General features: G+C 73.3%; 52 protein-coding genes, 1 tRNA gene and 2 pseudogenes (2 of these 55 only partly in view). 21 read left to right on the plus strand and 34 right to left on the minus strand.

Going from position 1 to position 55,772, the window contains the following annotated elements; translation table 11 throughout:
- On the minus strand, positions 1-827 hold the 5' portion of the coding sequence (locus tag ACZ6O5_RS20400) for a serine hydrolase domain-containing protein (protein ID WP_465979180.1). 148 nt of this gene lie to the left of the window's left edge; only the first 827 of its 975 coding nucleotides appear in the window; it begins with the start codon at positions 825-827; its stop codon lies beyond the left edge, outside the window.
- A gap of 113 nt (positions 828-940) precedes the next feature.
- Here ACZ6O5_RS20400 and ACZ6O5_RS20405 point away from each other — a divergent pair, with 113 nt between their 5' ends.
- Positions 941-1,702 carry a sulfite exporter TauE/SafE family protein gene (locus ACZ6O5_RS20405; RefSeq protein ID WP_465979182.1) on the plus strand — a complete coding sequence of 254 codons (762 nt, stop codon included), beginning with the start codon at positions 941-943 and terminating at the stop codon, positions 1,700-1,702.
- A gap of 7 nt (positions 1,703-1,709) precedes the next feature.
- On the opposite strand, the gene ACZ6O5_RS20410 is transcribed toward ACZ6O5_RS20405, so the two are convergent.
- Positions 1,710-2,933, minus strand: a complete 1,224-nt coding sequence (locus ACZ6O5_RS20410) for an MFS transporter (RefSeq protein WP_465979184.1) — start codon at positions 2,931-2,933, stop codon at positions 1,710-1,712.
- Positions 2,934-2,989: 56 nt separating this feature from the next.
- On the opposite strand from ACZ6O5_RS20410, the gene ACZ6O5_RS20415 reads away from it, so the two are divergent.
- A complete protein-coding gene (locus ACZ6O5_RS20415) occupies positions 2,990-3,457 on the plus strand; it encodes a MarR family winged helix-turn-helix transcriptional regulator (RefSeq protein WP_281936906.1) in 468 nt (155 codons plus the stop codon).
- 62 nt (positions 3,458-3,519) lie between these two features.
- Here ACZ6O5_RS20415 and mctP read toward each other — a convergent pair whose 3' ends face one another.
- The 7 genes from mctP to ACZ6O5_RS20450 form a co-directional block, all read right to left on the minus strand.
- Complete coding sequence (gene mctP, locus ACZ6O5_RS20420; protein WP_465979186.1) at positions 3,520-5,169, minus strand: monocarboxylate uptake permease MctP; 1,650 nt, start codon at positions 5,167-5,169, stop codon at positions 3,520-3,522.
- Positions 5,169-5,414: a DUF3311 domain-containing protein gene (locus ACZ6O5_RS20425; RefSeq protein WP_281936910.1), complete on the minus strand. Its 246-nt coding sequence runs from the start codon at positions 5,412-5,414 to the stop codon at positions 5,169-5,171. The genes mctP and ACZ6O5_RS20425 overlap by 1 nt, the downstream gene beginning before the upstream one ends.
- A 133-nt stretch (positions 5,415-5,547) precedes the next feature.
- Positions 5,548-6,759: a bifunctional RNase H/acid phosphatase gene (locus tag ACZ6O5_RS20430; protein WP_465979189.1), complete on the minus strand. Its 1,212-nt coding sequence runs from the start codon at positions 6,757-6,759 to the stop codon at positions 5,548-5,550.
- A gap of 5 nt (positions 6,760-6,764) precedes the next feature.
- A complete protein-coding gene (locus ACZ6O5_RS20435; protein WP_405090668.1) occupies positions 6,765-7,502 on the minus strand; it encodes a zinc ribbon domain-containing protein in 738 nt (245 codons plus the stop codon).
- Positions 7,499-8,329 (minus strand): Nif3-like dinuclear metal center hexameric protein, encoded by an 831-nt coding sequence (locus tag ACZ6O5_RS20440; protein WP_405094291.1) that lies wholly within the window; start codon positions 8,327-8,329, stop codon positions 7,499-7,501. The genes ACZ6O5_RS20435 and ACZ6O5_RS20440 overlap by 4 nt, the downstream gene beginning before the upstream one ends.
- A gap of 138 nt (positions 8,330-8,467) precedes the next feature.
- On the minus strand, positions 8,468-9,043 hold the full coding sequence (locus tag ACZ6O5_RS20445) for a flavoprotein (protein WP_465979191.1): 576 nt from the start codon (positions 9,041-9,043) through the stop codon (positions 8,468-8,470).
- Positions 9,044-9,059: 16 nt separating this feature from the next.
- Positions 9,060-10,289 carry a helix-turn-helix domain-containing protein gene (locus ACZ6O5_RS20450; protein WP_465979193.1) on the minus strand — a complete coding sequence of 410 codons (1,230 nt, stop codon included), beginning with the start codon at positions 10,287-10,289 and terminating at the stop codon, positions 9,060-9,062.
- Between the two features lie 215 nt (positions 10,290-10,504).
- On the opposite strand from ACZ6O5_RS20450, the gene ACZ6O5_RS20455 reads away from it, so the two are divergent.
- Positions 10,505-11,176 (plus strand): bifunctional DNA primase/polymerase, encoded by a 672-nt coding sequence (locus tag ACZ6O5_RS20455; protein WP_107155866.1) that lies wholly within the window; start codon positions 10,505-10,507, stop codon positions 11,174-11,176.
- A gap of 377 nt (positions 11,177-11,553) precedes the next feature.
- Here ACZ6O5_RS20455 and ACZ6O5_RS20460 read toward each other — a convergent pair whose 3' ends face one another.
- The 5 genes from ACZ6O5_RS20460 to ACZ6O5_RS20480 are packed head-to-tail and all read right to left on the minus strand — an operon-like array spanning position 11,554 to position 17,818.
- Positions 11,554-12,279 carry an FAD:protein FMN transferase gene (locus tag ACZ6O5_RS20460; protein WP_465979570.1) on the minus strand — a complete coding sequence of 242 codons (726 nt, stop codon included), beginning with the start codon at positions 12,277-12,279 and terminating at the stop codon, positions 11,554-11,556.
- Between the two features lie 50 nt (positions 12,280-12,329).
- Positions 12,330-12,926: an FMN-binding protein gene (locus ACZ6O5_RS20465; RefSeq protein WP_465979195.1), complete on the minus strand. Its 597-nt coding sequence runs from the start codon at positions 12,924-12,926 to the stop codon at positions 12,330-12,332.
- 13 nt (positions 12,927-12,939) lie between these two features.
- Positions 12,940-14,355, minus strand: coding sequence for a ferredoxin reductase family protein (locus tag ACZ6O5_RS20470; protein ID WP_465979197.1), 1,416 nt, complete (start codon positions 14,353-14,355; stop codon positions 12,940-12,942).
- Positions 14,352-15,725, minus strand: a complete 1,374-nt coding sequence (locus ACZ6O5_RS20475) for a DUF1501 domain-containing protein (protein ID WP_425787876.1) — start codon at positions 15,723-15,725, stop codon at positions 14,352-14,354. Before ACZ6O5_RS20475 ends, ACZ6O5_RS20470 begins: the two co-directional genes overlap by 4 nt.
- 14 nt (positions 15,726-15,739) lie before the next feature.
- Complete coding sequence (locus ACZ6O5_RS20480; protein ID WP_465979199.1) at positions 15,740-17,818, minus strand: DUF1800 domain-containing protein; 2,079 nt, start codon at positions 17,816-17,818, stop codon at positions 15,740-15,742.
- A 567-nt stretch (positions 17,819-18,385) separates the two neighbouring features.
- Here ACZ6O5_RS20480 and ACZ6O5_RS20485 point away from each other — a divergent pair.
- Positions 18,386-18,643 carry a DUF3040 domain-containing protein gene (locus tag ACZ6O5_RS20485; RefSeq protein ID WP_281936927.1) on the plus strand — a complete coding sequence of 86 codons (258 nt, stop codon included), beginning with the start codon at positions 18,386-18,388 and terminating at the stop codon, positions 18,641-18,643.
- A gap of 51 nt (positions 18,644-18,694) precedes the next feature.
- Here the strand turns inward: ACZ6O5_RS20485 and ACZ6O5_RS20490 are convergent, their stop codons facing one another.
- From ACZ6O5_RS20490 to ACZ6O5_RS20500, 3 genes and pseudogenes are all read right to left on the minus strand, one after another.
- Entirely contained in the window at positions 18,695-19,720 is a 1,026-nt protein-coding gene (locus ACZ6O5_RS20490) for an SWIM zinc finger family protein (protein ID WP_465979201.1), read from the minus strand.
- A pseudogene (locus ACZ6O5_RS20495) lies at positions 19,717-22,455 on the minus strand (DEAD/DEAH box helicase); the annotation flags it as partial. The gene ACZ6O5_RS20490 and the pseudogene ACZ6O5_RS20495, both read right to left, overlap by 4 nt.
- A 113-nt stretch (positions 22,456-22,568) precedes the next feature.
- Positions 22,569-23,016, minus strand: a pseudogene (locus tag ACZ6O5_RS20500) (ATP-dependent helicase); the annotation flags it as partial.
- A gap of 62 nt (positions 23,017-23,078) precedes the next feature.
- Here ACZ6O5_RS20500 and ACZ6O5_RS20505 point away from each other — a divergent pair.
- Positions 23,079-23,942, plus strand: a complete 864-nt coding sequence (locus tag ACZ6O5_RS20505) for a carbohydrate kinase family protein (RefSeq protein WP_465979203.1) — start codon at positions 23,079-23,081, stop codon at positions 23,940-23,942.
- A 107-nt stretch (positions 23,943-24,049) separates the two neighbouring features.
- Here the strand turns inward: ACZ6O5_RS20505 and ACZ6O5_RS20510 are convergent, their stop codons facing one another.
- Entirely contained in the window at positions 24,050-24,571 is a 522-nt protein-coding gene (locus ACZ6O5_RS20510; protein ID WP_465979205.1) for a DinB family protein, read from the minus strand.
- Positions 24,572-24,653: 82 nt separating this feature from the next.
- Here ACZ6O5_RS20510 and ACZ6O5_RS20515 point away from each other — a divergent pair, with 82 nt between their 5' ends.
- The gene (locus ACZ6O5_RS20515) at positions 24,654-24,860 is read left to right on the plus strand and encodes a hypothetical protein (RefSeq protein ID WP_465979207.1); all 207 of its coding nucleotides are present in this window, start codon (positions 24,654-24,656) and stop codon (positions 24,858-24,860) included.
- 10 nt (positions 24,861-24,870) lie between these two features.
- On the opposite strand, the gene ACZ6O5_RS20520 is transcribed toward ACZ6O5_RS20515, so the two are convergent.
- Both ACZ6O5_RS20520 and ACZ6O5_RS20525 read right to left on the minus strand, forming a co-directional pair.
- Positions 24,871-26,016 carry a polysaccharide pyruvyl transferase family protein gene (locus ACZ6O5_RS20520; protein ID WP_465979209.1) on the minus strand — a complete coding sequence of 382 codons (1,146 nt, stop codon included), beginning with the start codon at positions 26,014-26,016 and terminating at the stop codon, positions 24,871-24,873.
- 90 nt (positions 26,017-26,106) lie between these two features.
- Positions 26,107-26,691, minus strand: coding sequence for a TetR/AcrR family transcriptional regulator (locus ACZ6O5_RS20525; protein WP_465979211.1), 585 nt, complete (start codon positions 26,689-26,691; stop codon positions 26,107-26,109).
- Between the two features lie 64 nt (positions 26,692-26,755).
- Here ACZ6O5_RS20525 and ACZ6O5_RS20530 point away from each other — a divergent pair, with 64 nt between their 5' ends.
- Positions 26,756-27,352, plus strand: coding sequence for a dihydrofolate reductase family protein (locus ACZ6O5_RS20530; RefSeq protein WP_465979213.1), 597 nt, complete (start codon positions 26,756-26,758; stop codon positions 27,350-27,352).
- A 122-nt stretch (positions 27,353-27,474) separates the two neighbouring features.
- Positions 27,475-28,413 (plus strand): phosphotransferase family protein, encoded by a 939-nt coding sequence (locus ACZ6O5_RS20535; RefSeq protein WP_465979215.1) that lies wholly within the window; start codon positions 27,475-27,477, stop codon positions 28,411-28,413.
- A 152-nt stretch (positions 28,414-28,565) separates the two neighbouring features.
- On the opposite strand, the gene ACZ6O5_RS20540 is transcribed toward ACZ6O5_RS20535, so the two are convergent.
- Positions 28,566-29,777: an ROK family protein gene (locus ACZ6O5_RS20540; protein WP_465979217.1), complete on the minus strand. Its 1,212-nt coding sequence runs from the start codon at positions 29,775-29,777 to the stop codon at positions 28,566-28,568.
- A gap of 175 nt (positions 29,778-29,952) precedes the next feature.
- Between ACZ6O5_RS20540 and ACZ6O5_RS20545 the strand changes: the two genes are divergently transcribed.
- Positions 29,953-31,272: a DUF7507 domain-containing protein gene (locus ACZ6O5_RS20545; RefSeq protein WP_465979219.1), complete on the plus strand. Its 1,320-nt coding sequence runs from the start codon at positions 29,953-29,955 to the stop codon at positions 31,270-31,272.
- A 58-nt stretch (positions 31,273-31,330) separates the two neighbouring features.
- Here ACZ6O5_RS20545 and ACZ6O5_RS20550 read toward each other — a convergent pair whose 3' ends face one another.
- Both ACZ6O5_RS20550 and ACZ6O5_RS20555 read right to left on the minus strand, forming a co-directional pair.
- Positions 31,331-32,128, minus strand: a complete 798-nt coding sequence (locus ACZ6O5_RS20550; RefSeq protein WP_465979221.1) for an alpha/beta fold hydrolase — start codon at positions 32,126-32,128, stop codon at positions 31,331-31,333.
- Positions 32,129-32,168: 40 nt separating this feature from the next.
- Positions 32,169-32,753 carry a helix-turn-helix domain-containing protein gene (locus ACZ6O5_RS20555; protein WP_465979223.1) on the minus strand — a complete coding sequence of 195 codons (585 nt, stop codon included), beginning with the start codon at positions 32,751-32,753 and terminating at the stop codon, positions 32,169-32,171.
- A gap of 79 nt (positions 32,754-32,832) precedes the next feature.
- Between ACZ6O5_RS20555 and ACZ6O5_RS20560 the strand changes: the two genes are divergently transcribed.
- Together ACZ6O5_RS20560 and ACZ6O5_RS20565 are read left to right on the plus strand one after the other, a co-directional pair.
- Positions 32,833-33,813 (plus strand): NAD(P)/FAD-dependent oxidoreductase, encoded by a 981-nt coding sequence (locus ACZ6O5_RS20560; protein WP_465979225.1) that lies wholly within the window; start codon positions 32,833-32,835, stop codon positions 33,811-33,813.
- 54 nt (positions 33,814-33,867) lie between these two features.
- Positions 33,868-35,715, plus strand: a complete 1,848-nt coding sequence (locus ACZ6O5_RS20565; RefSeq protein ID WP_465979227.1) for a glycoside hydrolase family 15 protein — start codon at positions 33,868-33,870, stop codon at positions 35,713-35,715.
- Between the two features lie 6 nt (positions 35,716-35,721).
- On the opposite strand, the gene ACZ6O5_RS20570 is transcribed toward ACZ6O5_RS20565, so the two are convergent.
- Complete coding sequence (locus ACZ6O5_RS20570; protein ID WP_465979229.1) at positions 35,722-36,057, minus strand: glyoxalase superfamily protein; 336 nt, start codon at positions 36,055-36,057, stop codon at positions 35,722-35,724.
- Between the two features lie 58 nt (positions 36,058-36,115).
- Here ACZ6O5_RS20570 and ACZ6O5_RS20575 point away from each other — a divergent pair, with 58 nt between their 5' ends.
- The 3 genes from ACZ6O5_RS20575 (at position 36,116) to ACZ6O5_RS20585 (ending at position 37,322) form a co-directional block, all read left to right on the plus strand.
- The gene (locus tag ACZ6O5_RS20575) at positions 36,116-36,595 is read left to right on the plus strand and encodes a hypothetical protein (RefSeq protein ID WP_465979231.1); all 480 of its coding nucleotides are present in this window, start codon (positions 36,116-36,118) and stop codon (positions 36,593-36,595) included.
- Between the two features lie 104 nt (positions 36,596-36,699).
- Positions 36,700-37,098, plus strand: coding sequence for an NUDIX domain-containing protein (locus ACZ6O5_RS20580; protein ID WP_465979233.1), 399 nt, complete (start codon positions 36,700-36,702; stop codon positions 37,096-37,098).
- Positions 37,099-37,199: 101 nt separating this feature from the next.
- The gene (locus ACZ6O5_RS20585) at positions 37,200-37,322 is read left to right on the plus strand and encodes a hypothetical protein (RefSeq protein ID WP_465979235.1); all 123 of its coding nucleotides are present in this window, start codon (positions 37,200-37,202) and stop codon (positions 37,320-37,322) included.
- 12 nt (positions 37,323-37,334) lie between these two features.
- Here ACZ6O5_RS20585 and ACZ6O5_RS20590 read toward each other — a convergent pair.
- From ACZ6O5_RS20590 to ACZ6O5_RS20610, 5 genes are all read right to left on the minus strand, one after another.
- Positions 37,335-37,409: transfer RNA gene (locus ACZ6O5_RS20590), tRNA-Val, on the minus strand.
- A gap of 78 nt (positions 37,410-37,487) precedes the next feature.
- A complete protein-coding gene (locus ACZ6O5_RS20595; RefSeq protein ID WP_465979237.1) occupies positions 37,488-37,955 on the minus strand; it encodes a peroxiredoxin in 468 nt (155 codons plus the stop codon).
- 8 nt (positions 37,956-37,963) lie between these two features.
- A complete protein-coding gene (locus ACZ6O5_RS20600; protein WP_465979239.1) occupies positions 37,964-38,401 on the minus strand; it encodes a DUF3052 domain-containing protein in 438 nt (145 codons plus the stop codon).
- A 111-nt stretch (positions 38,402-38,512) separates the two neighbouring features.
- Positions 38,513-41,140 carry a transketolase C-terminal domain-containing protein gene (locus tag ACZ6O5_RS20605; protein WP_465979241.1) on the minus strand — a complete coding sequence of 876 codons (2,628 nt, stop codon included), beginning with the start codon at positions 41,138-41,140 and terminating at the stop codon, positions 38,513-38,515.
- 51 nt (positions 41,141-41,191) lie between these two features.
- Complete coding sequence (locus ACZ6O5_RS20610; protein ID WP_465979243.1) at positions 41,192-41,674, minus strand: MarR family winged helix-turn-helix transcriptional regulator; 483 nt, start codon at positions 41,672-41,674, stop codon at positions 41,192-41,194.
- 187 nt (positions 41,675-41,861) lie between these two features.
- On the opposite strand from ACZ6O5_RS20610, the gene ACZ6O5_RS20615 reads away from it, so the two are divergent.
- Entirely contained in the window at positions 41,862-43,505 is a 1,644-nt protein-coding gene (locus ACZ6O5_RS20615) for an alkaline phosphatase D family protein (RefSeq protein WP_465979245.1), read from the plus strand.
- Between the two features lie 112 nt (positions 43,506-43,617).
- On the opposite strand, the gene ACZ6O5_RS20620 is transcribed toward ACZ6O5_RS20615, so the two are convergent.
- Positions 43,618-44,022, minus strand: a complete 405-nt coding sequence (locus ACZ6O5_RS20620; protein WP_465979247.1) for a YjbQ family protein — start codon at positions 44,020-44,022, stop codon at positions 43,618-43,620.
- A 186-nt stretch (positions 44,023-44,208) separates the two neighbouring features.
- On the opposite strand from ACZ6O5_RS20620, the gene aceE reads away from it, so the two are divergent.
- Complete coding sequence (aceE, locus tag ACZ6O5_RS20625) at positions 44,209-46,953, plus strand: pyruvate dehydrogenase (acetyl-transferring), homodimeric type (RefSeq protein WP_465979249.1); 2,745 nt, start codon at positions 44,209-44,211, stop codon at positions 46,951-46,953.
- A 160-nt stretch (positions 46,954-47,113) separates the two neighbouring features.
- Here aceE and ACZ6O5_RS20630 read toward each other — a convergent pair whose 3' ends face one another.
- Positions 47,114-47,560 carry an SRPBCC family protein gene (locus ACZ6O5_RS20630; RefSeq protein WP_465979251.1) on the minus strand — a complete coding sequence of 149 codons (447 nt, stop codon included), beginning with the start codon at positions 47,558-47,560 and terminating at the stop codon, positions 47,114-47,116.
- 204 nt (positions 47,561-47,764) lie between these two features.
- On the opposite strand from ACZ6O5_RS20630, the gene ACZ6O5_RS20635 reads away from it, so the two are divergent.
- From ACZ6O5_RS20635 to gltX, 3 genes are read left to right on the plus strand one after another with little or no spacing between them, the layout of a single operon-like run.
- A complete protein-coding gene (locus ACZ6O5_RS20635; RefSeq protein WP_465979253.1) occupies positions 47,765-49,078 on the plus strand; it encodes a GH1 family beta-glucosidase in 1,314 nt (437 codons plus the stop codon).
- The gene (locus tag ACZ6O5_RS20640) at positions 49,075-50,352 is read left to right on the plus strand and encodes an MFS transporter (RefSeq protein WP_465979255.1); all 1,278 of its coding nucleotides are present in this window, start codon (positions 49,075-49,077) and stop codon (positions 50,350-50,352) included. The genes ACZ6O5_RS20635 and ACZ6O5_RS20640 overlap by 4 nt, the downstream gene beginning before the upstream one ends.
- Before the next feature lie 49 nt (positions 50,353-50,401).
- On the plus strand, positions 50,402-51,811 hold the full coding sequence (gene gltX / locus ACZ6O5_RS20645; RefSeq protein WP_465979257.1) for a glutamate--tRNA ligase: 1,410 nt from the start codon (positions 50,402-50,404) through the stop codon (positions 51,809-51,811).
- A gap of 229 nt (positions 51,812-52,040) precedes the next feature.
- Here the strand turns inward: gltX and ACZ6O5_RS20650 are convergent, their stop codons facing one another.
- Complete coding sequence (locus ACZ6O5_RS20650) at positions 52,041-52,643, minus strand: copper resistance CopC family protein (RefSeq protein WP_465979259.1); 603 nt, start codon at positions 52,641-52,643, stop codon at positions 52,041-52,043.
- A gap of 190 nt (positions 52,644-52,833) precedes the next feature.
- Here ACZ6O5_RS20650 and ACZ6O5_RS20655 point away from each other — a divergent pair, with 190 nt between their 5' ends.
- The gene (locus ACZ6O5_RS20655) at positions 52,834-53,493 is read left to right on the plus strand and encodes a hypothetical protein (protein ID WP_465979261.1); all 660 of its coding nucleotides are present in this window, start codon (positions 52,834-52,836) and stop codon (positions 53,491-53,493) included.
- A 7-nt stretch (positions 53,494-53,500) separates the two neighbouring features.
- Here the strand turns inward: ACZ6O5_RS20655 and ACZ6O5_RS20660 are convergent, their stop codons facing one another.
- Together ACZ6O5_RS20660 and ACZ6O5_RS20665 are read right to left on the minus strand one after the other, a co-directional pair.
- Positions 53,501-54,418: an NADP-dependent oxidoreductase gene (locus ACZ6O5_RS20660; protein ID WP_465979263.1), complete on the minus strand. Its 918-nt coding sequence runs from the start codon at positions 54,416-54,418 to the stop codon at positions 53,501-53,503.
- Between the two features lie 45 nt (positions 54,419-54,463).
- Positions 54,464-54,775, minus strand: a complete 312-nt coding sequence (locus ACZ6O5_RS20665) for a hypothetical protein (RefSeq protein ID WP_465979265.1) — start codon at positions 54,773-54,775, stop codon at positions 54,464-54,466.
- Between the two features lie 140 nt (positions 54,776-54,915).
- On the opposite strand from ACZ6O5_RS20665, the gene ACZ6O5_RS20670 reads away from it, so the two are divergent.
- Positions 54,916-55,772, plus strand: partial view of a PucR family transcriptional regulator gene (locus ACZ6O5_RS20670; protein WP_465979267.1) — the 5' portion only. It continues 448 nt past the right edge of the window; 857 of the gene's 1,305 nt are visible here — the first part of the coding sequence; its start codon is at positions 54,916-54,918; its stop codon lies beyond the right edge, outside the window.

The raw sequence follows: 55,772 nt of genomic DNA on the forward strand, positions 1-55,772 counted from the left end.
GCCACCAGCTCGTGGCCCGCGACGGAGTCGAGGTACCAGTGGTAGCCGTACCGCGCACCCCATTCGGTCTCAAGGCGCGGCTGGAGCATCGTGCGGAGCCAGTCGGCCGGGACGAGCGGGCGACCGTGCCACACTCCCTCGTGCAGCACCAGCTCGCCCAGCCGGGCCAGGTCGCGGGGTGTGAGCCGCAGCCCGGACGCGGCGGAGGCCACTCCGTCCGGGCCGGCCAGCCACTCGTGACGGTCGATGCCCAGCGGGCCGAAGAGCGTCGCCTGCGCGTATTCCGGCAGGGGCCGCCCGGTGCCGTCGGCGATCAGTCGGCCGAGCAGGGCGGTGGCACCGCCGCAGTAGGCCCACCGGGTGCCGGGCGGCTCGACGACAGGCCGCTCCAGGATGTAGCGGTAGCGGTCCGGGGCCAGCTCCATCGCGATCTCGGCGTTGGCCGGGCTGTCGTACGGAAGGTCCTCACGCCATTCCAGCCCCAGCGACATGGTCAGCGCGTGCTCGACGGTGAGCCGGGCACGCGCGGGATCCGCCGCCAGGTCGGGATAGCCCCGGAGGTGCGGCAGCAGCGGCTCCCCCGGTGCCGGGACCAGCCCGTCGCCCAGCGCGATGCCGTACAGCAGCGCGGTCACGCTCTTGGTGACCGAACGGATGTCGTGCAGGGTCCCGGGTCCGAACTCCACGACGCCCAGCGAACGCTCCCAGGTGAAGTCCTCGCCGACGCCGTAGTGTTCCAACACGATCTCGTCGCCGCGAACCGCCACGACGGCGTGCAGGCCGTCGAGTTGGCCGGCGCGCAGCGCGCGGTCCAGTCTGTCCCGCATCGACGCCTCCCCGTGCCCCCGTCACGCCTGGTTATACCGGAATCCGGGCCGCACAGTGGTCCCCCCGACTCGTACCCGGACAGCCGGACCCGGGCGTACTAGCCTCGGGGATCATGGACCTCTCCGACGTCGCGCTGCTGCTGGTCGCCGGTCTGGCCGCGGGCACGGTGAACGCGGTCGCCGGTGGCGGCTCGCTGATCACGTTCCCGGCGCTGATCGCGACCGGGCTGCCGCCGGTGGCGGCCAACGTGTCGAACTCGGTGGCGGTCTTTCCGGGGTACGCGGCGAGCGTGGCGGGCAGCCGGACGGATCTGCCGCGCGGTCGGGCGTTGTGGGCGTTGCTGCCCACCGCCGCGGTCGGGACGACGTTGGGCTGTGTGCTGCTGCTGGCCACGCCGGCACGCGCGTTCGAGGTGGTGGTGCCGTTCCTGGTGCTCGGCGCGACCGCGCTCCTCGCGTTCCAGGATCCGCTGCGCCGGCTGGTGGGCCATCCGTCGCGGTTGAGCCCGCGCCGCCGTACCGTCACCGTGCAGACCATGGTCCTGGTCGGCACGGTGTACGGCGGCTATTTCGGTGCGGCGCTCGGGGTGATGCTGGTGGCCGGGCTGGCCCTGGTGCTGGACGCCACGTTGGCCCGGGTGACGGCGGTGAAGAACCTGCTCTCGGCCGTGGTGGGGCTGACCACGCTGGTGATTTTCGCGTTGTTCGGCCCGGTGCAGTGGGTGGCCGTCGCGGTGGTCGCGCCGGCCACCGTCGTCGGGGGGTACGCGGGCGCCCGGCTGGCCCGCCGGCTCCCGGCGGTGGTGTTGAAGACGGTCATCGTGCTGTTCGGCACCACGATCGGCCTCTACCTGCTGTGGCGCGCGCTGACCTGACGATCGGTCAGTACGCCTCCCCCACCGGCTCCTCCGGGGCGTGTTCGGCGGCGCGGGCGGCTCGGTTCCAGATCACCCGTTCGCCGTAGCCGGCGGCCATCAGGTGACCGAACGCGAGGTAGACCAGCACGCCGACGGCGAGCACCCCGAAACCGACCCAGAACGGCAGCGCCAGGCCGTGTTCGGCGAGCTTGCCGGAGATGATCGGCGCGGGCGCGGCGGCACCCCAGCGGACCAGGTTGAACGCGCCGGTGGCGATGCGCCGGTCGGCGGAGCCGAGGCCGAGCGCCAGGTCGGTCAGGTTGGCGTTGGCCAGGCCCATGAACAGGCCGGCGACGACCAGCACGACGAGCGACATGGCGGTGCCGGTGGAGGTGGCGAACAGCACCATGCAGACCAGCAGGCCGAGGATGGCCACGCCGACGGTCTGCACCGCGCCGATGCGGTGGGCGAGCCGGTGGCCGATCAGCAGGATGCCGGCGGCCAGGCCGAGGCCCCAGCCGGTGAACGCGAGGCCCAGCGGGATGACGTCGAGGCGCAGGAACAGCGGCGTGTAGCCGAGCACCACGAAGAACACGAAGTTGTACGCGGCGGTGACCACGCAGAGCGTGACGAACGCCGGCCGGCGGTAGGTGGCGAAGATCTGGCCGACGCGTACCGGAGGCTGTTTGTTCGTGGGTTCGCGGAGCTTGCGGGCGGCGACGCCGAGCGCGAGCACCATGAACACGCCGCAGACGAAGAACGGCAGCCGCCAACTCACCTCGCCGAGCAGGCCGCCGATGAGCGGGCCGACGGCGAAGCCGAGGCCGAGCGCGGTCTCGAAGAGGCCGACCACCCATTCCCGGTCGTTGGCGAGGTTGACCAGCACCACCATGGCGGTGGCGAAGAACATCGCGTTGCCCAGCCCCCAGACGCCGCGCAGCACGGAGAGCTGGACGATGTCGTTGCTGAACGAGGCGAGGATGGCGGCCAGGCCGACCACCGAGACACCGGTGATGAGCACCGGTTTGAAGCCGAACTTCCCGCTGGCCAGCGTGGCCGGGATCATGCCGACGGCCATCACCGCGATGTACGCGGTGAAGAGCAGTTCGACCTGCCAGGCGGTGACGCCGATGGCTTCGCCGATGGCGGGCAGGATGGGGTCCACCACCGCGATGCCGGCGATGGCGAGGAACGCCACGAGCGTGGTGGCGTAGATGGCACTGCGGTTGGGTTCGGATCGCCGATCCACTCCGCAACCTCCCAGATAGCTGTATCGTACAGGTAATTTCCTTGTATCATACAGCTATGAGCGACGACGACCACGCGAAGGAAGTCACACTCGGCCGCATCGAGACCGAGGTCGCCCTGCTGATGCGGCTGGGCGAGGCCACCCGGCGCGGCACCGGCACCATGGAGCACCGGCTGCTCGACCGCGCGGCGTACGTGATCCTGCGGCACCTCGACGACGCCGGCCCGCAGAACGTCTCGGCGCTCGCCGCCCGGCTGAACCTGGACGGTTCCACGGTCACCCGGCAGGTCTCCGCGCTCCAGCGCGACGGCCTGATCGCGCGTACCCCCGACCCGGCCGACGGGCGCGGCACGGTGATCACCGCGACGCCGGCCGGGCTCCAGCGGATGGCGGCCGTGCGGGCCGCGCGGACCCGGCTCTACGGCGAGATGCTGTCGGCCTGGTCCGACGACGACCGGGACACGCTCGCGGAGCTGCTGCACCGCCTCAACGAGGCCCTGGACGCGCGCAACCGTCGCCGCTGAGGGTGGCTTGGTTAGGAGGGGCCCCCTGTTATGCAGAATGCGTTAACAGGGGGCCCCTCCTTTCACGCGACGGGTTCGGGGGCGGGGTCGGTGCGGTCGGCGGAGACGCGGGGCGTGCCCTCGTCGGCGAAGTAGTCGTCCGGCGTGGTGCCGTCCGGGCCGTCGGCCACCTTCGCGGCCCGCAGCACCAGCGTGCCCAGCGCGGCCACCACCAGGTTCACCAGCACCGCCACGATTCCCACGTAGATCGTCTTCTTGGTGTCGAAGCCGAACTCGGAGAGCGGGAACGCCGAGCCGGCGAAGTGCTTCTTCCCGGTCGCCGGGTTGCCGATCTGGTAGAGCATCCACATGCCCAGGCCCATGCCGGCCACCCAGCCGGCGATCAGCGCGCCCCGGTGGAACCAACGGGTGTAGAGGCCCAGCGCCACCGCCGGCAGCGTCTGGAGGATGATCACGCCGCCGATGAGCTGGAGGTCGATGGAGAACTGCGGGTCGAGGAAGACGATGCAGGCCACCGCGCCGACCTTCACCACCAGCGAGGTGATCTTCGAGACGTTCGCCTCCTGCGCCGGCGTCGCGTCCCGCTTCAGGTACTCCTTGTAGATGTTGCGGGTGAACAGGTTCGCCGCCGCGATCGACATGATCGCCGCCGGCACCAGCGCGCCGATGCCGATGGCCGCGTACGCGACGCCGGCGAACCAGTCCGGGAACTGCTGGTCGAACAGCAGCGGCACCACCGTGTTGCCGTCGACGCTGCCCTCCTTCGCGCCGGGCAGCGGCTTCACGTTCGCCGCGATGGCCATGTAGCCGAGCAGCGCGATCAACCCGAGCAGCAGGCTGTACGCCGGCAGCGCGGACATGTTCCGCTTGATCACGTCCCGGTTCCGGCTGGCCAGTACGCCGGTGATGCTGTGCGGGTAGAGGAACAACGCCAGCGCCGAGCCGAACGCCAGCGTCACGTACTGGAGTTGGTTGTTGGCGTTGAGCAGGATGCCGTCGTTCGGGTTGTTGGCCGTCGCCTGGAACTTCGCGTCGGCGGCGTCGAAGATGCTGCCCCAGCCGCCCAGCTTGTACGGCAGGTAGACCACCGCCACCAGGATCACGACGTAGATCAGCGAGTCCTTCACGAACGCGATGAGCGCCGGCGCGCGCAGCCCGGACTGGTAGGTGTAGGCGGCCAGGATCGCGAACGCGATGATGATCGGCAGGTGCCGGGCCACCGCGCTGTCCCCGGTGACACCCATGGTCTTGAGCACCGCCTCGATGCCGACGAGCTGCAACGCGATGTACGGCATGGTGGCGACGATGCCGGTGATGGCGACCAGCAGCGCCAGGATCGGCGAGCCGAACCGGTTGCGGACGAAGTCGGCCGGGGTGACGAAGCCGTGCCGGTGCGAGACCGACCAGAGCCGGCACAGCACCAGGAACACCATCGGGTAGATGACGATCGTGTACGGCACGGCGAAGAACCCGGCCGCGCCGGCCCCGAAGATCAGCGCCGGCACCGCCACGAACGTGTACGCGGTGTAGAGGTCACCGCCGACCAGGAACCAGGTGATCCAGCCGCCGAAGCTGCGCCCGCCCAGCCCCCACTCGTCGAGGTGGGCCATGTCCTGCGGCCGGCGCCACCGGGCGGCCACGAAGCCCATGGCGCTGACCAGCAGGAACAGCACGGAGAAGACGATGATCTCGGTGAGGTGGTCACGCCACATCAGTGGTCACCCCGCTTCTTCTTGGTCATCTGGTAGACCAGCGTGGTGGTGCCGACGCCCAGCAGGATCCAGGCCAGTTGCAGCCAGTAGAAGCGCGGGAACCCGAACAGCCGGGGCGAGTCGGCGTTGAAGAAGGCCGGGATCAGCGGCACCACGATCGGGATGAAGAGCAGCCAGTTCCAGGGGCTCTTGTCCTTCGCCCGGGAACGCGCCGTGTCCAGCGCCTCCGGTTCCGGTGTGGCCATTGACAACCTCCGGGAAGTCGTAGCGGGCCAGGTGACGGCCGGAGGCTACGACCCGGTGAGCCCGGTCACATTCGACAGGCGGACGTCGATGCGCCGAACGGCCGCCCGGCTGCGCCGAACGGCCGACTCCCGGTCAGAGGTCGCCGAGGTGGGCGGTGTCGTTGACCGAGCGGACCGCGACGCCGCCGTCCGGGTACAGGTCGAGCACCGAGACGCCCGCGGTGTCCAGGTAGAGCCGGTGCAGGAACGCGTCACCGGCGGCCAGCGCGTCGCGCAGCACCAGCTTGATCGGCGAGACGTGCGAGACCACCACCACGGTCTCCCCCGGGTACGCCGACCGCAGCCGGTCCACCGCCCGGCCGGTGCGTTCCGCCACCGCGGCGAACGACTCCCCCTCCGGCGGCGCGACCCGGGTGGAGGCGAGCCAGGCGTCCAACTCGCCCGCCCAGCCGTCCCGCACCTCGGCGAACGTACGCCCCTCCCAGACCCCGAAGTCGCACTCGATCAGGTCGTCGTCGGTGCGTACCGGCGGGTTGCCGACCAGCGCGGCGACCGCCCTGGCGGTGGCCGTACACCGGGACAGCGGTGAGCTGACCACGGCCGCGACGGACGGCGCCAGCGCGGCTACCCGGGCGGCGGTGGCCCGAGCCTGGGCCCGGCCCCGCGCGGTCAGCGGCACGTCGCCGCGACCGGAGTACTGCTTCTGCACGGTGCGGTCGGTCTCCCCGTGCCGCACCAGGATCAACCGGGTGCCCTCCTCGGTCGGGCGCGGTTCCCAGGAGGCCGGCGTGGTGGCCGGGTCGGTGCCGGTGGCCTTCGCGGTGGCGGCGCGGGCTGCCACCTCGCGGGCGGCGGCCCGGGCCGCCGAGTCGGGGCCGGCGACCTCGCGCGGCGGCTGCGCGGCACGCGGCGCCGCCGTCGTCGGAGCGCGGCCGGCGGCGGCGTCCATGGCGGCATTGGCCAGCGCGTCGGCGTGCTTGTTGCGCTCCCGGGGAATCCAGGTGAACCGGACGGCGGTGAACCGGCCGACCAGCCCGGCGGCCTGGGCGGCCAGCGGGCGCAGCCCGGGGTGCTTGATCTGCCAGCGGCCACACATCTGCTCGACCACCAGCTTGGAGTCCATCCGCGCCTCGACCTCGGCCGCGCCCAGCTCGGCGGCGGCCTCCAGCCCGGCGATCAGGCCCCGGTATTCCGCCACGTTGTTCGTCGCCGTGCCGATTCCCGCCGAGCGTTCGGCCAGCACCTCACCGGTCTCCGGGTCCCGGACCACCGCGCCGTAGCCGGCCGGGCCCGGGTTGCCCCGGGAACCGCCGTCGGCCTCGATCACGACCGCGCGTACCGCCACGGCGGCTACAGCCCCGACTCGTTGGTCCGGACCATGATCCGGCGGCACTCCTCGCAGCGAACCACGTCGTCCGGGTCCGACTTGCGGATGCGGGCCAGGTCGGCGCCGGACAGCTCCAGCCGGCAGCCACCGCAGCGACCGCCGGTGAGCAGCGCGGCCCCCATCCCGGTGTCCTCGCGGATCTTGTCGTAGAGCGTGACCAGGTCCGCCGGCAGGTCACCGGCGAGCGGCTGCCGGGAGGTGCGCTTGAACTCCTCCTCCTTGGCGATCTCGGCGAGCGCGTCGTCGCGGCGCTGCTCGGTCGCGGCCCGGCGCTCCCGGGCCTCGGCGATCCGGCTCTCGATGCCGTCCAGTACGCCCTGCGCGGTCTCCCGCTGCTCCATCAGCTCCAGCTCGGCGTCCTCCAGGTCGCTCTGCCGGCGGTTCAGCGAGACCAGCTCGTGCTGGAGCGCCTCCAGCTCCCGGGCCGGGCCGTTGCCCGAGGCCAGCCGGGCCTCGTCCTTGCTCTTGCGCGCCCGCACCTGGTCGACGTCCTTCTCCAGCCGGGCGATGTCCCGGTCCAGGTCGTCGACGGCCACCTGGGCGCGGACCCGCTCGTCCTCCAGCGCCGACAGCTCGCGCGCGAGCGCCTCCAGCTCGGCCCGTTCCGGCAGGCTGCGGCGACGGTGCGCCAACTGGGCGAGCGTGGTGTCGATCGCCTGGAGGTCGAGCAGGCGACGCTGCACCTTCGGGTCAGCCTTCACGGTCGGGGCTCCTTGTCGTCCGGTCGGGGCGCGGCGGCGTGCACGGTCCAGGGGTCGGTGTCCAGGTCGGACACCACGGTCTCGACGCCGAGGTCGTCGGCCAGGTGGGCGGCCAGGTCGTCCAGCCAGGGCCGTTCGGTCGCCCAGTGGGCGGCATCCAGCAGGGCCGGGCCCCCGGCGGCGAGGTGCTCGCCGGCCGGATGGTGGCGCAGGTCCGCGGTGAGGAACGCGTCCACCCCGGCCGCCGCCGCCTCGGCCAGGAAGGCGTCCCCCGAGCCGCCGCTGACAGCGAGGGTACGAACCATACGCCCGGGATCCCCGGCGGCGCGAACGCCCCAGGCGGTGACCGGAAGCACGTCGGCGGCCAGCCGGGTCAGCTCGGCCAGCGTGACCGGCGTGGGCAGCTCGCCGACGCGGCCGATGCCCCGGCCGGGCGCGTCGGCCGGTGAGCCGGGGCGGGGCCGGTGCAGCGGACGCAGCCCGGTCAGCCCGAACCGGGCGGCGAGCGCGTCGGACACGCCGGGGTCGGCCACGTCGGCGTTGGTGTGCGCCACGTACAGGGCGACGTCGGCCTTGATCAGCCGGTGCACGATCCGGCCCTTGAACGTGGTGGCGGCCACCGAGGAGACGCCGCGCAGCAGCAGCGGATGGTGCGCCACGATCATGTCGGCGCCGGCGGCGAGCGCCTCGTCCACCGTCTCCGGGACCACGTCGACCACGCAGGCGACCCGGCGGACCGGCTGGTCGGGCTCGCCCACCACCAGGCCGACCCGGTCCCACTCCTCCGCCCAGGCGGGCGGGTAGCGGCGGTCCAGGGCGGCCACCACGTCGGCGACCGTGGGCGGCGATCCGGTTGTGCTCACGGCCGGCCAGCTTACCGGCCGTCCGGCGGTTTCCACGCCCACGGCGTTAAGCGGGGCCCCCTGCACCACCGAATGCGTTAACAAGGGGCCCGTGCTTACACCTCAGGCGGCCAACGGGCGGGCCGCGCCGCGCAGGGCGGCCAGGCCGGCCTCCCAGGGGAACGCGTCCAGGTGCTGCTCGCCGGTCCCGGGCGGGTGCAGGCGTACGACGTGGTCGCCGAAGACCACCCGGACGCCCCACTCGGCGAGCCGGTTCAGGCTGGCCCGGAACGCCGGGTGCCCGGCCATCGCCACGTTGGTGAACGGGACCGCCGCGATCGGCACGCCGAGCCCCTGCGCCTCGATCAGCAGGCCGAGCGCGAGCGTGTCGGTGATGCCCGCCGCCCACTTGTTGACCGTGTTGACCGTCGCCGGGCAGACCAGCATCGCGTCCGCCGGGGGCAGCACGTCCGGGTCGTCCGGTTGCTTGTAGTGCGTACGGACCGGGTGGCCGGTCTGCCGGGCCAACGCCGCCCGGTCGACGAACTTCGCGCCGTCCGGCGTGGTGACCACGCAGACCGTCCAACCGTCGGACCGGGCGAGGTCGACCAGCCGGCCGACGTGACGGGCCAGCGGCGAACCGCAGGCGATGACGTAGAGCACCCCGCGGTGCCCGTCGCTGGTGTGCGGACCGCTCATCGGCCCCGGCCCGCGCTCATACTCCGACTCCCATGTGCTCAGCCAACTCCGCAATCGGCGCGGGCGGCGCACCCCTTGTGCGACGGAGCACGTCCGACATCAGTTCGTGGGCGATGGGCCGGCACCGGATCTCGGAGGGCGCGAGCCGGTCGCCCTGCAACAGCATGTCGCCGGCGTTGGCGACGTCGCCGATCTGGGCGTACCCCCGGGCCAGGTCGAGCAGGTGGTGCGCGCGCCGCTCCGGCAGGAGCGCGTTGAACGCCGCGGTGGGCAGCCGCTGGTGGGTCTCCACCGCCCGGCCGCCGTCGCCCAGCTCGACCGCCGCGGCGGCGCGGTGCAGCTCCAGGTTGGTCGGCCCGAACGACGTCCAGTAGTGGTTGTGGTCGCCGCCGAGCAGGACGGCCGCCTCGGCGGCGCCGCTGATCAGGTCGTCCACGGTCGCCGAGTCGCCGATCCGGGCGGCGGCCATGGCGCCCTGGAGCAGCAGCGAGCCGTAGACCGAGAGACGCTCGGGCTGGGCGTCGGCGTCGCTGCCGGGGGCGAGCCGGTCGGCGATCCGCACGTTGAGTTCGAGCGCGGGGCGGGGGCGGCCCATCGCGACGAGCGCGTTGCAGACCCGGGTGGTGGCGATGCCGGCGAGCAGCGGGTCGTCGGCCCGCTGGGCGACCGCCATCGAGCGGTCGGCGGCCAGCCAGGCCAGATTGCACTCGCCCAGCTTGCGCAGCACCGAGGAGGCGATCTGGTAGACCTGCCCGAGCAGGTGGGCGGCCTCCCGACCCTGGTCGTCGCCGCCGTAGACGGCGTCCGCCGCCTGGGCGTCGCGCAGCAGCTTGGGCAGCGCCCGGGTGAGCATGCCGTAGCGGCCGTACTGGTACGTGAGCCAGGCGTGGTTGACCGCCTTGCGCATGTCGGCGAGCGGTGGCGGGTACGGCGCCGCGTCGAAGTAGGCGCTCATCGAGTCGTAGCGCTCCAGGGCGGAGCGGATCTCCTCCACCTCGACCTGGTCGATGCAGTTGAGCGCGTCGCTGCGGCGCTCCGGGTCCTTGCCGTGCAGCAGTTGCACGTCGATCTGGAGGATGTCGGCGATCTCGTAGAGCACGGAGAACTTGTCCAACCGGCGGACCCCGCGCTCCACCTTGTCCACCCAGCTCTTGGACTTGCCGAGCCGGTCGGCGAAGACCTGTTGGGACATCTTGCGACGACTCCGCCAGTACGCCACCCGCCGGCCTATGGGTAGTTCGTCCATCCCCACTCCTCCCCCGGTCGGCGTCGGCCGGTCACCGCACGTTCACCAGATTTGCCCTGGTCGCACAGGTTGTACGTCAGCCGTCCAGCCAGTTCTCATAGTTTTCGTGCAAGTTGCACCGGCCATTCGTCAGGTCAACGATCCCGGGTTACGGCAGTGACGGTTCTCGACGCGTGGCGGTGGACGATTCGGTGGGGCGAGAGGGGATGGCACACATGTGGGGGAACGTCCGACCGCGCGTCGCTCACCTGTCGCCGCTGGAGCGGGTGCGGCTGCGACGGGTCGCGATCCGGTACGCGCTGCACGGCTGGCCGGTCACGCCCGGCGCCTGCCTCGCCAACAGTCGCTTCGTCTGCGGCCGGGCCGGCTGCCCCACGGTGGGCTGCCACCCCGCGCTGGAGGAGTGGGACCACGCGGCCAGCGCCGACCCGGCCCGGGTGGCCACCTGGTGGCGCAGTCGTCCGCACGGGGTGCTGCTGCCCACCGGGCGCGCGTTCGACGTGCTGGAGGTCGCCGCCCACCTGGGCCGGCAGGTGCTGGAGACGGTCGCCGCCCACCCGGCCGGCTTCGGCGTACGCGGGCCGGTGCTGGTCACCCCGACCGGCCGCTGGATGTTCCTGGTCCGCCCCGGCGACCCGCTGCGACCGGAGCTGGAACACTGCTTCCACGTGGTGCGGCACGGCCCCGGCTCGTGGATCCCGGCCCCGCCCACCCGACTGCCCGAGGGCGCGGTGCGCTGGGCGGTCGCCCCGGAGCAGGCCCGCTGGCAGCTCCCCGACTCCTACCTGGTGCAGAACGCGCTGATCGCGGCGTTGCGGGCAGCCGGCGTCACGCTCACCCCGGAGCTGTTCCCCGGTCACCTCCCGCTGCCCCGCCGGGGTCGCTGACCCGACTGTCGCCGAGAGCGACTCCCCGGCACCGGGCTCGTTGAGCCTGGCGAGGGCGCGGACGCGCCAGAGCGGGGGTTGAGGATGTCCAGGGACGACGCGGCCCGCCACACCGGCGGCACCGAGCCACCACCGCACCACCGCCGCCGCCCGCACCTGTGGGCCTTCACCCGCCCCCGCGGCGCCCGCCCCCCGGGTGCCCGCCCCCCAGGCTCCCGCCCCGCCATCCTCCACCGCCCCCTCCGCTGACCCGCGCCCCCGTTGTCCCCCTTCGCGCTGTCCCCCTTCGCGCTGTCCCCCTTCGCGCTGTTTCACGGAAAGAGGGCCTGTGCGCGGCCGGATAGGCACTCTTTCCGTGAAACAGAGCATCCGGGGGGTCAGGAGGTTGCGGGGAGGGCGTGGGAGCGGAGGAGGCGGGCGTCGTCCGTCACCACGGCGTGCCGCCAGGACGCGGGAAGGCGGTCCAGCCAGGCGATGCCAGGCTCGCCCATGGCCACCGCCGCCGTCGCGTACGCGTCCGCCACGCCCAGGTCCGGGCCGACCACGGTGACCGAACGCAGGCCGACCGCCGGCGTGCCCCGGCGCGGGTCGACCACGTGGTGGCCGCGCTCGTAGACACCGCTGGTGGCGACCGCCAGGTCGGTGCCGGTCAGCACCAGGCAGGTGGCCGCCGGGTCCCACGGATGCCGCACGCCGATCCGCCACGGCTCGCCGGTCGGGCTGTGCCCCCGGACCCGGACGTCGCCACCCGCGTTCACGCAGTGGTTCGGGGCGCCGGCCGCCACCAGCCGGTCCGAGGCGATCTGTGCCGCCCACCCCTTCACGTAGCCGGACGGGTCCAGCCGCCCGGTGGCGTACGCGTCGAAGAAGCCGTCCGTGGCCGTCCACAGGTCGGCGCAGCGCGCCAGCACCGCCCGCAGGTCATCGGAGGCGTCGACCGCCCGCAGCTCGCCCCGGTCCAGCCGGCACACCTCGCTGTCGTCCCGGTACGTGCTGAACCGGGCGTCCACCTCGCGCAGCCAGTCGAACGTGCGCTCGGCCAGCTCGTGCGACGTGGCGGCGGGCAGGTCGTCGGCCAGGTCGAGGCTGATCGCCGTACCCATGATCTGCTCGACCCGACGCAGGCCGGGCCGGCCGGCGGCGGCCAACCGCGTCACGCCCTGTCGAGGGCGGACTGCAACGACTGCTTGTACGCGGTGCTGGTGTACGTGGCGCCGGAGACGGTGTTCAGGCTGGCGCTCTGCTTCGCCACCACCTCGCCGGAGCTGCCGCTGTAGCGGGCCTGCACGTCGTCGGCGCGCTGCCCCTCCTGGCCGCCGACCGGCATGTCCAGCCCGGTCGCGTCGACGATGCGGCTGCCGCTCAGCGTGATCTGCACCCGCAACGACCCGTACCGGTAGGTGACGGTCGGCCCGGTGACCGTCCGCGTGGTGGGCTTCGGCGCCTTCGTGGTGGTCTTCGGCGCGGCCGGGGCGGTCCGGGTCCGGGTGCTGGTCCGGGTCGCCGGGGTCCGGTCGGCGGAGGGCTTCGCGCTCGGCTTCGCCGAGGTGCTGGGCGCCGCCGACGGCGTCACGCCGGCCGCCGTGGGCGGCAGGGCGTCGGGCGCGGGTGAGCCGCCCGGCGCGACCGGGGCCGACGCGGCCGGCACGTCACCGGCGGTGGCCTGCCCGGCGCCGGGGCCGCCCTTGAGGACCACCAGCGCGGTGGTGCCGGCGGCCAGTCCGGTGATCGCGATCAGCGCGCGACGCATGGTGGATGCCTTCCTACAGCTCGAACGCGGTGAGGTGGATCTGGCGGCGGGGCACGCCGGCCGCCCGCAGCGCCCGCACGGTCTCGTCGACCAGGCCGCCCGGCCCGCACAGGTAGACGTCGCGGCGGGTCAGGTCGGGCACCAGGTGGCGCAGCCCCTCCGGGTTCATCACCTGGCGCGGCCCGGGGTCGTCGCGGCGGCCGATGACGTACCAGACCGAGGTCTGCCGGGCCTGGGCGAGCCAGTCCAGCTCCTGGTGCAGCAGCACGTCGGCCGGGGTACGCGCGCGGTAGATCAGCGCCGCGCCGGGCGGCAGCTCCTCCAGCATGGCCCGCAGCGGCGCGATGCCACTGCCGCCGGCGATGAGCAGCGCCCGCTCCCGGGTGCGGTGCGCGGCGGTGAACGTGCCGGACGGGCCCTCCGCCCACACCCGGGTGCCCGGGGTGAGGTCGCGCAGGTCGGCGGTGTGCCCGCCGACCACCTTCACGGTGAGCCGCAGCCAGCGGCCGTTGGCCGCCGCCGAGACCGAGAACGGGTGCGACTGCCACCAGCCGCCGGGGTTGAGGAACCGCCAGCGGAAGTACTGGCCGCCGAGCATGTCGATCTGGTTGAGCCGCTGCCCGGTCAGGTAGACCGAGACGGTGTCCGGGCTCTCCGCCACCACGTCGGCCACCCGCAGCTTGTGCCGCAGGTTGAACACCAGCGGCGCGATGATCCGGCCCCACGCCAGCGCGGCCACCACCAGCAGGTACGCGGCGATCCAGCCGGTGCGCACCGGCCCCGGCTCGTAGAGCTGGGCGCCGTTGCTGAACTGGTGCGCGTAGCCGAGCAGCAGGGTGAGATAGCTGGTCAGGTGCAGCGCGTACCAGAGTTCGTAGGGCAGCCGGCGGCGGATGCCGCGGACCGCGGTGAACCCGACCACCACCATGATCCCGGCGGCCCCGAACGCGGAGAGCATGTCCTCGTAGTCGGTGAGCAGCGCGCCGATCTCGCCGAACACGGAGTTGCGCTCCTGCCGGGCGTAGCCCACCAGCAGCAGCGCGGTGTGCGTGAGCACCGCCACCAGTAACGTGGCGCCGAGGTCCCGGTGCAGGCGGGAGATCCGCTCGCCGCCCAGCGCCCGTTCCAGCACGCCGAGCCGGCTCATCGCCAGCACCTGCACCAGCAGCAGGTAACCGGCGATCAGGCCGGTGATCCGGCCACCGGCGGTGAGCAGGTCGGCGGTGTCCGCCAGCGAGCCGGCCGGGGTGGCCAGCCACCACGGCAGGACCGCGACGACCAGACCGAGCCAGAACGCCGCCGCCAGCGCCCGCCGGCCGCCGGGCCCGCGACGCGGCCGGCCCGGTGGTACGGGAGCAGCCGGACGGCCGCCGTACGGGGCGGAGTGCCCGGTACGACGGCCGGCGGCGTCGGTGTGCTGATACGTCACGCGTACATCTTGATCGGGGTGAACTTCTGCCGGGGGAAGACTTTGTCCACCTGGGCGGCGGTCAGGCCGAAGCGGCCCTGCGCCACCGACCCGTAGACGTTGAACATGTTGTTGTACTCCGGCACGTCGCCGCTGTCCAACTTGTCCAGGCCGTTCCAGGTGCCCAGCAGCGAGCCGGCGAGCTTGCGCCCGGACAGCACGGTGACCACGCCGCCGTGCCCGTGGTCGGTGCCGCCGCTGTTCGAGGCGACCCGCCGGCCGAACTCGCTGGACACCATGACCGTCACGTCCGCGGCCTTGTCACCCAGGTCGGTGAAGAACGCGGCCATGGCGTTGGCCAGCTCGTTGAGCCGCCGCCAGAGCTGGCCGCCCTCGCTGGTGCCCTGGTTCTCGTGGGTGTCGTAGCCGCCCATGCCGACGGTCGCCACCCGCACGTTCGCCCCGCCCTTGATGAGCTGGGCGAGCTGCTGGAACGCGTTCCCGACGCCCTCGTACTTGACGCCGGCCGCGGCGGCGTACGGCTTGGCGGCGAGCTTCTGGGCGGTGGACAGCGCGCCCATGCCCTCGATGACCGCCTCCTCCACCGGGTGGTTGATGCCGGTGAACAGGCCGCGGATCGCCTTCTCGGTGGCCGCGCGGTACTTGTCGTCGCCGTTGAGCCGCAGCTCACCGACGTTGTTGAGGGAGATCGCGCCGTTCACGCCGACAAGCGAGCGGGGCAGCGTGCTGCCGATCCCGACGCTGCGGAACGCGGTGCCCTTGCCGAGCGTGTCGACCAGGCTGTCCAGCCAGCCCCGGCCGCCGGTCTCGCCGGGCAGGCCACCCAGGTTGCAGGCGTCGGCGGCCTGGAAGTGGCTGCGGGACAGCCGCGGGTCCGACACGGCCGGCACGAAGCCGAGCTGGCCGGCCTTGAGCCACTTCTCCAGCGGGGCGAACGCGCTGGTCAGCTTGAAGCCGCGGGCCAGGGCCAGCGAGTCGTTGCCGAGCAGCAGGTCGGGGCGGGACTTGCCGAGCACCGGGTCGTTCGCCGGGGCGACCAGGCTCAGGCCGTCCAGCCCGCCGTAGAGGAAGACGTGGATCAGCGTGCCGGTCTTGGTCGCCGCGAACGACGCCGAGGTGGTCACGAACTGCGCGGTCGCCAGCGCGGTCGCGGTGGCCGCCGCGCCGGCCACGAAGGTACGCCGGGTGACGCCCCGGCCGTCCTGCTGGGCCTCCTCGACCTCCTCCAGCCGGCGGTACCGGTCGGCCTCGGCCGCGTTCTCGGCCGCGACGATGTCCGCCTCCGCGCGCAGCAGCGCCTCGGCCGGGTTGTCGGCCAGTCGCCGCACGTCGGGGCATTCGGGGTGCAGGGGGTACGGGTTCACGGTCATCTCCATCGAATGCCTCACCGGAGGTGGTGCTGGGGGGACGCGAGGATCGTCCGCGCGACCGCGGCGATGGCCCCGTTGAAGGTGGCGTCGACCTTGGCGCCCTCGGACACCCCGGCCACGGCGAGCACGAGCTTCTTCTCCTTGGCGCTCAGCTTCTGGTGCACGAGCTTCTGCGCCAACGCGTCCACGTACGCCCCGGCGGTCGTCGGCGGCTTCGCCACCAGCTTCTCCGGCTTCACGTAGGTGAACTGCTTACGATAGCCGCCGAGCAGGTCGCCGGCCTCGTTCCAGCCGTCGACCATGGTGCCGGCCGAGGTCCAGGCCAGGTAGACGTCGGCGTAGCCGTCCGGGGTGGGCTTGCCCATCGGGTACTGGCCCAGCTCGCGCATCTTGTCCTGGATCTGCCGCAGGCCCTGCGCGAACGGCGTACGCCGCTGGTCGCCCTCGAACCCGGCGGTCGCGTCCGGGCCCACGCCCAGCGACCGGTACGTGGCGACCAGGTACTCCATCGGGCGGCGGACCTTCTGGCCGACGGCGGCCCAGAACTCCGAGGAGCTGAACAGCGTCGCCAGCACCGGCCGGATCTGGCCCTTGTTGGTGGTGTACGCCTTCGCCAGCCGGTCCACGATCGACTTCGGCGGCGTGTCGGAGACGAACCGGGTGGCCAGGTTCTGGGCCACGTACTTCGCGGTCGACGGGTGCAGCGCGATGTACCTGATGTACGAGTCGATCACCTTGTCGGCGACCTTCGGGTCGTTCGAGTTGTTGGCGTGGCTGAACCCGAGGATCTTCACCTTGCCGACGTAGTGCCGGTCGCCGAAGAACATGTACTTGCCGTCCGCGACGCCCCGCCCGGTCTGGAGCATGGCGGCCTGCCGCACGTCCTTCTCGGTGTAGCCGCCGTCGACGCCGACCGAGTACAGCTCCAGGTTCTCCCGGGCCAGGTTCTCGTTGATCGCGTCCTTGCGCGAGTCGACCTGGTTCAGGTAGAGCAGCAGCGCCGGGTGCTTGTTCGCGGCGACCAGCATGTCCGGGTAGCTGCCCAGCGCGTACTTGCGGACGACGTCCTTGTCGAACGAGTTGCGGTACGTCTCGCCGCCGTCGAAGTCGGCCGCCACGTGCAGGAAGTCGTTCCAGAAGTCGACCATCACCTCGAAGAGCTGGCGGTCGGACCAGATCTGCCGGGCGATGGTGGCGTCCACCGTCTCCCGGGCCGGGTCGACGCCGCGCTCGTTGAGCTGGTCGCGCTGGTCGCGGAGCTGGGTCGGGCTGAGCTTCAGCGAGGGCAGCTCGGCCAGCTTCAGCTCACCCTTGGTCGGGGCGATCTTCTCCGGCTCCAACTGCTGGCGCAGCCAGTTGTCGATGCCGAGCTTCTTGATGTCGGCGATCACCCTGGGCGTCGGGCCGAACGTGGTCCGGCTGGCCAGGTGGCGGATCGGGTCCTTGGCGAGCACCGTCTTCACGGTCACCTCGGTCGCCGCCGCGGCAGCCGCCGGGCTGCCGAAGATCCGGCCGCCGGTCGGGGCGTTGCGCTTGAGCGCCGCGCCCGCCCGGGAGCCCATGTAGCTCTCGTTCTGCTCGGTGTAGGTCCGCACCGTGCTGGGCTGCTGGCCGCTGGGCCGCGCCTGGGTGCCGTCGGTGGTCACCGTGCCGGTGGCGTCACCGGCCGCCACGTCGTCCGAGAACAGGCCACGAAGCTGCGGGGAGAGCGCGAAGGCCGCGCCGCCGGCGACCACCGCCGCGCCGCCGAGCGTGGCGAGGGCACGACGCCGGCCACGACTCGGGGCGTCGTCGGAGTCGTCGTCCAGGTTGGGCAGTCCCGGGCCGGCCGGCGGCGGGTACCCACCGGCGGGCTGGGCGTAGCCGGGGTGCGGCTGGGGGTGACCCGCGCCGGGCGCGTGGCCGGCCGGGGCGAAGCCGTTCGGTCCGACCCACTGGGGGCCCGGGGCGGGCTGCGGCGCCGTGGCGGGGTGACCGCCGGCGTACGGGGCGGTGGCGCCCAGGTCGCGGTACCCGTCCGGATGGGGGTGCTGGTATCCGTCCCAGCCGCGGTCGTCCCGAGGTCGACGCGGTGGCACGTTCAGGTCGGCCATGTAGCTATCCCGTTTTCTTCGAGCGCCGGCACGCCTGCCACCCGGGGGTTGGGTGGGAGGGGCGGCGACGGTTGCCGGAGAGTTGCTACGGGAAAGTAGCCAGGCCGGACCGGCTGCTCAAGGCGGCCCGGAGCGGCTCCTGAGCACACTTAAGACGGTGCTCAGGCCCGGCGCGGGCCACCCGACGTCGCCCCCTCCCCCCGGCACCCCCCGGAGCAGGGCCGACTCACCCGCCAACCACCCCGACGCGAGGTTTCGCCCGCCATCGGGCCCTCACCCCCCGTTCACCCCCACAGGCAAACTTAAGGCACCGCTAAGCCTCCCCTACCCCTCTCCCCCACCCCGCCTCCCCCGCGCCTCCCCCCGCGACTCCCTCACCCTCCCCCACCCGCCCGGCGCGCAGATTCACGGAAAGAGTGGCCATTCCGCCTCGGATGGCCACTCTTTCCGTGAAAACGGGCGCTCGTCGTCGGGGGTGGAGGGAAACGAGCAGGGGCAGGGGGCGTGACGGGCGGGGAATCCGGGTAAGCCGCCGAACCGCTGAAGCCGTGAGGGGAAGGCATCGTCATGCTCAGCCAAGAGGATCAGCGCAGGTTCGAACAGATCACCCGCCAGCTACGGGAGAGCGATCCGCGGTTCTTCGCCCGGTTGGACAACCGGATCAGGGGTCGCCGGGGCCGGTACCTGATGCTGTTGACGATCACGCTGTGGGCCTCGCTGCCGGCGATGACCGTGCTGGCCGGGCGGTTGGCCGGGGCGATCTGCGCCACGGTGCTGGTCGCCAACGCGGCCCTGATGTGGCGCTTCCGCCACCGCCTGCGGTGAGCGCAGGCACGGGCCCCCGCTCAACGCCTCCGGTGGAGGTGGGGCACCCGCTCAACCGGTCGGTCCGCGGAACTCCCGGTACGCGCGGCGCAGCCGCTCGGCCAGACCCGGTCCACCGATCTCGGCGCCGGGTGGGCCGAGCTGCCGCAACAGCAGCTCCGGGCCGGTGTCCAGGGTGGGCGGACGGTCGGGCAGCGCCACCGGTGAGAGCCAGAACCGGTCCAGCTCCGCCGCCGGCTCGATCGGCGCCAACCCGGCCAGCACCCGCCCGGCGCCGGTCACCGACGACGCCGCCCCGGCCGGCTGGTCCACCGACCCCGCCGACGACGCCGCTGCCGTCCCGGCCGGCTGGTCCACCGACCCGGTCGACGCCGCCGCCGACCCGGCCGGCTGGTCCACCGACCCGGTCGACGACGACATCGCCATCCCGGCCGGCTGGTCCACCGACCCGGTCGACGCCGCCGCCGACCCGTCGGGCCGGACCCCGCGTAGCGTCCGCAGCCGATCCAGCAGGTCGGCCCGGGATCGGCCGCGCCAGTGCAGCAGCCGGAACGGGTCCGCGTCGAACGCCTCGGCGAGCAGGTAGAACGTGGCCGCCAGGTGCTTGCACGGCACCGCGAAGTCGGGGCAACCGCAGCGCTGCGCCAGCTCGCCCACCTCGGCCGGGAACAGCGGCGCGCCCGCCGCGGCGAACAACTCCTCCAGCTCCGCCGGCAGGTCACCGGCGAGCAGCCGGGCGCTGAAGAACGCCTGCCCGGCCAGCTCCGCCTCGATCCGACGCCAAACCTCCTCCGGGTACGCGGACAGCCCGATCCGCACCGGGTACGGAGTCGGCCGCGACCCCTGCACCTCGGCGGTGACGAGTCCGGGCGCGACGTCCAGCCGGAGCACCTGCCCCCGGCGCGCGTACGCCCGACCCCGGGTGAGCCGGGTGCCGAGCGCGAACGACTCCAGCACCTCCAGGAACCGCCGCGACCACCAGGACCGCCCGATCGTGCCCCGGGTGCTACGCGCCCGCAGCCCACCCTCGACCCGCAGCGGCGGTCCGTACTCGTCGAAGCGGGGACCCGTGCTCACTCGACCACCGCCCCGGCCTCCAGCGTGAACAGCTCCCGCAGCGTCGCGGTGGACAACTCGGTGACCCACTGCTCGCCGCTGCCCACCACCGACCGGGCCAGGTTCCGCTTGTCGGCGATCATCGCGGCCACCTTCTCCTCCACCGTGCCGGCGCAGACGAACTTGCGCACCTGCACGCGGCGGCGCTGGCCGATGCGGAACGCCCGGTCGGTGGCCTGATCCTCGACCGCCGGGTTCCACCAGCGGTCCACGTGCACCACGTGGTTGGCGGCCGTCAGCGTGAGCCCGGTGCCGCCGGCCTTGAGCGAGAGCACGAACAGCGGCGGGCCGTCCGGCGACTGGAACCGGGTGACCATGGCGTCCCGCTCGGCCTTGCCGACACCGCCGTGCAGGAACAGCACCTCCCGGCCGGTACGCGCCGACAGGTGCCCGCGCAGCATCCCGCCGAACTCCGCGTACTGGGTGAAGAGCAGCGCCCGCTCGTCCGCCGCGAGCACCTCGTCGACGATCTCGTCGAGCCGTTCCAGCTTGCCGGAGCGGCCGGCCAGCGCGGAGCCGTCGTGCAGCAACTGGGCGGGATGGTTGCAGACCTGCTTGAGCCGGGTCATGGTGGCCAGCACCAGCCCCCGGCGCTCGATCCCGTCACTGGACTCGATCTTCGCCATCATGTCGTCGACCACGGCCCGGTAGAGCGCGGCCTGCTCGGCGGTGAGGTTGCAGAGCACCTCCATCTCCAGCTTCTCCGGCAGGTCGGTGATGATCGACGGATCGGTCTTGAGCCGCCGCAGCACGAACGGGCCGGTGACGCGGCGCAGCCGCTCGGCCACCTCGGCGTCGCCGTGCCGCTCGATCGGCTCGGCGAACCGCTTGCGGAACGTCGCGGCCGGGCCGAGCAGCCCCGGATTCGCGAACTGCATGATCGACCAGAGGTCGGCGAGCCGGTTCTCGACAGGCGTACCGGTGACTGCGACCCGGTGCCGCGCGGGCAGCGCGCGGACCGCCTCGGCCTGCCGGGTCGCGGCGTTCTTGATCGCCTGTGCCTCGTCCACCACCACCCGGTGCCAGTCCACGCCGGCCAGGTCGAACGCGTCCCGGGCGGCCACCGAGTAGGTGGTGAGCACCAGGTCCGCGTCCCGCACGGCGGCGCCGAACTCCTCGCCCCGGGTCCGCTCCGCGCCGTGGTGCACGTGCACGCGCAGGTCCGGCGCGAACGTCGCGGCCTCCCGCTGCCAGTTGCCGACCAGCGACATCGGGCACACCAGCAGCGTCGGGCCGGCCTGCGGCGGGTCGCCGGCGAGCAACGCGAGCAGCTGCACCGTCTTGCCCAGCCCCATGTCGTCGGCGAGGATCCCGCCCAGCCCCAGCGACTGGAGGAAGGTCAGCCAGGCCAGGCCGCGCCGCTGGTACGGCCGCAGCGTCCCGACGAAGCCCGGTGGCGGGTCGGCCGGGGTGAGCCGCCGCTCCGCCTCGCCGGCCAGCAGTTCGCCGAGCGCCCCGTCGGCGACCACGTCCAGCACCGGCAGCTCGCCACCGCCTTCCTCGCCGGACAGCCCCATCCGCAGCAGGTCCGCCACGGTCAGCTCGCCGGAGGACCGCAGCAGGCGCAGCCCGGCCTCCAGCCGCTGCGGGTCCAGCTCGACCCAGCGACCGCGCAGCCGGACCAGCGGCGACTTCAGGTCGGCCAGCGAGGCCAACTCCTCGGCGGTCAGCGGCTGGTCGCCGAGCGCCACCTCCCAGCGGTAGTCGACGAGCGCGTCCATCCCCAGCGTGCCGGCGGCGGTGGCGACCGCGCCCGGAGCGGTGCGGCTGCGCGCCCGCAGCCGGGCGCCGAGACGGGACGAGGAACGCCGCCACCAGGACGGCAGCAGCACCCCGAACCCGGCCGCGTGCAGCACCGGCGCTCCCTCGCGCAGGAACCGGTGCGCGCCCTCGGCGTCCAGCTCCATCCCCTCCGGCGCGGCGGTACGCAGCGCCGCGTCCACCTCCGGCCAGAGCCGGCTGGCCCGGCCCAACTCCGCCAGCAGCGTCTCCTGCGGGTCGATGCCGCGCGCGGCGAGCGCGGGCGCGGGCCGCTGCCAGATGTGCCCGGCGTCGACCACCAGCCCCGGCTCGTCGGTCGGGTGCAGACCGAACTCCACCCGCCACGCGCCGCCCTCGACCAGTTCGGCGACCGGGTCGACGGCCGGCTCGACCAGGCGGAACGTGGCCCGTACCGCGCCGCCGGCGGCGTCGCGCTGCCAGGCGTCCAGCTCGCGCCGCAGCGTCGCCAACGCGGCCGGCTCGGTGGTGAAGGCGCGCTCCGGGCCGGTGAGCGCGGCCAGCCAGCGCGGCACCGGACCGCCGGGTCGCATGCCCCGGTGCAGCCGGGTGTCGGCCAGGGCCGCCCGGGCGGCGGCGTCGACGAGCGCGTCCAGCGCATCCGCCACCAGCTCGCCCGGCCCCACGCCCTCCGCCCGCCCGGCCGACCCGAGCTGACCGGCCGCCGCGAGCTGGCCTGCCTGCTGCCGGTCGGTCGCCGCGAGCGGGGGCGCGGCGGCGCTGCTCGGCGGCGCCGGCAGGTGGGCGGCCGGCAGTATGGGTGCGGTTGTCGTTGCCGGGGCGACGACAACCGCACCCGACGGCGCCGGCTGCCACTCGCGGGCGGCGCGGGCCGCCGGGGGCAGGGCCAGCGCCAGGTCGCGGGCCCAGCCCGCATCCGTGCCGGTGAGCAGTGGCCGCCAGAGCGCCAGAGCGGTCGCCACGTCGGCCTCCGCCACCGCCCGAAGCCGGCGCCGGGCTCGCGCCGGGTGGTGAGAGGGGGCCCCTTCTCTACCGGAGGCGTTAAGCGGGGGCCCCTCCTTGAGGGCGAGCACGGTGGGGAGCAGGCGGCCACGGGTGACCAGGTCGGCGGCGAAGTCGGCCAGCTCGGCGAGGTGGCGCAGGCTGGCCCCGACCGGGTCCGGCCGGGGCGCGCGCAGCAGCGCGTACGCGTCGTCCGGGGCGTACGCCAGGGCGGGGACCCGCCAACCGGCGCGGGTGACCGGGCCACGGACCGGATCCCCGACGGCGGCCCGGACCAGTTCCGGCGAGTCCACCGGCGAGCCGGCGCGGGTGGGCAGGCCGAGCAGCACGGAGATCGGCTCACCCGGCAGCGGATCGAGCGCGGCGGCCAGCGTGGCGTGGTCGGCGGCGAACGGGTGCGGCCGTTCCCGGGGCGCACGGCCGGGCCGGCGCGGCGCGGCGGCTGGCAGCGTGCCGTCCTCGGCCCAGAGGGCGAGCCCCGCGCCGGGCAGCCACAGCCCGTGGATGACCAGCACGCTCTCCCCCTCGCGACGTCCGGGGCCAGGATAGGCGGCTCGGCGCGGATATCGTCGGCGCCATGGCCGACCTCCTCGTGATCGGCGGGCTGGGCGTGGACGTACGCGCCCGGGTGCCCGCGCTGCCGCTGCCCGCCGCCGACTCGCTGACCGTGCCCCCGGTCGAGCTGCGGATCGGCAACACCGGGGCCGGGGTGGCGTTGGCCGCGCACGCGCTCGGCCTGCGGGTGACGCTCGTTGACGTGCTGGGCGCCGACCCGGCCGGCGACGTGGTGCGGGCGGCGCTGGCGCGTACCTCGGTGCGGACCGTGCTGGTGGACGCGCCGGCCGGCACCCGCCGGTCGGTGAACCTGGTCGACCCGGCCGGCCGGCGGATGTCGTTGTACGACCCGCGCCCGTGGTCCGGCCCGGCGGCGCCGTTCGCCGAGGCGGAGCTGGCCGCGCTGGTCGCCGGGGCCGCCCACACGCACGTGTCGATCATCGATTGGGCGCGGGACGCGCTGCCGACGCTGCGCGGTGCCGCGTTCCTCTCCACCGATCTGCACGACTGGGACGGCGAGAACGACTACCACCGGCCGTTCGCCGAGGCCGCCGGGCTGGTGTTCGTCAGCGACGTGAAGCTGGGCGAGCGGGCCGGCAAGGTGGCGGCCGGGCTGGCACCGCGCACGGTGCTGGTCACCGGCGGGGCGGCCGGCGCGACGCTGCACACCCCGGACGCGCCGCCGGCGCACGTGCCCGCCGCCACCCCACCGGCGTCGGTGGTGGACACCAACGGCGCCGGGGACGCGTTCGCCGCCGGCCTGATCGCGGCCCGGCTGCGGGGTGCCGACCCGCTCGACGCGGCCCGCTACGCCGCCCGGGTCGCCGCCGCCGCGTGCGCCCATGACGGGATGGAGTATCCGGACGGGCTGCTGCCCCGCGAGTGACACCCGCGGGCCGGCGGCTCGACGGGTGCCGCCGCGCCCGGAGCGCGCCCGCCGGACCCGGGACGAGGCCGCTCCGACGCTTCAGATCGCGCCGGTCTCGCCGTCGCTCAGATCGCGCCGGTCTCGCCGTCGGTCAGCTCGCGCAGGATGTCGGCGTGCCCGGCGTGCCGGGCGGTCTCCTCGATCAGGTGCACCAGCACCCACCGCAGCGACACCTCGCCAAGCTGGGGATGCGGCACCACGTGGTCAAGGTCGAAGCGGGCGGCGACGGCGCGGGACCGGGCGCAGGCCGCCTCGTAGGCAGCGGCGAGCGCCTCGACCGTGTCGTCGGGGCCGAGCGTGAAGCTGGCGTCGGCGTCGGCCTGGGAGGTGAGGTAGACGTCGCCCGGCTCCGGCGCGAACAGCCGGGCGAACCAGTTTCCCTCGACCAGGGCGAGGTGCTTGAGCAGCCCGGCCAGCGTGGTCAGCGAGGGCACCAGCCGGCGGCCGGCGTCGGCGTCGGCGAGGCCGCGCGCCTTGCGCAGCACGGTGGCGCGGTGGAAGTCGAGGAACGCGTCGAGGATCGCCCGTTCGTCGCCCGTGCGGGCGAGGACCGGACCGAGTGTCGGGTCGATCGTCGGGGTCGCCATGTCCGGACCCTAGTCGCCGGACCGCCCGCCCGCTGCCCCGCTATCCGCTGCGCGTGCACGCCGGCCGGGGCAGGATGGGCGCATGGCTTCCACGGTGCACATTCCCCTGGTCGGCGGCGCGGCCGACGGCGAGACCGTCACGGTCGAGCTGGACAGCAACGGCCGTCCGCCGCTGACCCACCACCACCTCGGGGCGGGTGGGCTGGCGGAGGCGCAGATCTACGAGCTGGAGTCGGACGACCGGCCGGAGCGCGACTGGGTCTACACCTGGCGCGGCCCGGCGGTCTGAGCGCGCCGGCTCAGGCCACCGGGGTCAGCGTGCGGGCCCGGATGCTGTCCAGCACGCTGCGGGTCACCTGTGAGGTGCCGCGCGCCTGCTCGCAGACCTCGGCCACCCGGCGGGCGGTCTCGTCGGCGCGGGCCGCCCGCTCGTCCCACAACCGGTCCACCTCGGCCAGCAGCGGGCCCTCCACCTCCCGCTCCATGCCGCGCAGCGCCGGCACGCCGAGCCGCTGGGCCAGGTCGAAGACCTTGCCGGCGTACGGCAGCGGCAGGAACGGCGTGTTCATCATGGCGGCGAAGATCAGGAAGTGCAGCCGCATGCCGACCGCCAGGTCGAAGTGCCGCATCAGGCCGAGGATCTGCGCCGGACGGTAGTCGCCGTGCAGGATCCGGCCCCGGTCCGCGGCGATCATGTGCGACAGCACACCGTGCGAGTGCCGGATGTCGTCGCGTTCCATCGGGACGAAGAGCACGTGCGCGTCGATCCGGTGCACCAGGAAGTCGCCGATCTGGGCGAGCAGCCGGTGGTAACCGTCCACGTCGAGGCGTTCCGCGGCCCGGCCCGGCTCGCGCACGCTCAACCCGACCAGTCGCGAACCGGCCGGCACGCCCTCCTCGCGCAGCCACTGCGCGGGGAACTCCTCGGGCGTGAGCAGGAACGCCGGGTCACCGGTGACGGTGATCGGGTTGACCAGGCCGGCCTCCTCCAGCACCATCCGCGACTCCTGGTCCCGGACGGTCACCTCGACGGCCTGCGCCAGCGTCTCGCGGACCATGCCGGTGTCCACCCCGTCGGTGAGCGGGCCGACGCCGACCGCGTACGTGAGCAGCGGCAGGCCCCGCTCCTGGGCGACCCGGACCACCCGCAGGTAGCGCCGGGCCTCCTTGTCGTAGAGGATCCCGCCGCCGCCCAGGACGAGCAGGTCGAGCTGGTTGAGCACCTGGGACGAGTCGACCCGGCTGACGCCCTCCCACGGCACCGCCTCGACCTCGGGGTGGGCCAGCGCGGTGTGCGCCGGGTTGCGGGAGAACACGATGATCCGCGCGTCCGGCTCGTGCTGGCGCAGGTCGGCCAGGAGACCCGTGAGGATCGCCTCGTCGCCGAGGTTGCGTCCGCCGTACGAGCCGAGCACGCCGATGGTCAGTCCGGTGCCTCCGGTCATCCGATGCTCCTTTCCGTGGCGTCCGGGTCCGTGGCGTCCGGGCCAGCGTTCCCGCTGCGCACGCCGGGGTAACCCGGTCGGGCGCCGGTCTCAGGGGGCGAGGTCCGCGCCACCGACCAGACGGGAGACCAGGGTGGAGACCACCTGATCGAGGTCGAACCCGGCGTCGATCGAGGTGGTGAGCAGGTCGAGCAGGAGCCCGTCGACCGCGTAGTGCAGCAGCGCGATCTCGTACGCCCCGCCGGGCAGGCCGGCGGCGACGTGGAAGGCGACGTCGTCGGCGTACCCCCGGCGGAGCACGTCACCGAGCGCGGCCCGCAGGTCGGGACGGCGGCCGGCCTCCAGCCGCAGCTCCCACAGCGCCCGGGTGAGGTCGGGCTCGCGGGTGGTGCGGGCGACGATGTCGCGCAGGTAGTCGGTGACCAGCGCGAGCGACGGCTCCCGGCGGCCCAGGTCGGCCACCACCGCCGGGTCGGGCGCCATCCGGTCGAAGATCCGTTCGGCCAGGCCGGCGAGCAGCGCCGACCGGGACGGGAAGTAGTTGGAGGTCGTGCCGGTGGGCACGCCCGCCTCGGCGTCGACCGCCCGGTGGGTCAGCCCCCGCGCGCCGGCGGCGGCGAGGATCCGCAGGCCGGCGTCGGCGAGCAGGGTACGGCGTTCCGGGTTCCTGGCCACGCGGACACCCTAGCAACAACCACGACAGGTGTTGTACATTTGTCGCCGAACCACGACGGCAGTCGTGGTTGCCCCGGACATCGGAGTCGGTTTGCGCACGCTCGTCTACTTCGTCGCCAGCACGCTCGACGGCTTCATCGCCGCCCCCGACGGGTCGTTCGACTTCCTCCCGCTGGAGCCGGACGTGGCCCCCTACCTGGTGTCCGACTGGCCGCAGACGTTGCCCACGTTCGCCCACGCCCAGCTCGGCGTCCCGTCGCCGCCCACCGGCCGCTTCGACACCGTGCTGATGGGTCGCGCCACCTACGACCCGGCCCTGGCGGTCGGCGTCACCAGCCCCTACGCCCACCTGGAGCAGTACGTCTTCAGCCGCTCCCTGGAACCGGCCGAGCATCCGGACGTCTCGGTGGTGGCCGGCGAGCCGGCGGCGTTCGTCCGCGAGCTGAAGACGCGCCCCGGCGGCGACATCTGGCTCTGCGGCGGCGGCAACCTCGCCGGCCAGCTCCTCGACGAGATCGACGAGCTGGTGGTCAAGCTCAACCCGGTGGTGGCCGGCAGCGGCATCCCGCTGGTCGACCGCGGCTTCGACCCGAGGCCGTTCACGCTAACCACCACCCGCCCGTTCAACAGCGGCGTCGTGGTGCTGCGCTACACGCGGTGAAAGGCCGGGCCCCCTGTTAACGCCTCCGGTAGAGGCGGGCGCCCCGCTTGACACCTCGACGTCGAGCGAAGGCCCGGCTAACTCGGTTGCCCGGCAAGGAGACGGCGCGCACGGTGGACCGGGTGAGCAGCCTGACCAAGAACCGACTCCACTGGCACGAGCTGCCGGCCCACGTACGCGCCGCGGTCGAGGCCATCCTCGACGACCGGGTGGTGGCGGCGGAGTCGCAGTCGGGCGGCTTCTCCCCCGGCACCGCCGACCGGGTCCGCACCGCGCACGGCGGGCGGGCCTTCGTCAAGGCGGTCAGCCCCGCGCAGAACCAGCACACGCCGGCCATGCACCGCGCGGAGGCCCGGATCGCCCCCGCGCTGCCGCCGACCGCGCCGACGCCCCGGCTGCTCGGCAGCCACGACGACGGCGAGTGGATCGCGCTGGTCTACGCCGACGTCGAGGGCCGGCACCCGGTCACCCCGTGGGACGCCGGCGAACTGGCCGCCGTGCTGTCCACGCTGGAGACGATGGCCGCGACGCTCACCCCGGCCCCGACGGTCGCGACCACCACCGCGACCGAGGCGCTCGTGCACGACTTAGCCGGCTGGCGACGCCTCGCCGACGATCCGCCCGCCGATCTCGACCCGTGGGCCCGCGACCACCTGTCCGACCTGTGCGCCACCGCCGACCGCGGCCTCGCCGCGCTGGCCGGCGACACGCTCTGCCACCTCGACGTCCGCGCCGACAACCTGCTGCTCGGCCCGGACGGCCGGGTCACCGTGGTCGACTGGCCCTGGGCCTGTCGCGGGCCCGCCTGGCTGGACACCTTGCTCACCGTCATCAACGTGCAGGTGTACGGCGGCCACGACCCGGACGCCCTGCTGGCCTCCCGGCCGCTCACCGCGCACGTCGACCCGGCCGATCTGACCGGGGTGCTGGCCGGCCTCACCGGCTTCTTCCTCGACGGCGCCCGCCAACCGCCGCCGCCCGGCATCCCGACCGTACGGGCGTTCCAGCGCCTCCAGGCCGACGCCCTGCTCCCCTGGCTGACCCGCCGCCTGAACCCCTGACCTATGTCCTCTGCCCTCCCCACCCCCACCCCCACCCCCTCCCTCCCCCTCCTCGTTGATCTTGCAGTTGCGGCCCCTCCAAAGCCCGATACGCCCCTTCCGCCCGGGCCACGACTGCAAGATCGACGCACGGAGTGGGGTGGGGGGTGGGGTTAGGGGCGGAGGGCCAGGGGGTTGGTCAGCAACGGGGTGAAGGCGAGTTCGGCGGCGCCGATCAGGGTGGCGTCGTAGCCCAACGCGGAGACGCGGAGGTGGGCCTTGTCGCGCGAGACGGGGAGCACGTTGGCGGCGATCCGGTTGCGGACCTGCTGGGCCGCGGTGCCCGGGAACACCTCGCGCAGCGTCCCGCCGAAGATCACCACGCCGGGGTTGAACAGGTTGATCAGGTTCACCACGCCGATGCCCAGCCAGTCACCGATACGCCGCAACGCCTCGCACGCGGCGGCCTCCCCCTGCTCGGCGGCGGCGACCACGGCGCGCACCGCCTCCCGCCCCCGGTGGTCGGCCGGGCGGCCGGCCTCGTCGAGCAGCGCCCGTTCACCCACCTCGGCCTCCAGGCACCCGCGCGAGCCGCAGCCACAGGGCCGCCCCTGGTACGGGTTGACCAGCATGTGCCCGACCTCGGACCCGTACCCGCCGTCGCCGTCGAGCAGGTCCCCGCCGACGATGATCCCGCCGCCCACGCCGACGTCACCGTGCAGGTAGATCAGGTTCTGCGCGCCGACGCCGGCACCGCGTTGATGCTCGGCCATCGCGCCCAGGTGGGCCTCGTTACCGACCAGCACCGGCAGGCCGAGATCCAGCCGGCTGGCCAGTTCGACGCCGAACGCCTGGTCCACCCACCCCAGGTCCGGCCCGAACCGCACCATCCCGTCCCCGGGCCGGATCATCCCGCAGTAGGACGCGCCGATGCCCACGCAGACCGACGTCGGCGGCGCGTCGTGGTGCAGCGCCCGCCCGAAGTCGGCGAGCACGGACACCACCGCGTCGAGGTCGGCCCCGACCCGGGGCCGGGTCGCCTCGAGCCGGGCCGAGACCGTCCCGCCCAGGTCGACCCGGGCGGCCACGAGCCGGTCCACCGCGATGTCGAAGGCGAGGACGTGGACGGCTTCCGATTCCGGGCGGACCACGAAGGACGGCCGTCCCGCCCGTCCGCTCGTCGTGGCGGGCACCTCCCGAACCAGGCCGGCAGCCGCGAGGTCCGCCGTGAGCGCCATGACCGTGCTGCGGTTGACGCCCAGCCAGTCGGCCAGCTCGACGCGGGAAGCCGCGCCGCCGAGGTGGACCCGGCGGAGCAGCGCGCCGAGGTTGCGGCGAGGGGTGTCCCCCTGCGCATGCCGATCCGCAACCAGATCCTTCAGCATCGACCACCCCGTCAGCTGACACACGGCCTGTCCTCCGAGGATAGACCTCAACCATCAGCCGGTCGGATCGCTCCGACCGGGGCCACCGCGTCGTCCACCGCCGTTCCCGCTCCTGGGGGAGCATCGACCGCTAGGGTGAGTCAACATCTTTTGTCCGCTTTGAGGGGTTTGGTAGATGCGACGGGTGCACGGGATCGGCGCCGGAGCGGCGGCACTTCTTCTGGTGGTGGCGGCCACCCCGGACGCCGGCGCGGTGGCCCGACCGCCGACCCGACCGGCACCGGCGGCGGCACCCGTGGCGGTGAACGTGGCGGCACCTGTCGCGAGCGACACGGCCACCACGACCACTCCGGACGGCCCGGTCGGCGCGCTCGCGGCGGCGCTCACGGTCAGCAAGACCGTCACGCCCAACCCGCTGACCGTAGGCGGCACCGGGACGTACACCGTGGTGATCACCAATACCGGCGACGAGCCGGCGGCCGACGTGACGCTCAGCGACACGCTGGACCCGGGGGTGACCGCCGGCGCGCTGCCACCCGGCTGCTCCACGTCCGGACAGGTCGTCACCTGCGGCGCCGGGACGCTCCCACCGGGCGGGTCGACCACCGTCGAGATCCCGTTCACCGTGGACCCGAGCCTGTCCGACGGCTACAACGTGGTGAACCGCGCGGAGGCCACCAGCTCGACAGGCAGCGGCGGATCCACCCAGCTGATCACGCAGGCCCAGACGCTCGCCGACGTGACAATCACCAAGGACGGGCCGGCCACGGTCAACCCGGACGGCACGATCACCTGGAGTTTCGCGGTCACGAACCTCGGCCCGTCGGACGCGGTCGACGTCACCGTCCAGGACCCCACCGACGGCAACCTCACCACGATCGTCGACCGCCCCGCCGAGTGCCCGGGCGGCGGCCTGACCATCACCTGCCCGCTCGGCACGCTCTCCCCCGGCCAGACCGAGACGTTCACGGTCACCGTGGCGGTCAACGCCGGCGTCCCGCTCGACACGGTGATCACCAACTGCGCCACCGTCTACACCGGTACCCGCGAGTCCGACCCGGACAACAACCGGTCCTGCGTCGACACCGTCGTGTCCCCGACGCAGCCCCCGACGCCGACACCGACGCCCAGCCCGACCGTCACGCCGACGCCCACGCCGACGCCGACGCCGACGCCCACCGTCACGCCGACGCCCACCGTCACGCCGACGCCCACCGTCACGCCGACGCCCACCGTCACGCCGACGCCCACCGTCACGCCGACGCCGACGCCGACGCCGACCGTGACGCCGACGCCGACGCCTACCGCGACGCCGACGGGCAGCCCGACGGTCACGCCGTCCAGCAGCCCGACGTACGGGCCGGCGCCCTGGCCGACGAGGCCCGGCGGCGGTCACCATCTACCGGTGACCGGCTTCCCGGTCCCGTTCGCCGGCGGCCTGGCCCTGGCCCTCCTGTTGGCCGGTCTGCTGCTGCGCCGACTCGCCCGCAGATGATCCCGGGAACCTCACGGGCGTCTGCCGACCGAGGTCCGGCCCCGGCCGAGCCGGTCGCTCAGCCGGGGGCGCGTGCGGTGTGGGTGAGGAACGGCAGCACCGCCGCCGGCAGCGCGGGCGACGCCACCACCTCGTCGTGGGTCAGGCCGGGCAGCACGGCCAACCGGGACGTGGGACGGTCCGATCCGTCGTCGCCCGGGTCCCGGTGGCCGCCGCCGAGCAGGCCGAAGAACTCGGTCACGTGACTCATCGGGATCGCGTCGGCGTCCGCGAAGACCAGCAGCACCGGCATCGGCAGCGCGGCCACCTCGGCCGACCAGTCGTAGTCGCGGCGCAGCAGCTCCCCGCTACGCGCCCAGAGCGCCGGCCAGTCCTGCGGCCGGGGCGCGACCTCCGCGTACCGCTCGTGCGGCGGGGTGCCACGCATCCGTTCGGCGGCGCGTTCGTCGTGCGTGGACATCGCGGCCAGCACCCGCGGGTGCCAGCCGCCGCGCCGGAACGGCGTGGAGACCAGGACCAGGCGGCGGACCAGCGCGGGATGCTGGATCGCGGTACGCAGGGCCACGCCGCCGCCGAGCGAGTAGCCGAGCAGGTCGACCTCGGGCAGGTCGAGGTGCCGCAGCAGCGCGGCCACGTCGTCGGCCATCGACTCGTACCGCAGCGGCCGGTCCGCGCCGCCGGTGCGACCGTGGCCCCGCAGGTCGACCGCGACCAGTCGCCGGCGGGCGGCCAGCGCGGACCGGACCGGGGCGAACGTCCCGGTCGAGCCGTAGGAGCCGTGCAGCAGGACCAGCGGCTTGCCCGCGCCCTGCACCTCGTACCAGATCCGCAGCCCGCGCACGTCGGTATAGCTCACCCGCCGATCGTGCCGCCCCGGCCGGCGTTTCGGGGCGGGATCACTCCCGACCGCGGGGGCGGGCCCGCAGGTGGGCCCGCTCGCCCTGGCTGCCGAAGAGGCTGAGGAACTCCACGCCGTCGGCGTCGGCGCGGCCGAACCAGTGCGGTACGCGGGTGTCGAACTCGGCCGCCTCGCCGGGGACGAGCACCAGGTCGTGCTCGCCGAGCACCAGGCGCAGCCGCCCGTTGAGCACGTAGACCCACTCGTACCCCTCGTGGGTCTTCGGGTCGGGCTCGGCCCGGCCGCCGGCCGGAATGATCAGCTTGTACGCCTGGATGCCGCCCGGCCGCCGGGTGAGCGGCAGCATGGTCATCCCGTGCGCGGCGACCGGCCGCAGGTGGATCCGCGGGTCGCCGGTGGGTGGCGCGCCGACCAGTTCGTCCAGGGCGACGCCGTACGCCTTGGCCAGCGGGAGCAGCAGCTCCAGCGTGGGCCGCCGGCCGCCGGACTCCAGTCGGGACAGCGTGCTCACCGAGATGCCGGTCGTGGCGGAGAGGTCGGCGAGCGTGGTCTCCCGCTCGCGGCGCAGCGCGCGCAGGCGGGGGCCGACCGCGTCGAGCGCCTGGTCGAGGTCGTCATCCATCCCGCCAGTTTGCCACGATGGCAACAAGGTTTGCTTCCGCGCCCGGGGTCGTCGCACGCTGGGCGCGGAGGTGGTCACGATGACCGAGGTACGGCAGGACGGCTACGAGGTGGTGGTGATCGGCGGCGGCGCGGCCGGTCTGAGCGGCGCGCTGATGCTGGCCCGGGCACGCCGGTCGGTGCTGGTGGTCGACGGGGGCAGTCCGCGCAACGCGCCGGCCGACGGGGTGCATGCGCTACTGGGCCTCGACGGCGTGCCGCCGGCCGAGCTGCTGGCACGCGGGCGCGACGAGGTCCGCCGATACGGCGGTCACCTGCTCACCGGCGAGGTCGAGGCGGTGACCCGCGACGGCGAGGGGTTCGACGTGGTGCTGGCCGACGGTCGCCGGGTGCGGGCCGGCCAGGTGCTGGTGGCCACCGGCCTGGTCGACGAGCTGCCGGCGGTGGCCGGGTTGCGCGAGCGCTGGGGCCGGGACCTGGTGCACTGCCCGTACTGCCACGGGTGGGAGGTGCGCGACCGGCCGATCGGGGTGATCGGCAGCGGCCCGCTGTCCGTGCACCAGGCGCTGCTGTTCCGGCAGTGGAGCGACGACGTGGTCTATCTCCGCCACACCGCGCCGTCGCTCACCGACGAGCAGGCGGAGCAGCTCGCCGCACGCGGCGTGCCGGTGGTCGAGGGCGAGGTCGCGGCCGTCGAGGTGGTCGGGGACCGGTTGACCGGGGTACGCCTGCGCGACGGCCGCACGGTCAGCCGGGAGGTGCTGACCGTCGCGCCCCGGATGGTGGCGCGGGCCGGGTTCCTGGCGACGCTGGGGCTGCGCGTGGCGCCGCACGAGAGCGGTTCGGGCGAGTACGTGCCCGCCGACCCGGCGGGGCGTACCGGGGTTCCCGGGGTGTGGGTGGCGGGGAACGTGACCGACCTGTCCGCGCAGGTCGGAGCGGCGGCGGCGGCCGGCGCCCGGACAGCCGCGATGATCAACGCGGATCTGGTGGCCGCGGAGACACGCGCGGCGGTCGAGGCGTGCCGGCGGGCGACTGGCCGCGAAACGGCCCTAACCTGACAATTCTTCCCCTAGGTTGGAATGCGCGGGAGGCAGTCGAGACCGGGGGGCGACGTGGAGAGCTATCCGGCGATCGAGGATCACGGGCTCATCGGCGACCTACAGACCGCCGCGCTGGTGACCTGCAACGGGACGATCGACTGGTTCTGCGCGCCGCGCTTCGACTCGCCGAGCATCTTCGCCGCGCTGCTGGACCGGCAGAAGGGCGGCTACTTCCGGATCGCCCCGCACGACGTCCGGTACGTCACCAAGCAGCTCTACCTGCCCGGCACACCGATCCTGATCACGCGGTTCATCAGCGCGGACGGCGTCGCCGAGGTGATGGACTTCATGCCCGTAACCGGCGAACGGGCCACCGACGCCCACCGCCTGGTCCGCATGGTGAACATGGTCCGGGGCAGCATGCGCTTCCGGGTCGAGTGCCGGCCCCGGTTCGACTACGCCCGGCAGAAGCACCGGCTCGAACGCCACCGGAACGGGTACGTCTTCCGCAGCCCGTCGGCGTCGCTCACGTTCAACCCGGTCGACCCGGTGCGCCAGCTGATCTCCCAGAGCGGCGACCTCCACCTGGACGACGACGACCTGGTCGCGCACGGCACGTTGAACGAGGGCGACACCGGCGGGGTGGTGCTGGAGACGGGCGGCGCGGAACCGCGGATCATCTCCCCGGAAGAGGTCCAGGGGATGTTCGAGTGGACCCGCGACTACTGGCGGCGCTGGGTCGAGCGGTCCCGCTACACCGGCCGCTGGCGGGAGATGGTCGAACGGTCCGCCATCACGCTCAAGCTCATGACGTACGCGCCGACCGGCGCGATGATCGCCGCGCCCACCGCCGCGCTGCCCGAGCTGGTCGGCGGCACCCGCAACTGGGACTACCGCTACACCTGGGTACGCGACACGTCGTTCTCCGTGCACGCGCTGCTCGGCCTCGGGTTCACCGAGGAGGTCAGCCGCTACATGGACTGGCTGGACGAGCGGATCCGCGAGGCCGGCGACCACCAGGACCCACTGAAGATCATGTATCGCGTGGACGGCTCCTCCGACCTGCACGAGGAGGTGCTCGACCACCTGGAGGGCTACCGCGGCTCCAGCCCGGTGCGGATCGGAAACGGCGCCGCCGACCAGCTCCAGCTCGACATCCACGGCGAGGCGCTCTACGCCATGCACCTCGCCGACGAGCAGGGCATCCGGGTGTCGCACCAGGTCTGGAAGAGCACCGTCCGGCTCGTCGACTGGCTCTGCCACAACTGGGACCAGCGTGACGCCGGCATCTGGGAGAGCCGCCACCACCCCCGCAACTACACGTTCGGGCGGGTGATGTCCTGGGTGGCGCTGGACCGGGCCATCCGGCTGGCCACCCGCACCGGCCGCCCCGGGGACATGTCCTGCTGGACCGAGCAGCGCAACCGGATCTACAACCAGGTCATGACCCGCGGTTACCACCGGGAACGCGGCAGCTTCGTGCAGGCGTACGACGAGAACGTGCTGGACGCCGCGCTGCTGGCCATGCCGGCGGTCGGCTTCATCACGCCCAGCGACCCGCTCTGGAAGTCCACGCTGGCGTCGATCGAACGGGACCTGGTCTCCGACAGCCTGGTCCACCGGTACGACCCGGAGCACTCCCCCGACGGCCTCCCCGGCCACGAGGGCACGTTCAACATGTGCACGTTCTGGTACGTCGAAGCGCTGGCCCGTACCGGCCGACTGGACGACGCGAGACTCACGTTCGAGAAGATGTTCACGTTCAGCAACCACCTCGGCCTGTACGCCGAGGAGATCGCCGCGACCGGTGAGCAGATCGGCAACTACCCGCAGGCGTTCAGCCACCTCTCCCTGATCAACTCGGCGCTGGCGCTGAACGACCTGCTCGACGCCGAGGCGGACGCCCGCCGCCGCCAGTAGGAGGGCTCACGCCGGCACGGTGCCGACCCGGATCCGGTTGCCGTCCGGGTCGGTGACCACGAAGTCCCGCCCCCAGTCCTGGCTGCCGACCTCGACCCCGCCGCACGCCGCCGCCAGCGCGTCCACGTCGTCGACGTAGAGGTAGACCAGCGTCCCGGGCCGGGCGTCGCCGGCGTGCTCGGACAGGTGGATCTCCATGCCGGGTCGGGCGATGCTGACGTAGCACGGCAGGTCGGGCGCGAACCGGTGCTCCCACTGCCGGGCGAACCCGAGGCGGGCGTACCAGGCCACGGCGGCGTCGGCGTCACGAACCCGCAGCACGGGTGCCAGTCGTTCGGTCATCCGAGCATTGTGCCCCCCGGGTGTGTCGATCAGCGCCGATGTGGGCACCAGAGCCCGGGTGGCGCAGGAACGGGGGCCCGGCGCGGAGCCGGTGGTGTTGTTCGCATCGCGGTGGTGGCCGGCGGTGCTCGTACCGCTCGGGTTGCTCGCCCTGACGATCGCGATCGGTCTCCGGTTACGCACCGCTTCGCTGGTTGCGCACACCGGGCTGACGGCTGCCACCGTCGTCGCGGCGTGGCGCCAACGCGACGGCGCGTTGCTCGCCGACGACACCGGGTTGCTGATCCGGCACCGGGGACGCGTCACCCGCAGCTATCGCTGGGCGGAGATCCGGGAGGCGGGGGTGGCCCGACCCGGCTTCGGCCGGATCGCGCTCGCCGTGTTCCCGGAGGGCGGCCCGTGGGACGTGCCGGGGCCAAACAGCGCGGCCCTGGTCGGGCGCGTCTGGCAGTGGCGCCGGCCCGACCAGTCGGCCAGGGAGCGGGTGGAGGCGGTGCTGCGTTCCCACGGCGTCCGCATCACCGACCCACTCCCCTGACGAGGATGGCATGCGGTTACTCCGCGTAATGTCCGACAAGGTCAGGTAATACCTTTCCCCGCTCCCACCCGCCGACGTCGCACCCCCGTGTTCCAATCCCGGTCATGCATGTCGTCGTCATCGGGGCGCTCGTAAAGAACGGCGCGGTGCTGCTGGTGCACCGCAGCCCGACCCGCCGGGCCTACCCGGATCTCTGGGATCTTCCCGGCGGGCATGTCGAGGCGGGTGAGTCGGAGCGACAGGCCCTCGCGCGGGAGATGCACGAGGAGATCGGTGTCCACATCGTGGCGGAGTCCTCGTCACGCCTGGGCGACCTGCACCTCGACAGCGGCGAGGATGCCGTTCACGTGGCCGTCTGGCACGTCGGGGACTGGGTCGGCGCTCCGACCAACTGTGCGCCCGACGAGCATGACGACATCGCCTGGGTGGCGATCGGCGAACTGGGTGGCCTACCCCTCGTGCACGGCGGCGTGGTGGGGCTGGTCCGGGCGCTCTCCCACTGAGCCACACGCCCGGAACGCCGGCGCGGACCACGCCGTCGACGGTGGACGTCTGCGCGGACCGGCCGCCCTCGTCGACCGCGACCGGTGCGGGTGTGCCCGGTGTGGCCAGGTTCTCGGCCGCCTACGCCCGCTGGGTCGCGCCCGGCCACGACGCTCCGCTGACCGACCTGATCGCCGAGGTGGCCGCCGAACTGCGCGCGATCACGTCGGCGCGGGGCGGTTGACCTGCTGATGAGTGGTGGGCGCGGCAGGTTTCGAACCTGCGACCCCTCGCTTGTAAGGCGAGTGCTCTCCCACTGAGCTACGCGCCCGGAACGCCCGTACGGCGGGCCGGAGCGGCAAGCTTACCTGCCGCCTCCGGCCCGGTCGAACGACGTGCTCGGGGTGGCTCAGGCGGCGACGGCCTCGGCCAGCGCCTTGCGCCAACCCTGCTGGTCGCGCGCCTCGCCGGGCATGTTCATCTCGGCGAAGCGGACCACGCCGGCCTTGTCGATGACGAAGGTGCCCCGGTTGGCGATGCCGGCGACCTCGTTGAAGACGCCGTACGCCTGGGCCACCGCGCCGTGCGGCCAGAAGTCGGCCAGCAGCGGGAACTGGTAGCCCTCCCGGTCGGCCCAGATCTTGTGGGCGTAGACCGAGTCGACGCTGACGGTCAACACCTGGACGTCGTCGTTGACGTACTCGTTGAGGTTGTCCCGCACCTCGCACAGCTCACCCTGGCAGATGCCGGTGAAGGCGAGCGGGTAGAAGACCAGCAGCACGGTCTTGCGACCGCGCAGGTCGGAGAGTCGGACCTCCTGGTTGTTCTGGTCCTTGAGCAGGAAATCCGGCGCCTCGGCGCCAACCTGGATGGGCATGTGTGCTCCTACTTCTTGCTCTTGGACCCGCGCCGGAGCACGAGGCGGGCGCCGCTCCAGTCGCGGCCCGCGTTGATGGTGGAGGTCTGCTGGAGCCCGGCGGTCTGGGCGCTCTCCGCGACCTCGCTCGGCTCGACGTGGCCCTCCCGGCCGGCCTTGGGCGTCAGGAGCCACACCACGCCATTGTCCGCCAGCGGGCCGAGGGCGTCGACGAGGAGCTCGAAGAGGTCACCGTCGCCGTCCCGGTGCCAGACCAGAACCGCGTCGACCACCTCGTCGGTGTCCTCGTCGACCAGTTCTCCACAGCGGTCGGTCAGGGCGTCCCGGAGATCGGAGTCGACGTCGTCGTCGTAGCCCATCTCCATGACGACCATGCCCGGCTCGATCCCGAACCGGTCCGCCAGGCTGCGTACCCCGTCGGCGGCCTGACCAGCGGTCGCGCTCACTGTCGCGTGCCTCCTCGTCTCATCCCTGCCGGCGGCGTCGTGCGACACCGCCGCGCCCAGTCCACACAGTTGCGGCTCGCTGCGCAAGTGGCGCACCGGGTGGAACGGAATTTACCGTGCCAGCAGCGTACGGGCACCCTCGGTAATGGCTTCCTCGGACACCAGAACCTGATGAGCAGCCGGACCTAATGGTACAAACGAGTCAAGAGCGGCCACCCGTCGCGCCGCGCCCACATAACCGGTGTCGACAAGCGTCGCCACCACCCCCTCGCCCACCCCGCCGGAGCGCCGCGTCTCGTCCACCACCAGCACTCGGCCGGTCGCCGACGCCTCCCGGATGATGTCGGCCACCGGCAGCGGGGCGAGCCAGCGCAGGTCCACCACCCGGGTACCGACGCCCTCCTCGGCCAGCGTGGCCGCGGCCCGCAGCGACATCCGCACCCCGTTACCGAAGGTGATGATAGTGAGATCGTCGGAGGAGCCGATGCCGTACACCCGGGCGCGGCCGATCGGCACGTGCCGGTCCGCCCAGGCGCCCGGCTCGGCGTACTCGGCCAGCCACTCGCCGTCGCCATCCGCGTGGAGGTCGCGGGTGTGGTAGAGCGCGATCGGCTCCAGGAAGACGCAGACGGCACCGTCCACCCGGGCCGCCGCCAGACAGGTACGCAGCATCGGCGCGGCGTCGTCCGGCCGGGCCGGCACGGCGATCACCAGCCCCGGCACGTCCCGCAGCACCGCCACCGAGTTGTCGTTGTGGAAGTGACCGCCGAAGCCCTCCTGGTACGCCAGGCCGGCCACCCGCACCACCATCGGGTTCCGGAACGCACCCCGGGAGAAGAACCGCATGCTGGCCGCCTCGCCGCGGAGCTGGTCCTCGGCGTTGTGCAGGTACGCCAGGTACTGGATCTCCGGCACCGGCAGCATGCCGGCCAGGCCGGCGCCGAGCCCGAGCCCGAGGATCGAGGTCTCGTCGAGCAGCGTGTCGAACACCCGGGCCACCCCGAACCGGTCCCGCAGTCCCTTGGTCACCCCGTACACCCCGCCCTTGGCGGCCACGTCCTCGCCGAACACGGCCATCTGCGGGTGGTCGAGCATGCCGTCGGCAAGCGCCGCGTTGATGCTCTGCGCCAGCGTCAGCGGCCCGGTCAGCTCCGGCGGCTTCCCGCCGAACGCCTCCGCCCGCGCCCCGGCGCCCGGCCCGGCCGCGTGTGCCGCCGCGTCGGCGACCGTCCGGGACACCCGCACCGGCCGGCGCGGCGCCAGCTCCGCCACCACCTCGACCGGGGTGGCCAGTTTCGGCTCGTCCAGCACCTCCTCGGCGATCCGCCGGAGCTGCCAGCCCCGCTCGTCGTACCGGGCGAGCAGCTCCTCGCCGCTCGCGTAGCCGCCCGCCACCAGCCGTCGCGCGGTGACCAACAGCGGGTCCCGCGCCACGTCCGCGGCGATCTCCGCCGGGCTCCGGTACGCGGTCTCCGCGTCCGCGCCGGCATGCCCCATCAACCGGACCGTGCGCAGGTGCAGCACGGCGGGCCGGCGGTGCCGGCGCACCCAGGCGGTCGCCTCCGCCGCCACCCGGTGGCTCGCCACCACGTCCGTGCCGTCGGCGTCGAAGTAGCGGATGCCGGGCCGGGAGCGCAGCATGGCGGCCACCCAGCCCTCGGGCGAGCGCACGCTGATGCCCAGCCCGTTGTCCTCGCAGACGAACAGCACCGGGATCCGCAGGCCGGTGTGGTCGTACCAGCCTGCGGTGTTGAACGCGGCGGTGGCCGTGGCGTGGTTGACCGAGGCGTCGCCGAAGGAGCAGACCACCACGGCGTCCAGCGGCCAGGCCGCCACCTCCGGGTCGCCGTCGACGCGCCGTCCGCCCCGCCGGAGCCGTTCCAGGGCCAGCCCCAGGCCGACCGCGCGGGGCAGGTGCGAGGCGATGGTCGAGGTGGTCGGCACGACCGCGAGGTCGGCCCGGCCGAAGACCTTGTGCCGGCCACCGGCGATCGGCTCCTCGGCGGAGGCGACCATGCCGCGCAGCACGTCCCGCGCCGCGCCCGCGAACGCGTCGTCGAGCGACGGCGACGGCAGACCGGGTACGCCGACCGTCGCGTCGCCGTCCGCGTCCACGGTCACCCCGGCCCCGTCCGGCAGCAGCACCGCGTCGACGTCGCCGGAGTCCGCCGGCCCGGCCGGCCCGGCCGCGCCGCTGGCGGGGTCACCCGGAGCGGGATCCTGGTGGGAGACGGCCCCGGTGGGGTCGCTGCCGGCCGGGCATGCGCTCCCGGCCCTCGCGTCGCTCGGTGCGGTCGCCCATGCGCTGTCGGGCCGGGATCCGTCCGGGTCCCGCGAATCGGAATCCTGCTCCCGGCCGGCGGGCACGGGTGGCGCGTCGGGTGGGAACTCGCCGGCCGCCTGGGCGGCGCGCAGGCAGTAGAACGCGCCGGACCGGTAGTGCAGCAGCGCCGGGTCGGTCGGCCGCAGCGCGGCGGCCACCGCCGCGTTGCCCTCGTGCCCGGCCGAACCGATCGTGTAGTACCCCTCACCGAAGCCGCGCAGCCAGCGCCCGGCCAGGTCCACCAGCCGGCTGGTGAGCTGCGCGTCGAACAGGGCCAGCGCCTGCGCCCCGGTGAGCGACCCACCGTCGGGCAGCGGTTCACGCAGGTCACGCCGCTGGTCCGGCGCGTCGAGCGCGGCCAGGTCGGCTCGGAGCCGGTCGTCGAGATCGTGCGGGGAGGTCACGTCGGACAGCATTACCGACTCGGGCCCGCCTCGCCCAGTCGGACACGTTCCGCCCGGCGCTGCTCAGACCTCGCCGCGCTCCTCCGGGCAGCCACCGTCGGACACCTTCCAGACCAGGTCACGCAGCGTGGCCAGCTCTACCGTGCTCAACCCGTCGAGCAGCCGTGAGTCCGACATCACCTGGCGTACCCGCTCCCGGACCTGCCGGCCCCGCGCGGTGACGACGAGCGCCCGCTGCCGCCGGTCGGTCGGGTCGGCCCGGCGCTCGACCAGCCCGGCCTGCTCCAGCTTGTCGGCCAGCCCGGTCACGTTGGAGCGGTCGCAGCCGAGTCGCACGGCCAGGTCGCGGGCCGGCGACGGGTGGTCCGGGTCCAGCTCGTGCAGCGCCCGGGCCGCGGCCGGGGTCAGGCCCAGCGCGGCGATCTCCTCGTCCTGGTGGTGCCGCAGCGCGGCGGCGACGTGCTGGATCCGGCGCACGGTGTCCCCGGCCAGCCCGAGCCGGTCGTCGGCCGGGGACGGCGTGCGGGGGACCGGGCGGTGCGTCATGCCGACAATCATACGTGACATATCAATAATTGACTTCCTCCACTATTGCGCCGACTGCTGGGCTGACGTCACCACCTTTCATCCGCCGACCGCTGTTCGGCGGAAAGCGCCCCTGCCCGTCACCTGACGGCCATCGACGATCGCCAGGCTGCCCGGAGTCGACGAACCGGACTCCGGGGAGGAAACCGTGGCACTGTCCCGACGTACCATCCTGCTCAGCGGCGCGGCGCTCGGCGCCGCCGGCGCGGCAGCCGGCCTGCCGGTCGCGGCGGCCGCGTCACCCGGCCCGCTGCGCCGCGACCCGTTCACGCTCGGGGTGGCCTCCGGCGACCCCGACCACGACGGGGTCGTGTTGTGGACGCGGCTCGCGCCGGAGCCGCTGGCCGAGGACGGCCTGGGCGGCATGCCGTCCCGGGTGGTGCCGGTGTCCTGGGAGGTGGCCGCCGACGAACGGTTCCGGCACGTGGTGCGCCGAGGGGTACGGCTGGCCCGGCCGGAGTCGGCGCACAGCGTGCACGTCGAACTGGACGGTCTGCTCCCCGGCCGGGAGTACTTCTACCGGTTCCGGGTCGAGCGCTGGCTCTCCCCGGTCGGCCGCACCCGCACCGCGCCGCCGCCCTGGCTGCTGCCGTCCGCGCTGGCCATGGGCTTCGTCTCCTGCTCACAGTACGAGCACGGCTACTTCACCGCGTACCGGCGGCTGGCCGAGACCGAGCCGGAGCTGATCCTGCATCTCGGCGACTACCAGTACGAGTACGCCAGGGACACGTACACGGTGCCGGGCGGCAACCCGCGCGACCACGAGGGTCCGGAGACCCGGACGCTCGCCAACTACCGGCAGCGGCACGCCCAGTACAAGACCGACACCGACCTCCAGACGGCGCACGCGGTCGCGCCCTGGGTGGTGGTCTTCGACGACCACGAGGTGGAGAACAACTGGGCCGACGAGGTGCCCGAGGCCCCGGACCCGGACTTCCTCGCCCGGCGGGCGGCGGCGTTCCAGGCGTACTACGAGAACATGCCGCTGCGCCGCACCTCGATCCCGCGCGGCATCGACATGCAGCTCTACCGGCGGGTGCGCTGGGGTCGGCTGGCCACGTTCCACATGCTCGACACCCGGCAGTACCGGGACGACCAGGCGTGCGGTGACGGCTACCGGGACTGCGCGGACGCGTCCGACCCGGCCCGGTCGATCACCGGCGCCGCGCAGGAGGCGTGGCTGCTGGACGGCTTCCGGCGCTCGGACGCCCGGTGGGACCTCCTCGGCCAGCAGGTCTTCTTCGCCCAGCGGGACAACAACGCCGGGCCGCTCACGGTCACCAGCATGGACGCCTGGGACGGGTACGTCGCCTCGCGGGACCGGATCACCCGGGGCTGGGTGGCCGCCGGGGTGCGCAACCCGGTCGTGCTCACCGGCGACGTGCACGCGCACTGGGCCAGCGACCTGAAGCTGGACTACGCGGACCCGACGTCGCGCACCGTCGGCAGTGAGCTGGTCTGCTCCTCGATCACCTCGACCGGGGACGGCGCGGACTCGCCGACCGGGTCGCACCCGTGGCTGGCGTTCAACCCGCACCTGCGCTTCCAGAACAACCTGCGCGGCTACGTGCGCACCACCATCACGCCGAAGGAGCTGACCGCGAACTTCGACGTGCTGCCGTACGTGAGCCGGCCGGACGCGCCGGCGTTCACCCGGGCCACGTTCGTGATCGAGGACCGGGTGCCCGGCCTGAACCTGACGTACGACCGCCCGCCCGCCGCCGCACGAACCACCGCACCCGAGACGGACCAGGGCCGCCAGACCATAGAGACGGAAACCACCCGCCCCTAACCCGCCTCCCCTCCCCCTCCCCCCGCCCTCCTGGGCGCTGATTCACGGAAGGAGCGGCTGTTCCGCGTCGGATGGCCACTCTTTCCGTGAATCGGGGGCCGCTCGGTGTGGGTCAGGCGGGGAGGAAGGAGAAGCGGATCTGGCGGTCCGGGTTGTCGCCGTTCGGGTCGACCAGGCAGATCGACTGCCAGGTGCCGAGCTGGAGCCGCCCGCCGAGCACCGGCAGCGTCGCGTACGGCGGCACGAACGCCGGCAGCACGTGATCGCGGCCGTGTCCGGGTGAGCCGTGCCGGTGCCGCCACCGGTCGTCGGTGGGCAGCAGGTCGTCGAGCGCGCGGAGCAGATCGTCGTCCGACCCGGCGCCGGTCTCGATGATCGCCAACCCGGCGGTGGCGTGCGGCACGAAGACGTGCAGCAGCCCGTCGCCGGACCCGGCGACGAACCGTTCGGCCTCGGCCGTGATGTCCCGGACGGTCGGCCGGGACCCGGTCCGGACGCTGATCACCTCACTACGCATACGGCGCATTCTGCCGCAGCGGCTCGCTCTCTCGCCCGGCCGGCCGGCACGTCCGTGATCGCACAAAGTTACCGGCGGGTACCTGTGTTCAGCATCGCGTCTGGGGGAGCCGGAGGTGACGACGAGCGCCACGAGGGGGCAGGATGGCGCTAGAGACCTATCCCACACAGAACCGAGGGAACGCCTGTGGCTACGGAACGCAAGCGCCCGGTGATCACCGCTGGTCTGCCGAGCCAGCTTCCGGACATCGACCCTGAAGAGACCAGCGAATGGGTCGAGTCACTCGACGGTGTCATCGACGAGCGCGGAACCAAGCGCGCCCGGTACGTCATGCTGCGCCTGCTGGAGCGGGCCCGCGAGCGCCAGGTCGGGGTGCCGTCGCTGACCACCACCGACTACATCAACACCATTCCGCCGGAGCGGGAACCGTGGTTCCCCGGTGACGAGCACATCGAGCGACGGCTGCGGGCGTACATCAGGTGGAACGCCGCCATGCTGGTGCACCGGGCCCAGCGCCCGGAGATCGGCGTGGGCGGTCACATCTCCACGTTCGCCAGCTCGGCGTCGCTCTACGAGGTGGGCTTCAACCACTTCTTCCGTGGCAAGGAGCACCCGGGCGGCGGCGACCAGATCTACTACCAGGGTCACGCCTCCCCCGGCATGTACGCGCGGGCGTTCCTGGAGGGCCGGCTGAGCGCCGACCAGCTAGACGGCTTCCGGCAGGAGCTGTCGCACCGCGCCGGCTCACTGCCCTCGTACCCGCACCCGCGGTTGATGCCGGACTTCTGGGAGTTCCCCACCGTCTCCATGGGTCTCGGCCCGCTGAACGCCATCTACCAGGCGCGGTTCAACCGCTACCTGCAGCACCGGGGCATCAAGGACACCTCCCAGCAGCACGTCTGGGCGTTCCTGGGCGACGGCGAGATGGACGAGGTCGAGTCGCTCGGCGCGATCGGCGTGGCCGCGCGCGAGGAGCTTGACAACCTCACCTTCGTGATCAACTGCAACCTCCAGCGCCTGGACGGTCCGGTCCGCGGCAACGGCAAGGTCATGCAGGAACTGGAGGCGTTCTTCCGGGGCGCCGGCTGGAACGTGATCAAGGTGGTCTGGGGCCGGGAGTGGGACCCGCTGCTCGCGGCGGACACCGACGGCGCGCTGGTCAACCTGATGAACACCACGCCCGACGGTGACTACCAGACCTACAAGGCGGAGTCCGGGGCGTACGTCCGGGAGCACTTCTTCGGCCGCGACGCGCGGACCCGCAAGATGGTCGAGCACCTGAGCGACGACGAGATCTGGAACCTCAAGCGGGGTGGCCACGACTACCGCAAGCTCTACGCGGCCTACAAGGCGGCGATGGAGCACACCGGCCAGCCGACGGTGATCCTCGCCAAGACCATCAAGGGCTGGACGCTGGGCTCGCACTTCGAGGGCCGTAACGCCACGCACCAGATGAAGAAGCTGACGCTCGACGACCTGAAGCTGTTCCGCGACCGGCTCTACCTCGACATTCCGGACAAGCAGCTGGAGGAGAACCCCTACCTCCCGCCGTACTACACGCCGGACGAGAAGTCGGACGAGATGGAGTACCTGCGGGAGCGGCGTCGCCAGCTCGGCGGCTTCCTCCCGTCGCGTACCACCGAGCGCAGGACGCTGGCGATCCCGGGCAGCGAACGGTTCGCCGACGTCAAGCGCGGGTCGGGCAAGCAGAAGGTGGCCACCACGATGGCCTTCGTCCGCCTGCTCAAGGACGTGATGAAGGACAAGGAGTTCGGCAAGCGCTGGGTGCCGATCATCCCGGACGAGGCCCGCACGTTCGGCATGGACTCGCTCTTCCCGACCCAGAAGATCTACTCGCCGCACGGCCAGCGCTACACCTCGGTCGACCGGGAGCTGTTCCTGTCGTACAAGGAGTCGACGACCGGGCAGATCCTGCACGAGGGGATCAACGAGGCCGGTTCGGTCGCCTCGTTCACCGCCGCCGGCACGTCGTACGCCACGCACGGCGAGCCGATGATCCCGATGTACATCTTCTACTCGATGTTCGGCTTCCAGCGCACCGGCGACGGGTTCTGGGCGGCGGCCGACCAGATGGCCCGGGGTTTCGTGCTCGGCGCGACCGCCGGCCGGACCACGCTCAACGGTGAGGGTCTCCAGCACGAGGACGGGCACTCGCTGCTGCTCGCCGCCACCAACCCGGCGGTGGTCGCGTACGACGCGGCGTTCGCGTTCGAGCTGGCGCACATCCTGGAGAACGGCCTGCACCGGATGTACGGCGAGGCGCAGGAGAACGTCTTCTACTACCTCACCGTCTACAACGAGCCGATCTTCCAGCCGGCCGAGCCAAAGGGCGTGGACACCGAGGGCATCGTCAGGGGCATCTACCGCTACTCGCCGGCGCCGCAGGTGGGCGCGGACGCGCCGAAGGCGAACGTGCTGGCCTCCGGCACCGGCATGCAGTGGGCGCTCAAGGCCCAGCAACTGCTCGCCGAGGACTGGGGCGTGGCCGCCGACGTGTGGTCGGTGACGTCCTGGACCGAGCTGCGCCGCGACGCGGTGGAGTGCGAGGAGCACAACCTGCTCAACCCGGGTGAGGAGCAGCGGGTGCCGTACATCCAGCGCAAGCTGGCCGACGCCGAGGGCCCGAAGGTCGCGGTCAGCGACTGGATGCGCGCGGTACCGGACCTGATCGCGCGCTGGGTACCGGGCGACTACACCTCGCTCGGCACCGACGGCTTTGGCATGTCGGACACCCGGCACGCGTTGCGTCGCCACTTCCACGTGGACGCCGAGTCGGTCGCGGTCGCCACGCTGCGGCAGCTCGCGCTGCGGGGCGCGGTCCCGGCCCACGTGCCGGCCGACGCCGCCCGCAAGTACGCGCTGGACGACGTGAACGCCGCCCCGGTCGGCGAGACCGGCGGCGACAGCTAGACGTGAAAGGAAGGGCCCCCGCCTAACGCCTCCGGCAGAGAAGGGGCCCCTTCTCACCGCCGACGGCGTGCGAGCGGCGTGCGAGCACGACGATGGTCCGGCGTCCCTGGTTGGGATGCCGGACCATCGTCGTTGCGGGCGACGCCGGGACTGGACCCGGTCAGCCGACGGCGGCCAGGTCGGTCAGCCGGGCCAGCGAGTCCTCCAGGTCGGCGCCCACCCGGCGCAGGCCGAGCCGCAGCAGCGCGGCCTTGACCGGCCCGGCGGGCCACCGGACGACGATGAGCCGGACCATGGTCCCGCCGGCGTCCTCGTCCTCGGTGAGCTGGACGTAGATCTCGGTACGCGCCTCGGCCCGGGCGCCGGCGCCCTTGGCCCGTTCGCGCCAGCCGATCAGCGTCGGCTCCTGATAGGCGATCACTTCGGCCTCGTGCGCGGCGCCGCGTCCGGCCTGGACGAGCTGCCGCCGACCGAACCCCTCCCCGGAGAGGACCTCGGCCGCACGGACCCCCGCCAGCCAGGCCGGCAGCTGCTCGGCGCGCTGCACGACGTCCCAGACCACTTCCACCGGCGCCGCCACGTGTGCGCTGCGTTCCACGAGGATCATGAGCGTCTTTCCCCCACTTAAAACTACATCCGCGATATTCGGCACTCTATGTGTAAATCGGACTTAAATGGACGGGATTGGCGAAGACACGCCGAAACGCCCCTGGCGTCACCAGCCGTCCCGGCCTATGGCGTGGCGTTCTCCCGAGCCCTAGAGTCGCGAACACGCTTCACGTATTGGGAGGGCGAATTGACGACCGCGCCGATGCCCGACTTCCCCGCCAGCTTCCGCTGGGGGGTGTCCACCTCCGCGTACCAGATCGAGGGCGCGACCACGGTCGACGGCCGGGGACCGTCCATCTGGGACACGTTCGCCCACGAGCCGGGCCGGATCGTCGACGGCAGCACCGGTGACGAGGCGTGCGACCACTACCACCGGCACGCCGAGGACACCGCGCTGCTGGCCGGGCTGGGCGTGTCCGCGTACCGGTTCTCGGTCGCCTGGCCCCGCGTCCAGCCCACCGGCGCCGGCCCGGCGCACGCGGCCGGGCTGGACTTCTACGACCGGCTGGTGGACGGCCTGCTCGCCGCCGGCGTCGACCCGGTCGCCACGCTCTTCCACTGGGACCTGCCGCAGGCGCTGGAGGACGCGGGTGGCTGGCTGAACCGGGACACCGCCGCCCGCTTCGCCGAGTACGCCGACCTGACCGCGGCCCGCCTCGGCGACCGGGTGAAACTCTGGATCACGCTCAACGAGCCGTTCATCCACATGAGCCTCGGGCACGGCATCGGCACCCACGCGCCCGGCCGGATGCTGCTCTTCGACGCCTTCCCGGCGGCCCACCACCAGCTCCTCGGGCACGGCCTGGCGGTGGCCGCGCTGCGCGCCCGCACCGCGAGCCCGGTGGCGATCGCCAACAACTACTCGCCGGTGCGGCAGGTCGGGGACACCGACGCCGACCGGGCCGCCGCGCAGGCGTACGACGCGCTGCACAACCGGCTCTTCACCGACCCGCTGCTCGGCCGCGGCTACCCCGACGCGCCCGGCCTCGACCCGGCCGTGGTCCACGACGGCGACCTGGACGTGCTGGCCGCCCCGATCGACGTGCTCGGCGTGAACTACTACAACCCGACCGGCATCCGGGCGCCCGAGGAGGGCTCGCCGCTGCCGTTCGAGATGGTGCCGCTGGACGGGTACCCGCGCACCGCGTTCGACTGGCCGGTGGCCCCGGACGGGCTGCGCGAGCTGCTGCTCCAGCTCCACGACCGGTACGGCGACGCGTTGCCGCCGGTCCAGGTCACCGAGAGCGGCTGCGCGTACGACGACGTGCCGGACGCACAGGGCCGGGTGGACGACCCGGAACGGATCGCGTACCTGGACGGGCACGTGCGCGCGGTGCACGAGGCGATCACCGCCGGGGTGCCGGTGACCGGGTACTTCGTCTGGTCGCTGCTGGACAACTGGGAGTGGGCCGAGGGGTTCACCAAGCGGTTCGGGCTGGTGCACGTCGACTACCCCACGCAGCGGCGTACCCCGAAGTCGTCGTACGCCTGGTTCCGGGACCTGGTCCGGCGATGACCACCGTGAACCCGACGCCGGCCTCGCTGCCGGCGGCGCTCGCCGAGCCGACCGTGCCGGTCCGGCGGAGCTGGATCGCGCTGATCTTCGCCGCCAACCTGGGCGTCTGGATGGCGTTCTTCACGCCGATCCAGGTGCTGCTGCCGCAGCAGGTGGAACGCATCGCGCCGGGCGACAAGGAGGCCATGCTGGCGGTGGTCACCGGCCTCGGCGCGCTCGCCGCGGTGCTGGCCAACCCGCTGGCCGGGGCGCTGTCGGACCGTACCTCGCTGCGGTTGGCCAACCGGCACTTCGGCCGCCGGCACGTCTGGACCGCGACCGGCGCGGTGGTCGGCGCGGCCTTCCTGGTGCTGCTGGCCCGGCAGGACAGCATCGCCGGCGTGGCGGTGGCCTGGGTGGCCGCGCAGGTCTGTTTCAACGCCATGCTGGCCAGCCTCACCGCCGCGATCCCGGACCGGGTGCCGGTGGCGCAGCGCGGCGGCGTCTCCGGCTGGGTGGGCATCCCGCAGGCGCTGGGCCTGGTGCTCGGCGCGGTGCTGGTCACCGCCGTGGTCACCGGCAACGCCGCCGGGTACGCGGCGATCGCGCTCGCGGTGCTGCTGCTGTCGCTGCCGTTCGCGCTGCTCACCCAGGACGACCCACTGCCCCGGGAGCACCGGTCGCCGTTGCGGGCGCGCGCCCTGCTCGCCTCGATGTGGATCAGCCCGCGTCGCCACCCCGACTTCGCCTGGGCCTGGTTCACCCGGTTCCTGGTGCAGTTGGGCAACGCGCTCGGCACGCTCTACCTGCTCTACTTCCTCACCGACGGGGTACGGGTGGCCGACCCCGAGGGCTCGCTGCTGGTGCTGATCCTGCTCTACACGGTGGGCATGATGCTCACCGCCGTGGTGGCCGGGCGGCTCTCCGACCGCTCCGGCCGGCGCAAGGTCTTCGTGATCGTGTCCGGGCTGATCATGGCGGTGGCGGCGACGTTGCTCGCGGTGGCGCCGGTCTGGTCGATGGCGATCGTCGCCGCGCTGCTGCTCGGCGCCGGTTACGGCGTCTACCTGGCGGTGGACGCCGCGTTGATCACCCAGGTGCTGCCGGCCGCCACCGACCGGGCCAAGGACCTCGGAGTGATCAACATTGCCAACTCCGCGCCGCAGGTGCTGGGGCCGGCGGTCTCCGCCCCGATCGTGGTGCACCTGGGCGGCTACCCGACGCTCTACGCGGTGACCGCCGCCGTCACGCTGCTCGGCAGCGCGCTCGTCGTGAAGATCAGGGCGGTGCCCTGACCGGGCCCCCTGCCGGAAAGCGGTCGCGGCCCGCCGTAGGCTGGGGGACGTGACGGTACGTGTACGCTTCGCCCCCTCCCCGACCGGAATGTTCCACGTCGGCGGCGCCCGCTCGGCGTTGCAGAACTGGATCTTCGCCAAGCAGCAGGGCGGGGTGTTCGTGCTCCGCGTCGAGGACACCGACGCGGCCCGCAACCGGCCCGAGTGGACCGAGGGCATCCTCTCCGCGCTCGACTGGATCGGCATCACCCGCGGCAGCTACGAGGGCCCCTACTTCCAGTCCTCGTACGCGGGCGAGCACCGCGCCGCCGCGCAGCGGCTGCACGAGGCCGGTCGGGCGTACTACTGCGACTGCACCCGCGACGACGTGCAGGCGCGTACCGGCTCGCAGCACCGGGGCTACGACGGCTTCTGCCGCGACCGGGGCCTGTCCGCCGGCGAGGGCCGGGCGCTGCGCTTCCGCACCCCGGACGAGGGCGAGACCGTGGTGGTCGACCTGATCCGGGGCGAGCCGACGTTCGAGAACAAGCTGATCGAGGACTTCGTCATCGCCCGGGGCGACGGCTCGCCGGTCTTCCTGCTGGCCAACGTGGTCGACGACATGACCATGGGGATCACCCACGTGATCCGGGCCGAGGAGCACCTGCCGAACACCCCGAAGCAGCAGCTGCTCTGGGACGCGCTCGGCGTCAAGCCGCCGGTCTGGGCGCACGTGCCGGTGGTGGTCAACGAGAAGCGGCAGAAGCTGTCCAAGCGGCGGGACAAGGTCGCCCTGGAGGCGTACCGGGACGAGGGCTACCTCGCCGACGCGATGCGTAACTACCTGATGCTGCTCGGCTGGGCGCCGTCGGGTGACCGGGAGATCGTGCCCTGGTCGGTGATCGAGGACGAGTTCCGGCTCGACGAGGTCAACCCCTCTCCGGCCTTCTTCGACGAGAAGAAGCTGCGCGCCTTCAACGGGGAGTACATCCGGGCCCTGCCGGTGGCGGAGTTCGTCGCCGCGTGCCAGCCGTGGCTCACCGGCACCGACACGATCGCCCCGCCGCCGTGGCAGCCGGCCGAGTTCGACCCGGCCGCGTTCGCCGCGGTGGCCCCGCTGGCGCAGACCCGGATCGCGGTGCTCAGCGAGATCGTGCCGAACGTCGACTTCCTCTTCCTGGCCGACCCGCTGATCGACGAGGCGGCCTGGGCGAAGGCGATGAAGGAGGGCGCCGCCGAACTGCTGGACGCCGCGATCGCCGCGTTCGACACGCTGGAGAGCTGGGACGCCGAGTCGCTGAAGGCCACGCTGGAGGCGGTCGGCGCCCAGCGCGGGCTGAAGCTGGGCAAGGCGCAGGCGCCGGTCCGGGTGGCGGTCACCGGCCGCACCGTCGGGCTGCCGCTGTTCGAGTCGCTCGAGGTGCTCGGCCGTGACCGTACGCTGGCCCGGCTGCGCGCCGCCCGGGTACGCCTGGTCTGAGCCCGCGGGTGACGCCCGGGCGTGTCGTCCGGGCGTGTCGCGCGCCGGAAACGTTGCCCTTTCGGGCGTCATGCCTCCTGGTCATATTTATGACCAGGAGGCATGACGAGACGCGGTAGAGGTCCCTCCCGTCCCGTCACGCACGGTGACCGGGCGAGCGGACGCCCGCCGCGGATCCGGCCTGCCGTCGAGTGCCCCGGCCCGACCTGCCGTCGAGTGCCCGGCCCGGTCAGCCGCGGGCGGCGCGGCGACGCAGCAGCAGGCCCCCGCCCAACGCGGCCAGCACCACGACCGCGCCGGCCGCCCAGAGCCAACCCGTACCCCCGTCGTCGTCCCCGGCGGCGGCTGCGGGCGTCGGGCTCGCCGGCGACGGCGCGGCGCTCGTGGGCGGCGGCGCGGTCGTCGGTGCGGTGCTGGTGGGCGTCGACGGCGTCTCGGCCGGGGTGCCGGTGGTCAGCGTGAACCGGATCTCCCCCTTGATCGGATGCCCGTCGTCGGACGCGAGCTGGTAGGCCACGATGTAGAGCCCGGCCGCGGCGGGCTTGAACGGCACGCTCACCCGCTTCCCGGAGAAGGTCGGCGGTCCGCCCGCGGCGACCACGTTGTCCGGCCCGGTGACGGTGACCGTCGTGCCGGCCTCCTTCGGTGTGGCCAGGAACCGCAGTTCGATGCGCTTCGGCGCGGCGGCCACGCGGGCCCCGTTGGCCGGGGCGCTGCCGGTCAACGAGTTGTGTGCGGCGGCCGGCGCGGCCGGCAACAGCAGCGACACCCCCGCCGCCAGCCCGAGCACCGCCAGCCAGGTACGTGTCGTACGGGCAACCCTGCCCCCCATGAGCCCCTCCGTCCGGGTAGGATCCGGCCGCTGATCTTCGACCGTTCATTGGTCGGTCTCAGCTCGCAGATAGTTCCAAATACTCTTCCACCTACTGCAACCACGCGACGTTCTGCGGAGTCTTTTGGGTGGGCGGGTCCAGTGTGACCCGCAGCGGAAGCCAGCCATCGAACGGGGCGAGGAGGCGGCGATGGTCCGGAAGGTGAGGCGGCTGCTGACCGTCGTGGCCGGGGCGGCGGTGCTGGCGTGCACGCTGGCCCTCACCGGCACGACGGCGGCCCAGGCCGCGCCGAAGCCGAAGCTCGCCCCCGCCGGGGTGGACATCACCGGCGACCAGCTCGACCAGCCGTTGCAGTTGCGGGCCGACACCAAACCCGCCGAGGTCACCATGATCGTCGACCAGGTCAAGTGGCTGGGGACGACCGGTCAGCTCCGCGGGCCGGCGGCCAAGGACCTCGGTCCGAAGTACACGGTGGTGGTGCTCGCCGCCGGCAGCCCGCAGCACACCTACGACCTGTTCCCGCTGGCCAAGGGCGGCCCCCGGGTCTACCGGCCGGCCAAGCAGCCCGACCTGAGCCACCCCCGGGCCGGCTGGTTCTTCGGGCGCCTCAACATGTCCGAGACGCTGCGTGCCGTCGGGGTGCCGCTGGCGCCCCGGTTCGACACGCTCTCCGGCGGCATCGGCGGCGGCGACCGCGTCCTGCCGGAGGAGGCGCTCGACCCGGCGGGGGGCCTCGACACCGCGCTCGGCGAGTTGCAGCGGCTGCTGCTGCTCAACATCGGCGTGGTGCTGGTCATCACCGTCGGGCTGGCCGGCATCGCGCTCCTGGTGCGCCGCCGCACCCGCTGAGCCCCGCTCAGACGGTCAGCACGACCTTGCCCCGGACGTGCCCCGCCTCCACCAACCGCTGCGCCTCGGCGGCCCCGGTGAGCGGGAACGTCCGGGCCACGTGCACGGTGAGCCGGCCGGCGTCGACCAGCCCGGCGAGCGCCCCCAGGTCGGCCGAGGACGGCTTGACGAAGACGTACGCGCCGCCGAGGCGGGTCACGTGCTCCGGGTCGGCGGTGGAGACCAGCCGCCCCGGCCGGCCGATCAGCTCGGCGGAGGCGTCCAGCGCGTCGCCCCCGAACAGGTCCAGCACCACGTCGACGCCGTCCGGCGCGACCGCGCGGACCCGGTCCGGCAGGCCGTCGCCGTAGCTGACCGGTTCCGCGCCCAGCGACCGGACGAAGTCGTGGTTCGCCTCGCTCGCCGTGCCGATCACCCGGTCGGCGCCGAGCGCGCGGGCCACCTGCACCGCGAGGTGTCCCACCCCGCCGGCCGCGCCGTGCACCAGCACGGTGTCACCGGCGCCGGTGCGGGCGAGCTGCAACGCCTGGTAGGCGGTGAGCCCGGCCAGCGGCAGACCAGCCGCCTCCGGCCAGGACGCCCGTACCGGCTTGTCGGCCAGGCACCGCTCCGGGGCCGGGACCAGTTCCGCGTACGTGCCGTGCTGCACGTCGTCGCGGCGGACGTAGCCGATCACCTCGTCGCCGACGGCGAACCCGGACACCGCCGGACCGACCGCCTCCACCACGCCGGCGGCGTCCCACCCCGGCACCAGCGGGAAGTGGGTCGGGAACGCGCCGGCCAGGTGCCCCGCCCGGACCTTCCAGTCGACCGGGTTGACCCCGGCGGCCCGCACCCGCACCAGGACCGTGTCCGGTCCGACCGGCGGGGTGGGCAGCTCACGAACGGTGAGCAGGTCGGCCGGGCCGTACTCGTCGATCGCCATCGCCTTCACCCCACCCACGCTAACCGCCGGACGGGCCCCGCGTGGTCAGCACCAGCGGCGCGGCGGCCGTTCCCGGCGGCTCGTGCGGTTGCCGGGGCGCACCGCGCCGTGCCGGTGGCCACCCGCCCAGCCGGCCTGGTCGCTGCGGCAGCCCTGGGTCGACGCCGGGTCGACCGTGGGACCGGCCGGCTCGACGACCCGCTGACGCGGCGCCGCCGACTCGTCGTCGGCGCGCTCCGGCGACCGCCCGGCCGCCGGCTCACCCGGATGGGTCAGCCCCGCCCGGCGCGGCTGGTCGTGGCCCGGCCGGCAGTGCTCGTGCTGGGCGCAGCCGTGTTCGGCCTCCCCGTGCGCCATCCCGGTCCCCCTCACCCTTCGCCCTCGCCCGTCGGACGGAACGCCCCGACGCGCTCTGACACCGTACTGGCCCGGCCCGACGAGATCGTCAGCGCGTACCGGTGGAGATCACCCGTCGGCGGCGCCGCCGCGGACTCGGAGTGGATCCGCTGGTCAGGCCGTGTCAGGCTGGTGCGGTGAGTGAACCGGGCGGTACCGAGACGTCGGCCACGCTGCGCCGCATCGAGCGGGCCGCGGGAAGCCTGGCCACCGCCAGCGTGGCCCGGATGGACGAGAGTCTGCTGTGGTTCCGCGAGCTGCCCGCCGACCAGCGTTCCTGGGTGATGCTGGTGGCCCAGGCCGGCGTGCGGTCCCTGGTGCAGTGGCTGCGCCAGGGCGGCGGCGCGACCGACCGCACCCAGGAGGTGTCGGACGAGGTCTTCGCCGCCGCGCCGGTGGCGCTCGCCCGCTCGATCAGCCTCCAGCAGACCGTGGCGCTGATCAAGGTGACCATCGAGGTCGTCGAGGAGCAGGTGTCCGAGCTGGCCGTGCCGGGCGAGGAACAGTCGTTGCGGGAGGCGGTGCTGCGGTTCTCCCGCGAGATCGCGTTCGCCGCCGCCCGGGTGTACGCCCGGGCCGCCGAGACCCGGGGCTCCTGGGACGCCCGGTTGCAGGCCCTGCTGGTGGACGCGCTGCTGCGCGGCGACTCGCCGGACGTGCTGGCCAGCCGCGCCGCCGCGCTGGGCTGGTCGGACGCGCCGCCGGTGGCGGTGGCGGTGGGCCGCTCCCCCGGCGGGGAGGTGTCGGCCGTCCTGCACACCGTCTACCGGCAGGCCCGCCGGATCGGCGTCGAGGTGATCGGCGGCGTGCACGGCGACCGCCTGGTGATCGTGCTGGGCGGGGCGGCCGATCCGCTGGCGGCCGCCGGGAAGCTGCGTACCGCGTTCGGCGACGGGCCGGTGGTGGTCGGTCCGGCGGTGCCCAGCCTCGACGAGGCGACCGAGTCCGCGCGGGCGGC

The sequence above is a fragment of the Micromonospora sp. NPDC049201 genome, assembly GCF_055586805.1.

Coding starts and splice junctions, on each gene's coding strand:
- ACZ6O5_RS20405 (WP_465979182.1), top strand. CDS start 941: ATGGACCTCTCCGACGTCGCGCTGCTGCTGGTCGCCGGTCTGGCCGCG.
- ACZ6O5_RS20415 (WP_281936906.1), top strand. CDS start 2,990: ATGAGCGACGACGACCACGCGAAGGAAGTCACACTCGGCCGCATCGAG.
- mctP (WP_465979186.1), bottom strand. CDS start 5,169: ATGTGGCGTGACCACCTCACCGAGATCATCGTCTTCTCCGTGCTGTTC.
- ACZ6O5_RS20425 (WP_281936910.1), bottom strand. CDS start 5,414: ATGGCCACACCGGAACCGGAGGCGCTGGACACGGCGCGTTCCCGGGCG.
- ACZ6O5_RS20445 (WP_465979191.1), bottom strand. CDS start 9,043: ATGAGCGGTCCGCACACCAGCGACGGGCACCGCGGGGTGCTCTACGTC.
- ACZ6O5_RS20450 (WP_465979193.1), bottom strand. CDS start 10,289: ATGGACGAACTACCCATAGGCCGGCGGGTGGCGTACTGGCGGAGTCGT.
- ACZ6O5_RS20455 (WP_107155866.1), top strand. CDS start 10,505: ATGTGGGGGAACGTCCGACCGCGCGTCGCTCACCTGTCGCCGCTGGAG.
- ACZ6O5_RS20460 (WP_465979570.1), bottom strand. CDS start 12,279: ATGGGTACGGCGATCAGCCTCGACCTGGCCGACGACCTGCCCGCCGCC.
- ACZ6O5_RS20465 (WP_465979195.1), bottom strand. CDS start 12,926: ATGCGTCGCGCGCTGATCGCGATCACCGGACTGGCCGCCGGCACCACC.
- ACZ6O5_RS20475 (WP_425787876.1), bottom strand. CDS start 15,725: ATGACCGTGAACCCGTACCCCCTGCACCCCGAATGCCCCGACGTGCGG.
- ACZ6O5_RS20480 (WP_465979199.1), bottom strand. CDS start 17,818: ATGGCCGACCTGAACGTGCCACCGCGTCGACCTCGGGACGACCGCGGC.
- ACZ6O5_RS20485 (WP_281936927.1), top strand. CDS start 18,386: ATGCTCAGCCAAGAGGATCAGCGCAGGTTCGAACAGATCACCCGCCAG.
- ACZ6O5_RS20505 (WP_465979203.1), top strand. CDS start 23,079: ATGGCCGACCTCCTCGTGATCGGCGGGCTGGGCGTGGACGTACGCGCC.
- ACZ6O5_RS20510 (WP_465979205.1), bottom strand. CDS start 24,571: ATGGCGACCCCGACGATCGACCCGACACTCGGTCCGGTCCTCGCCCGC.
- ACZ6O5_RS20515 (WP_465979207.1), top strand. CDS start 24,654: ATGGCTTCCACGGTGCACATTCCCCTGGTCGGCGGCGCGGCCGACGGC.
- ACZ6O5_RS20520 (WP_465979209.1), bottom strand. CDS start 26,016: ATGACCGGAGGCACCGGACTGACCATCGGCGTGCTCGGCTCGTACGGC.
- ACZ6O5_RS20540 (WP_465979217.1), bottom strand. CDS start 29,777: ATGCTGAAGGATCTGGTTGCGGATCGGCATGCGCAGGGGGACACCCCT.
- ACZ6O5_RS20545 (WP_465979219.1), top strand. CDS start 29,953: ATGCGACGGGTGCACGGGATCGGCGCCGGAGCGGCGGCACTTCTTCTG.
- ACZ6O5_RS20555 (WP_465979223.1), bottom strand. CDS start 32,753: ATGGATGACGACCTCGACCAGGCGCTCGACGCGGTCGGCCCCCGCCTG.
- ACZ6O5_RS20560 (WP_465979225.1), top strand. CDS start 32,833: ATGACCGAGGTACGGCAGGACGGCTACGAGGTGGTGGTGATCGGCGGC.
- ACZ6O5_RS20570 (WP_465979229.1), bottom strand. CDS start 36,057: ATGACCGAACGACTGGCACCCGTGCTGCGGGTTCGTGACGCCGACGCC.
- ACZ6O5_RS20580 (WP_465979233.1), top strand. CDS start 36,700: ATGCATGTCGTCGTCATCGGGGCGCTCGTAAAGAACGGCGCGGTGCTG.
- ACZ6O5_RS20595 (WP_465979237.1), bottom strand. CDS start 37,955: ATGCCCATCCAGGTTGGCGCCGAGGCGCCGGATTTCCTGCTCAAGGAC.
- ACZ6O5_RS20605 (WP_465979241.1), bottom strand. CDS start 41,140: ATGCTGTCCGACGTGACCTCCCCGCACGATCTCGACGACCGGCTCCGA.
- ACZ6O5_RS20610 (WP_465979243.1), bottom strand. CDS start 41,674: ATGACGCACCGCCCGGTCCCCCGCACGCCGTCCCCGGCCGACGACCGG.
- ACZ6O5_RS20620 (WP_465979247.1), bottom strand. CDS start 44,022: ATGCGTAGTGAGGTGATCAGCGTCCGGACCGGGTCCCGGCCGACCGTC.
- ACZ6O5_RS20630 (WP_465979251.1), bottom strand. CDS start 47,560: ATGATCCTCGTGGAACGCAGCGCACACGTGGCGGCGCCGGTGGAAGTG.
- ACZ6O5_RS20635 (WP_465979253.1), top strand. CDS start 47,765: ATGCCCGACTTCCCCGCCAGCTTCCGCTGGGGGGTGTCCACCTCCGCG.
- ACZ6O5_RS20640 (WP_465979255.1), top strand. CDS start 49,075: ATGACCACCGTGAACCCGACGCCGGCCTCGCTGCCGGCGGCGCTCGCC.
- ACZ6O5_RS20650 (WP_465979259.1), bottom strand. CDS start 52,643: ATGGGGGGCAGGGTTGCCCGTACGACACGTACCTGGCTGGCGGTGCTC.
- ACZ6O5_RS20655 (WP_465979261.1), top strand. CDS start 52,834: ATGGTCCGGAAGGTGAGGCGGCTGCTGACCGTCGTGGCCGGGGCGGCG.
- ACZ6O5_RS20660 (WP_465979263.1), bottom strand. CDS start 54,418: ATGGCGATCGACGAGTACGGCCCGGCCGACCTGCTCACCGTTCGTGAG.
- ACZ6O5_RS20665 (WP_465979265.1), bottom strand. CDS start 54,775: ATGGCGCACGGGGAGGCCGAACACGGCTGCGCCCAGCACGAGCACTGC.